This window comes from Paraburkholderia phenazinium (assembly GCF_900100735.1).
Classification (GTDB): Bacteria; Pseudomonadota; Gammaproteobacteria; order Burkholderiales; family Burkholderiaceae; genus Paraburkholderia; species Paraburkholderia phenazinia.
The window spans coordinates 172,153-228,300 of the sequence record NZ_FNCJ01000014.1 but is presented as its reverse complement, the minus strand read 5'-3'; the positions used below and the strand labels follow the sequence as shown (position 1 = coordinate 228,300).

The following is a 56,148-nucleotide window of genomic DNA, read 5'->3' as shown; positions in this document are numbered from 1 at the left end:
TGAGGGCCCGCTGTTCGCCGCCGATCAGTTGCCATATATGGCGCCGGTCGCTGGAATCGAGTTCGTCGATACCGGCTTCCTGTTCGATCACTTCCGGCCCGTTCATACCGAGCCGGCCCTGCTTGGTGACGACCAGATACGAGCACAGCGCGGCGGCGAGCGACATGCCACCAAAGCAACCTACCATGCCCGAGATCACACCCACCACCGGCACATGCCGGCGCAGCGCGACGATCGCCGCCTGGATCTCGGCGATCACCGCGAGGCCCAGATTGGCTTCCTGCAGGCGCACGCCGCCGGTTTCGAACAGCACCACGGGACGCACCGGTTTGCCGCGTTCGCAGTCGCGCAAGGCGAGTTCGAGCGCCGCGGCGATCTTGCTGCCGGACACTTCGCCGATACTGCCGCCCTGAAACGCCGACTCGATCGCTGCGACCACGGCAGGTTCGCCGTCGATCGTGCCGCGCGCGATCACGCAGCCGTCGTCGGCCTGGCAGACAATGCCTTGCAATGGCAGCCACGGCGACTCGATCCGGTCGAACGGTCCGAGCAGTTCGCGAAACGTACCGGGGTCGAGCAGGGCGCGGGCGCGTTCGCGCGCCGACAGCTCGATAAAACTGTCATGCAGCACCGGCGTCGCTTGAGAGGTCGCAACCGTGCTCATGCCTGATCTCCCTGTTCCGCTTCCTCGACCGCTTCCGCAAGCCTTAGTGCCACCACCCCAGGTGTGGCGCCGAAATCGTTGATCTCGATCTGCGCCGCGCCGTCGTAGCGCGTGAAAAAGCGGTCGAGCACGCTTTTCCAGATGTGGCCGTAGCCATCGACACTGGTGCGCACGACCACGTGTGCCGTCATCGCCGAAGCCGGCGACAACAGCACTTCGAGGTCGCCCGAGCCGACCACGCCGACATGCGCACGGGTCGTGACGGCGCGTTGCGCCGGGTAATCGAACGTCAGATGTTCCATGAGGTTTGGCTCCCGCTGGTGTCGCGATGCACCAGCATGTCGATGAAGAGGGTGGCGGCGAGCAGATCGGCTGCGCCGCCGGGGGATGCGTTGAGGGCGAGCAGCGCGCGGTCGAGTTCGGCGAGGGCCGTGCGGCCCGCGGCGGTGGCGCTGCCGCCGAGTTCGAGCACCCGGCGTGCACCCTGCTGGCCGGCGTGCAGGCCGGGCAGGCCGGCGCGATGCAGCAGGCAGGTGTCGTCGAGCGAACTCATGATCGCGAGCAGCGCGTCGAGGCGCGCGGCGTCTTCGCCCATGTCGTTGGCACGTGCGGCCAGCAACGCCGGCAGGCCGACCGCGATGACGTGCGGAAAACCGTCCTGCGCTTCACGGCGTGCGCCGCCGACCTGATAGCGCTGCCGCGCGCGTTCGCCGTTACTGTCGGGAGCGGCCGCGAAGCGGTCTGGAAAGCAGGCGATCTGGGCGGCCAGCGTGCAGACTTTCATGGCAAGCGCGACCCGCGAAGCTGCGTGGGCGCGCGCTTGAGCATGACTCCCGGCGTTCGGGTGGCGGGCGGCGGATTGGGTGCCGTCGCGCTGTGCAAGCGCTGCACCCGCCACCAGCAGCCCGACGATCCAGATCGCGCCGCGATGGGCATTGCTGCCGCCGGTGGCGCGCATCATTTCGTGCTCGCCGGCACGGCCGATCTGCGCCAGCTCCGCGCGCAAGGTGGCGGATGGCAGGCTGCGGCGCGCGGCGCGAGCCAGCTCGGCGAAGGTCGGCTCGAGCGCATGCGCGGAGCGCAGCATGATGGCGAGATCGAGATCGCGGTGGGCGCCGCTGCCGCGCCGATCCACCAACGCCGGCTTCGGCGTGAGCTGCGCTTCTTCGATCAGCGCGGTGACGGCGAGTTGCGCGAGCCATGCGTCGGCGGCGCTTTCCTGGGCGGCTTGCGCAGCATGGATCGCTGGTGCAGCTGCGCGTGTCGCACGAGGCTGCGCCTCCGTCAATGGTGGCGCAGAAAAAGCGCTCGACCCTCGTGTGGGCATGACCGGTAGAAGCGCGGGGGTGGCCATGATTACCAGCTCCGGAATTGCGCCGGCGGCGCATACAGGCCGCCCGACCAGGTCACGAGGTCGTCGATGCTGCGTGCGGCCAGCAGCGAACGCTTCGCTTCGCCGCGCCGGATGCCGAGATCTTCCGGATAGGCGACGATGCCGCGCCGACGCAGCTCCGCGGTCTTTTCCGGCTTCGCGCGCAGACCGATCGGCGTGACGCCGGCCACGGCGGCGAGCGCCGCACGCCGTTCCTCGATGCCTTCGGCCTTATGCAGATGCGCGATGCCTTCTTCGGTGACCACATGGCTGACGTCGTCGCCGTAGATCATCACCGGCGCGACCGGCATGCCGCTCTTCGCGCCGACTGCCACGGCGTCGAGCTCGTCGACGAAGGTGGGCTCGCCGCCTTTCTTGTACGTCTCGGCGAGCTGCACCACCAGCTTCTGGCCGCGCGAAACGGGCCCTTGATCCTTCAGTAGCTTGAGCCACGCTTCGCTCGAATGACGGCGGCCACGTGGATCGTGCCCCATGTTCGGCGCACCGCCAAAACCGGCAAGCCGCCCGCGCGTGACGGTCGAGGAATTGGCGTCCGCATCGATCTGCAGCGTCGAGCCGATAAAGAGATCGACACCGTATTGCCCGGCCAACTGGCACAGCACCCGGTTCGAGCGCAGGCTGCCGTCGCGGCCGGTGAAGAACACGTCGGGACGTGCCTCGATATACCGTTCCATGCCCACTTCGCTGCCGAAGCAATGCACGCTTTCGACCCAGCCCGATTCGATGGCCGGAATCAAGGTGGGATGCGGATTGAGCGTCCAGTTGCGGCAGATCTTGCCCTTCAGCCCGAGTGCCTGACCGTACGTCGGCAGCAGCAGTTCGATTGCGGCCGTGTCGAAGCCAATGCCGTGATTGAGCGAGGTCACGCCATACGCTTCGTAGATGCCGCGAATCACCATCATCGCGGTCAGCACCTGCAGGTCGCCAATATGACGCGGATCGCGCGTGAAAAGCGGTTCGACCGCAAACGGCCGGTCGGCCTGAACGACTACGTCGACCCACGAACCCGGGATATCGACACGCGGCAGTTCGTCGACGATTTCGTTGACCTGAACGATCACGATGCCATGCCTGAACGCAGCCGCTTCGGCGATGGTGGGCGTGTCTTCGGTATTCGGCCCGGTGTACAGATTGCCGTGCCGGTCCGCCTTTTCCGCGCACAGCAACGCGACGTTCGGCGTCAGGTCGACAAACATCCGCGCGTACAACTCGACGTAGGTATAAATCGCGCCGATCTCCAACTGGCCGTCTTCCAGCAGTTGCGCGACGCGCAGGCTCTGCGGTCCGGCGAACGCGAAGTCGACCTTGTGCGTGATGCCGCGCTCGAACAGCGTCAGGTGCTCGGGACGGCTGATGCTCGAGATCAGGAGATGGACATCGTGGATTTTTTGCGGATCGACCTTGGCGAACGCGCGCGACAGAAAGTCGGCCTGCTTTTGATTGTCGCCTTCGAGGGCGACGCGGTCGCCGGGGCGGATCAGCGTTTCCAGCGCTTCGACGATGCGCTCTGTGCTCAACACGCCATCTTTGAGCCACGGCGCGATGGCGGCTAGCCGTCTTGCCTTCTCGTCACGCAGCGTGGTCCAGGAGCGGCTAGCCGGCGCGGTGCCGGCATGGCGGGATGGTTCGGCTTGTGGATTCATCGGCGGATTCAGCTCCCAGTAGATGGAGGCCGCGCGCGCTTCGCACGCGGCTTGCGGCCGTCGGCTTGCGCGGCTTCGGCCTGCGCACGCTCGGTCAGGAAACGGTGCAGCAGATCGCCGGTGCCGAGCAGATGCTCGGTGACCAGCGAACGCGCTGCAGGGATATCGCCGCGCCGCACTGCATCGAGCAACGCCGCGTGTTCGTGATCGGACTCGTCCTTGTACAAGGGCAGGCCGAACTTGAGACGCAGATAACGCTCGCCGCGGCGATGCAGCGTGGCAATCATCTCTTCCAGTTGAGGCCGCGCGGCCGGCGCGTACAGGCTCATATGGAACGCCTCGTTGCGCGCCACGTAGAGCGACGGATCCAGCTCGCGCTCCGCGGCGCGGCAGAGCTTCTCTGCCTCTTCCAGCGTCGCCGCGGTGTGCCGCGGAATGGCGAGGGCGATGGCCAGACTCTCGAGCGCCGAGCGAATCTCGTAGATTTCGCGCGCTTCGTCCGCCGACAGCGGCGCGACCGTCGCCCCTTTGTGCACGGCGACCTTCGCCCAGCCTTCGCCTTCCAGTTGCCGCAACGCTTCGCGTACCGGAATCGCGCTGACCGAGAAGTGCCGGGCGATCGCGTCTTGCCGCAGCGGGGCGCCGGGCGCAAGCGTGCCTTCGATAATCGCGCTCCGCAGGGCGTCCGCGATCACGCGTGAGGCACTGGCCCGCGGCGTGGCCGCCACAGGCAGAAAGGGGACGCGCGCCGCGCTGTCCAGGGGAAAACCATCTGTTGCATCGTTCATGGTTTCAAATATTATATATAAAACTGGTGCGTTGCAAGCAGCCGCAGACCCCGGTTTCGGTCAGTTCGATTACTGGGTGTTCTGTACGTTTTAGCGCCTTTTGGGTGAAACGCCTGTCTTATCTATCAGCTGTACGCAGGCTAAGCCCTTGTCAAGAATACGTATTCCAACTGTAGGCCGGAGGAGCATGATGACTTCGATCACCGACCGCGCGCATGTCGCGCGGCATCGCACGCCGCTTAACCGCTCGCAGATTGCAGGGTTCTGGGGCGCATGGGCGGGCTGGACGCTCGACGGGATGGATTCGTTCATCTACGCGCTCGTTCTCACGCCCGCGTTGACTGAACTCTTGCCGCGCTCGGGCTATGCGGCGACGCCTGCCAATGTCGGACTGGCCGGGTCGATCCTGTTTGCGCTGTTTCTGATCGGCTGGGGGCTGTCGTTTATCTGGGGGCCGTTGGCCGACCGTTTCGGGCGCACCAAGGTGCTGGCCGGCACGATCTTCACCTTCGCGATCTTTACCGGACTCTCGGCAACCGCCCACAACGTGTGGGAGCTGGCTATCTTCCGTTTCATTGCCGGTGTTGGGATTGGCGGCGAATGGGCGCTGGCGGGCACCTACGTGGCCGAGGCCTGGCCGGAGGACCGTCGCAAGATGGGCGCGGGCTATCTGCAGACCGGCTACTACGCGGGCTTTTTTCTCGCGGCTGCGCTCAACTACACGATCGGCGTGCACTACGGCTGGCGCGCCATGTTCCTGACCGGTGCTGTACCCGTGGTTGTCGCGATTCTGATTTTGCTGCGCGTGAAAGAGCCGGAGAAATGGCAGAAGGCCGAGGCAAGCACGGTGCATCGCAAACCGTTGCGCGAGATTCTCGGCCCAGTGTATCGCCGCCGCACCTGGGTGGCGTGCGCGTTGCTGACGATTGCGATTATCGGGCTGTGGGCGGGAGCGGTGTATGAGCCGTCGGCGGTGATCCAGCTTGCGACGCGCGCGGGGATGGCCAGGCCGGATGCAATCCGGACCGCGTCGATTGCTACCGGCTTGCTGTCTATTTCGACGGTGCTCGGTTGCCTCGCGTTGCCGCCGCTTGCTGAACGGATCGGGCGTAAGAAGACGCTGGCGATCTATTTCGCCGGGATGGCGGTGGCGATCGTCGGCAGCTTCGGCTGGTCGTTTTATATGCCTAACGGCCTGGTGCCGTTTATTGCGTGGCTGTGCGTGCTGGGGTTCTTTGGCGGGAATTTCGCGCTGTTCAGTTTGTGGTTGCCGGAGCAGTTCGAAACCCGCGTGCGGGCCACGGCGTTTGCGTTTTGCACCTCGTTTGGGCGCTTTGTTGGGGCGGGTGTGAACTTCCTGTTGGGGGCGGCGGTGCTGAATATGCATACGCTCGGGATTCCGGTCGCGCTTACCGCGCTCGCGTTCGTCGTCGGGCTTTTTATCATCCCGTTTGCGCCGGAGACGAAGGGGGAAGTGTTGCCGCAGTGAGCGCGCGTAGGGACGGCGGGCATCCTCAGGCGCGGGGGCTAGCCGATCGGCCAGGTGGTGTTCGGTCGCTATACGGGGCATGCTTCGTTCTGGTTTGCCGCTGTATCCCGCCGTTTTGGATCACTTGATGCGTTGTACGGCTTTCTGTACAATGATCTCTGTGCCATGGGTTCCTGCCCGTGGTGTGACAGTGGACCCGGCCCGCTTTGTCGGTGGGCTTTGTTCGCCACGGGAAATACCGCAAACTTTTTTATGAGGAGCGGCCGGAGGTTATGCCTTCGGGCCGGGAATCCAGATATGAACGTCCTTACTTATAGCGAGGCCCGTGCCGGCTTTAAGCAAGCGATGGACGACGTATGCCGCGACCACACGCCCACGCTGATTACCCGGCAGGGCGGCGAACACGTGGTGATGGTTTCGCTCGAAGACTTCAGCGCGATGCAGGAAACCTTGTATCTGTTGAGCTCTCCGAAGAATGCCGAGAGGTTGGCTCGCTCTGTCGCCCAGATCAATGCACGCAAGGGCACGCCGCGCAAACTGCTAAAAGATGAACCAACAGAAAGCCCGCAACAAGGAGGCCGTGAGGTCTGATAGCGTTTTTGTCTTCACGGATGAAGCTTGGGAAGACTATTTGCATTGGCAAAAGGTCGACCCCAAGGTTTTGCGGAAGGTCAACGAATTGCTTGAGGAGTGCCGGCGTGACCCCTTCAAGGGTTCGGGCAAACCGGAGCCGCTGGTTGGTAATCTGACGGGCTTTTGGTCACGCCGCGTGACCCATGCGGATCGCCTGGTATATCTACCGCAGGACGGATTGATCTACGTCGCAGCTTGCCGCTTTCACTACGACGACTAGAGCGGAACCGGGACTTACGCCCGGTCCCTCGCACCTGCCCCCTCAGCGCCATCAATCTGTCAGGCTATCTGGGCTAACCTTGCGCATATCACATATGCCAACGCGCCGTCACCGTCAACGTACGCGGCGCCCCGGGCATGTTGTACATATCCGCATTGCCATGCGCTGCGATGAAATACTTGCGGTCGAACAGGTTATCCAGCGTCAGCGTCAAATCCATCTTCTTGCCGTGATAGCCGGTGCCCAGATCGAAGGTGACATATGCAGGCAAGCTCACCTGATCGCTCGCCGACGTATACCGCGCCGACTGGAACTGCGCCCCTGCGGCTGCATAGAACCCATACTTCAGATCGCGTTTGATCCACAGGCTCGCGCTATGCCGCGGCATCAACCCCGGGGTGTTGTCCTGCAGTACGAGACCCGCTGAAGTGGCCTGCGGCGAGCCGTCCACCGAGCCGTTCAGATACGCATACCCCGCATAGACCGACCACTTCGGCGCGATCTCCCCGGTCATCGAAAGCTCCAGCCCACGCGTGCGCTGCGTGCCGATCGGCAGGGCATAGGTCGGGTTGGACGGATCGGCGATCTGCTGGTTGGTCTGCTTCATGTCGAACAACGCGACACTCGCGCTCGCGCTGCCGCCCAGGTCGAACTTCGAGCCGATCTCGTAGCTCGTGGTTTTCTGCGGCGCGAGCGCCGAGCCGTTGGCGAAGGCGCCGCTGCTGATCAGCGTATCCGCCAAAGGCGAAAACGACTGGCTATACGACGCATACAGCGTGACCCAGTCGAGCGACTCGTAGATGAGGCCGACGCGCGGACTCCACGCGCGGTCGGTGCGGTCCAGGTTCACATGGGCTGCCGTGTAGTCGTTGCGGGTCTGCGTCAGATAGTCGAAGCGCAAGCCGGCCAGCACCTTCCAGTGCTCCGTGAGCGAGATCAGATCCTGCGTGTAAGCGCCTGCGAGGCCAAGCACGGTCGCCGCATTGGTCTTGGCCGGCGTGCCTGGCTTGACGCCCGGCAGGTCGATCAGTTGCGGATTGTAGAGGTTGTAGGTGGCGACCTTGTTGGTCGAATAGATGGTGTCGAACTTCTGCTGTTGCGAGAACTCGACGCCATACAGGAGTTCGTGCTTCATGCCGAACAGCGTGGTTTTCTGCGTGAGTTCGAACATGCCGTCGACGCCGTGATCCTGGCGAAAACGGGTCGACTGATCGAGCGTCACCACTGGATTCGGGGCAATCTTGATCGGCTCGTAGGTGACGTAGTTCTTGCGCTCGAGCGAGAAGTCGTAGGCGCGCACCGCGGCATGATAGGACAGCGAATCGTTGAAGCGGTGATCGAGCGAAGCGGTCGCACTTTTTGCATCGACGTCGTTGTAGGAGGTGTTCGCTGCGTTCGCCGAGCCGTAGTACGTGTTGATCGGCACGTTCACCGGGCGGCCGAGGTAAGCGGGCAGCCCCTGATCCGAGGTGCGGCGGTCGTGCAGGTAATCGGCTTCCAGATTGAGCGTCGTGTCGGCATCGAAGCGGAACTGTGCGGATGGCGCGATCGCCTGGCGATTCAACTGGAACTGGTCGCGAAAGCTGTTCGAGTTTTCCGCTGCACCGGTCAGGCGAAAGCGTGCGGCATCGTTGGCGTTCCAGCCGAGATCGAATTCGCCGCGGCGCTCGCCCTCCGTTCCGAGCGAGACGCCGACCGTCTGCACCGGATCGGCCTGCGGCCTCTTCAGAACGCGGTTGATCAGGCCGCCTGCCGAACCGCGTCCGTAGAGCACTGCGGCCGGTCCCTTTAGCACGTCGACGCGCTCGACGTTCGACAGGTCACGATAGTAGAGAGCGTCGTCGCGAATGCCGTCCACGTACTGATCGGTGATGGTGCTGAAGCCGCGCAGCGTGACCTGGTCGCGCTGGCCGTCGCCGACCGAAAAGCCAACGCCCGGCACGTTGCGCAGCGCGTCCTGCAGCGAGGTCGCGTTCTGGTCTTCGATTAGCGAGCGGGGGATCACATTGACCGTCTGCGGCACGTCCATCAGCGACATATTCGTCCTGGTTGCCGTGTTCGAGAGGCTGGTGTCATATGAGGCGTGCTCGCTGGCGGCTTTGACGGAGATCGCCGGGAGCGTGCCGTCCGCGGGGCTGGGCGCGGCCTGAGCCGATTGAGCCAGCACGGGGCGGGCGCCGGCAAGCGAGGTGGCGATGAGGAGCGCGTGGCAGGTCTTCTTATGGATGTTCATGACAGCTTGGGTGATGGAAAAACGGTGTGGGTGTGGCAGGTCCAACGCTCGCGAGCGAGCGGACCGTGACATGCGGCAACGCGTAGTCAAGCGAGCGCCAAGCGGCAGCGGACCACCTGGCGGCCGGGCAGAGAAGCGGTGTGGTGAATCCCCTGTGAGTCGAAGTCAGAGTCGAGCCGGCCGGGGCGCCGTGGGTCGTCGCGCGTGAGGCGCGGGCGTGACATCGGCTGCCTCGGTCGGCATGTCGATGTGGGGATGGGAGCTTATCTGCGACGCACGCTGCGTAAGCAGCGTGCGTCGCTACGGCCGGATCGTGCGTCCAGCCTGTAACAATTCGAAATTATAACGAGAATTATTCGCGATTAGGCGATTCGCATGGATTTTGTGTGGCTTTTGTATTTATTGTGCGAGGCCTAATGTAAGCATGATGCGCGGTACGAGCCAGGCGCCGCTCAATCCGTCGGATGCCTTGCGTGAGCGCCGCGGCGCAGAATGGACACCAGCGGCCAGCCGAGGTTGACGCCGAGACTCGCCAGCACGATCAGCACCATGCCGGCCAGTTGTGGCGCGGACAGGGCACGTCCATACACCACCGCATCGACGACGATGGCCGTGAGCGGGTAGACGAACAGCAGGACGGCGATGATGGGCGTGGTGAGCTTGGGCAGCGCGCCGTAGATCAGAACATAGGAGAGGCCGGTATGCAGTACGCCCATGCCGACCAGCCAGAACCACTGCATCGGCCCAATGTGTCCCACCGAAGCCAGCGGCGCGATAAACCCCAGACACACCACACCGACCAGACACTGCGCGAGCGTCAGCAGATGCGGGCGCAACTGGCCAAGGCTCTTGGCGATCAGCGTCACGCTCGCATAGAGCACCGAGCCGGCCAGCGCCTCGCCGATCCCGATCAGATAGCTGGCGTGCCCCTGAAGATTGGCGTTCGACGCCACGCCCGAGGCCAGCACCAACCCGATAAACGCGGTCGCGATCCAGCCGAGCCGGTCGCTACCCAGGCGCTCATGAAAAATTGCCGCGCCCATCAGCACGACCCAGAACGGCTGCACATGGAACACCACGGTGGCGACCGCGATGCTAGTGCGGTGGATGGCATCGAAGAACCAGACCCACTGAGTCACCATCAACAAACCAGAGAGCACCGCAAGCAGCACCATGCGCAGCGTAAACCGCTGGGCCTTGAAGAATCCTTTCCACGCGCAATACCCCGCCAGCGCGAGAAAACCGAACAGGCAGCGAAAGAACACCATCGTCATCGCGTCGAGCCGTGCTTCCTCGACGAAGATGCCGATCGTCCCCATCAGCAAACCGCCGCTGGCAAGGGTGATGGCGCCCTGTTGACGTGTGGTGAATGACATGCAAAACGCTCCATGACGATGACAAAGTCGAGTATCGGAGACTTGCCGGGCGGCGACAAACGAATAAAATTGAGAAATTCGATAAGCCGGGCTTATAAATCATGCATCCAGAATTCGACGTGGATCTGCTGCGTACCTTCGTCGCCGTGGTCGAGGCGGGCAGTTTCACGAAGGCCGCGGCCACCGTGCATCGTTCGCAGGCGGCGGTCAGCATGCAGATCAAGCGGCTCGAAGGGATGCTCGGCACCACGCTGTTCGCCCGCAACACCCGCAATCTGTCGCTGACGCGGCCGGGCAATACGCTGCTTGAGTATGCGCGGCGCGTGATCGATCTGCATGAGGAAGCGTGGTCGGCGATCGTGCGTCCCGAGGTGACCGGACGTGTGGTGCTGGGAGCGCCGGACGACTATGTGTCGTCGTTGTTGTCCCCGGTGCTCAGGCGTTTTTCGAACCTGTATCCGCACGTGGAGATCGAGATTGTTTGCGCGCAGAGCACCGCGCTCGCGCCGATGCTGGCCGACAACAAGATCGATCTCGCCTTCGTCACGCGCGACCGCAAGCTGCGCGGCGAATACGTGCGCAGCGAGCCGATGGTGTGGGTAGGGGCGTCGGAGGATACGCCGGTGCTGGCGGCCTCGCCGTTGCCGGTGGGCTTATACGAGCCGGGCTGCGTGGCCCGTGCGCATACGCTTGCCGCGCTCGACGCCGCGCGGATTCGCTACCGCGCGGCCTACAGCAGCGCCAGTCTGCTCGGTCTCGTGGCGACCGTGGATGCGGGCCTGGCGGTGATTGCGCTGACACGCTGCAGCGTGCCGTCGCGCCTCGCAATACTGGGGGACGCGCAGGGCCTGCCGAAGATCGAGCCGCTGGAGATCGTGGTGGCGCGCAGCGCCAAATCGGATCGCCCGACTTGCGACTACCTTGCCGCCCAGATGATTCAGGATCTGTCGGTGCGCGCGCAGCCGCGCGCCTCCGCGGCCGGGGCGTCCGCTTCTTCGTCCGCGTTGCCGCGCGACGAACGCGCGTCCGACGTTCAGCCGCGCGCGTAGGCCGTGACGTCGCCGTCGATCGCGAGCCTGACGCGCTCGCCTGGCTGCGGCGTGCGGTAACCGGGCACGCGGGCGCGTACCACCGTCTGCGCCGCCGACTGCAATTGCAGTGCAACGCCTGCGTCCTGCCCCTGGAAGATCACGTCCTGGACGATTGCATCGAACGAGGCGGTGCCGTCCGGGGTGGTTTCGTTAGCGCGCCACAGACGGATCTGTTCGGGACGCACCATCACATCGACCGCGCCGTCCCGCGCGGGTGCCGACAACGTCAGTTCGCCCAGTTCGCAGGTCACCCGATCGCGTGCGGCCACGCCTTGCAGCAACACCGCTTCGCCGATAAACGACGCCAGCTCGCGCGTGACCGGCCGCCTGTAAATCATCTCCGGCGTGGCGGTCTGGATCAGCTTGCCTTGCCACAGCACCGCGACTTCATGGCCGAGCGAGAGCGCTTCGGACTGATCGTGCGTCACCAGCACCGCGGTGGCGCCGGCCGCCGCCAGCGCGCTGGCCACCGCCTGACGCGTTTCGAGGCGCAGCGCCGCGTCGAGCGAGGAGAACGGTTCATCGAGCATCACCAGTGTGGGCGATGGCGCCAGCGCGCGTGCCAACGCGACCCGTTGCTGCTGACCGCCGGAAAGCTGCTGCGGCGCGCGGTCCGCAAACGAAGCCGGCAAGCCGACCAGTTCGAGCAGTTCGGCGACGCGATGCCGTGCGCGCCGTTGCGTGCGCGGCAGACCAAACACAATGTTGTCCGCCACCGACAGATGCGGAAACAGCGCGCCTTCCTGCGGCACATAACCGATGCGGCGCCGTTCCGAGGGGACATGCAGGGCATCGCCGGCGACCCGCTGGCCATCGATTTCGACGGTGCCGCGGTCGGCGCGTTCGAAGCCGCACAGCACGCGCAGCAAGGTGGTTTTGCCGCTGCCGGACGGACCGAGCAGGGCGAGCAGCGTGCCGCGCTCGACGGACAGATCGATGCCGTGCAGCACCGGGTTGCCGTCGAACGATTTATGCAGGCCGCAGATACGAAGTTCGCTCATGAGAATCCGATGGGGAGGGCGGTAAGTTCGACGCAGCCTTAGCTGCGTTCGCCGAGCAGCGCCGAGCGGCCGAGCAGCGTGAACAGCAGGCCCGAGGCGCACAGCGAGATGCCGGTGAGCAGCGCCGCGTAGGGCGCGGCGGCGGCAAACGCCATGGTCGACGTGTCGGCCCAGACCTGGGTAGCGAGCGTCTGGGTGCCGGCTGGAGAGAGTAGCAGTGTGGCGTTGAGTTCGGTGACGACCGAGATGAACACCATCGAAGCCGCCGCGCCCAGACCCGGTCCGGCAAGCGGCAACAGCACACGCACCAGCGTTTGTCCCCAGCTCAGACCGAGCGCCCGCGCGGTCTCTTCGAGACGCGGTTGCGCCTGCATCAGCGCGGCGCGCACGCTGACCAAAGCGAGCGGCAGGAACAGGATCGAGTAGGCGATGATCAGCAGGGTGGTGCTCTGATAGAGCGGCTGCAGCGCATGCACGGAGAGCGAGACGATCGCTAGTGCGATGACGAGACCGGGGATGCCTTGCGCGAGGAACACGGTGCGCTCGAACAGCGTGGCGAGCCGGCCCGGATAGCGCACCAGCAGAAACGCGAGCGGCACGATCAGCAGGGTGGTCAGGACGGCGGCGGCAAGTCCGAAGCCGAACGAGGTGAGCGTCGCGTTGAACAGCAGTTCGGGTGAAACGTCGGCCGGCGTGACGGCTGCGGCGCCCGGCTGCGTGAGCCAGAAGCCGATCATGCCGAGCGGCACACCGAGCGTGGCGATGGTGACGGCGGCAAAACCCGCGACCACCAGCCAGCGCCACACGCCGAGGTCATAACGCAGCACCGCGCGGCGCGCGCCGCGGTCGACGCGTTCATAACGCGCCGCGCCGCGCACGCGGAATTCGAACGCGAGCACGACGAGGCACATCACGATCAACAGGCAGGCCAGCAGCGAGGCGCCGGGGCCGTCGAAGCTGGTGCGGTATTCGGCGTAGATTTCGGTCGTGAAGGTATGAAAACGCAGCAGCGTGAACGCGCCGAATTCGGCCATCACGCCGAGCGCGACCAGCAACATGCCGCCCAGCAATGCCGGACGCAGTTGCGGCAGGATCACACGGAAAAAAGTGGCCCAGCGGCCGCAACCCAGCGAGCGGGCGCTTTCTTCCAGCGCCGGGTCCATGTTGCGCAGCGCTGCGGCAACCGGCAAATAGACCAGCGGAAAATAGGAGGACGTAATGACGAGCAAGGCGCCATTGAAGTCCTGCAGATCCAGGCTGAACGACACCCAGGCATAGCTCGTGATGAATGGCGGCATCGCGAGCGGTGCCGCCATGGCCACGGCCCAGAAACGGCGGCCGGGCAGGCGGCTGCGTTCGATGAACCACGCGGCCGCCGTCCCCAGCACGGCCGAAGCGAGCGTGGCCGACACGGTGATCATCAACGTATTGACGAGCAGTTCGCCAACCAGCGGCCGGAGCACCAGCTCGGCCGCCTCGGCGAAGCCAAAACTTGCCGCCCGCCATACCGTGAAAGCGAGCGGCAGCAATACCAGCAGAGCACTTACCGCGGCAGCAACGAACAGGCCACTCGGCGCGCGCTTGCGGGCACGCGCCGGTTCGGAGGCAACAGCCGGCGCTGCGGCTGACACGGCGTCGCTCATTTAGATCAGTCCGGCCTGGCGCAACAGCTTGCCAGCCTGGCTGTCGTCACCGAGTTGTTGGACCGTCAGGGCCGGCGGGTTCAGTTCGTTGAACGGCTTGAGAATCGGGTCCGGAGCCACGCCGCTATGCAGCGGGTACTCGAAGTCGACATGGCCCTTCGCCATCAGCGTCTGGGCACGTTCGCTGACCAGGTAGGCCAGGAACTTCTGTGCGCCGTCTGCGTTGTGCGCGGACTTCAACACCGCTGCGCCCGACACGTTGACGAGTGCGCCTGCATCGCCGTTGCTGAAGTGATAGAGCGCGCTACGGGTAGCCTTGTCGCCGATTTCGGCATGCAGACGCGCCCAGTAGTAGTTGTTGATGACGCCGACGTCGACCGCGCCGCGATTCACCGCCGCCACTACGCCTTCGTCGTCGTCGAAGATCTGCGAGTTGGCTTTCAGGCCCTTCAGCCACTCGAGCGTCTGCGCTTCACCCTTCAATGCGATGACGGCGCTCACGAGCGGCAGGAAGTCGCCGTCGCTCGGGGCAATGCCGACCTTGCCCTTCCATTGCGGCTTGGCCAGATCGAACAGCGATTGCGGCAACTGGGCCGGCTGGACCTTGGCTGTGTTGTAGGCCAGCACGTTTTCACGCGCGGTCACGCCAACCCATACGCCGGTCGGCGAATCGAAGCGTGCCGGAACGGTCGCCAGCGTCGCTGCGTCGACCTTGCCGAGCAGGCCCTTTTCTTCCAGCAGCATCAGCTCGGGCGAGTTTTCCGTGAAATACACGTCGGCGGGCGATGCTGCGCCTTCTGCGACGAGCTGGGCTGCCAGTGCGGGGCCTTCGCCGGTGCGGATCTTCACGGAGATGCCGGTTTGATTCTGGAAGTCCTTCGCGAGCGCGTTGACGACCTGCTCGTGCTGCGCGCTATAGAGCGTGATCGATTCAGCGTGGGCGGCGAGCGGGGCTGCGCCCAACGTCGCCAACAGAAGAGCCGCCGCGCCGCTGATTGCGCGCACACGGTTGCCAAGCCAGGAATGAGTCATGATGCAGAATTCCTTTTGTGATGGTGTCGATCTTTGTCATGCGCGGCGCGCCACGAGCGACACCTTGCGGGTGCCGGTCGCGGCGCCTGTCGTACGTGTTCCGCGCGTCCAGCCAAAACCTGATTCTTGATTCTTGACGAGCGCCGTACCCGGCGCTCGACCTTACGTCTCGAACAGTCCCGCGCCGATGTACGAACCAGGCTTCGCGCCCGGCGGGCAGGCGAACACTGCGCTGCCGACGTGCGTCGTGAACTGGTTCATCATGTCGAACTTCGAGAGCTTCTCGTTGATGGGGATAAAGCCGGTGCGCGGGTCGCCCTGGTAGGCGATGAAAATCAGCCCCGCGTCGTACTCGGTTTCCTGGCGCCATGGCGGCCAGCGCTCGATGTAGAAATTCGAGCCGTCGTTATACGAGTACGAGCGGCGCAGAATCTGCGCACCGTTGTTGGTGGCCTGGTTCGACAGCCGGACGTGCGAGTTCTCCGGAATCACCGGATTGCCGTCCTTGTCCTGCGCGTCGAGATCGAGCGGGTCGAACTCGTTCTTCTTGCCGATCGGCGCGCCGCTGTACTTGTGCCGGCCGAACACCTGTTCCTGGAAATCGGCCTCGGTCATGTCCCAGTGTTCGAGCGTGATGCGGATGCGGCGCACGACGCTATACGAGCCGCCTTGCATCCACGGAGCATCCGCACCGTTGGCCCAGACGAACTGGTTCATGAGTTCGGGTTTTTTCGTGGACGGGTTGTTGGTGCCGTCCTTGAAGCCCATCAGGTTGCGCGGCGTCTGACCGCGCGGACCCGACACGAAGCCGGCCTGGCCCCAGCGCATCGTCGCCACGCCGTAGCTCTGGCGCACCAGTTGGCGCACGGCATGGAAGGCGACTTGCGCGTCGTTCGCACAGGCCTGGATGAAGAGGTCGCCGCCGGTCTTTTCCGGCAGCAACTGATCGCCGTTAAAGCGCGGCAGATCGACGAGCGCAGCAGGGCGGCGGTTGGCGATGCCGTAGCGATCCTTGCCTTCCGAGGTGAACAGACCCGGGCCGAAGCCGAAGGTCACCGTCAGTCCAGCCGGGCCCAGGCCGAGCACGTCGCCGGAGTCCGGCGCGGCCTTGCCATCGGCGCCGGGCAGTGCGCCGGCGGGCTGACCTTGGGTCATGCGCGCCGCGGCGTCGGTCCAGGTGCGCAACAGGCCGATCACGTCTTCGCGCTTGGTCGTCGTGAGATCGAGCGCGGCCACGTAGATATGCGACTGCGCCGGCGTGACGATGCCGGCCTGATGCTCGGCGAAGAACGGCTCGACGGCCAGGTACGGATCTTGATGCGGTTCGCCGGCATGCGCTTGCGGCTTGCCGAGCGCGGCCTGGGCGACGCCGGTCGCGCCGAGGCTTGCGCCCGCAGCGACCGCCGCACCTCCCGCTTTCAGAAAGCCGCGCCGAGCGGGCCGCGTGGGGGGATTGTTATCGGTTGTCATGATTACTTCGCTAATACCAAAGTGTTCACGTCGTCTTGCACGTAGTAAAAACCATCGCCCGCCGGCGTCATGACGATGCCGAACAGGTCGCCGTTACCCGGGGGCGACTGCGCCTTGTCGGTATCGATCCAGCGTGCGTAGATCTGCTTGCCGCTTGCCGGGTCGATCTCGACTACCTGGCCATTCAGCGCGTTGGTCACCAGCAGGTGGCCGTTGGGCGCCGTGACCATTGCCAGCGGGCGGTGCAGCAGACCGTCGGCGGTGAGCTGGCGGCCAACGCCTGCGCTGGTGTCACGCGTCATCGGGTCTTCGATCACGTTGACGCGGTTGCCGATGGCGTCCGAAACATACAGGAGTTTTTGATCCGGCGACAGTGCCAGGCCCGTCGGTCCAACGAGGAACACACCCTTGTCGGCCTGCGCGCCGTAGCCGCTTGCTACGACGGTTTCCTTCTTCACGACGGGCGCCTTGCCGTCCGGAATGTCGAGGTCCAGACGCAGCACGGTCGCCTGTTTGAACACCGGCGGGTCGCCTGCAGCCGAGCCGACGCCAAAGCCCGCGTTACTCACGAACAGCGTGGCGCTGGTGCCGTTGTCGACAACGGCCATGTTGCCCCACGGGTCGTTGATGTTGTCGCTGCGGATCGTCGACGCCACCTTGCCTTGCGAATCCAGCACGATCAGGCAGCCCGCGCCCTTGGTGCCGGTGGTGCCGTCATTGCTCGGCGTGCTGCCGACGATCACCCAGCCCGACTTCAGCATGGTCATCGCGGTCGACAGGCCGACGCCGCCCGGGCATTCCTTCAGATCGCGCGGAATGGTCGCGAACAGCGTCATCTGCTTCGTGTCGGGGTGGTAATCGACGATCGTGCTGCCGGTGCCTTGCAGGTTGGTCGAGTTGTTGAAGTTGTCGACGAGCACGTCGTCCTTCTTCACCGAGCCCGCCGAAACCGGCGCCACGACGATGGCGTACGGGTTCTGGTCGCCGTTGTCCGGCACCGTGTTGATCAGCGTCGTGTGCTTGTGAACCGTCTCGAGGAAACCTTGCGGATCGGCATAGGCGGTGCCGGCCGCGACGAGGGCGGCGGCGCCTGCCGCTGCCATCAGTGCCCGCGTAGCGCGCGGCAAAGACTTGCGCTTGGGGTAATTCATGATTGAGCCTCCGTGCCTGCGCACAAAGCGGTGGTTGCGGTCATGATCGAAAGCATGGTGTCCAGGTTATGAAAGCGGTCAGAACGTGATGTTGGTTCGCACGCCGACAACAAACGTGTTGCGCAGCGGCTGGGTCGGATCGCTCGGGTTCTGTCCGGCGCCGGCATTGAACGTGTATTGCGCGTCGGCTTGCAACTGCCACCACGGATTGACCTGATACTGATAGGTCGCCTCAAGCGTGGTTTCCTGGGTGCGCACGCCGTAGGGTCCGCCGCTGAAGGCGCGATTGTCCAGATCGAGGTCCTGCACGCTGTTGCTGACCTTGATGTAGGTCAGCGCAAGCCCCACGCTATCGTTGTCGCGGCCCGCGAACGGCGCCTTCATCACCACGCCGAGGTTGGCGGAGAAGTCGACGAGGTTGCGGTCGCCCGGTGCGCCCATCACACGGGCGAATACGTTGACGCTGCGCGGCTCATCCGGGTCGGGGCGCCACACCATCTGGTCGGCCACCGCGTAGAAGCTGTAGTCGCCGCGATGCTGCTGGGCAACGCCTGTCGACGCCGGGTTAGCCAGCGACAAACCGGTGTTGTCGTAGTGCTGGTCGGCGAAGCTGCCGGTGTTGTACCAGAAGCCGAGCTTGTAGACGCCGGGCAAGCCGCTGTTGGCGGCGCCGACCATCTCGCCGTCGCCCGGCTGGTTCAGCGCATACTGCAGCTCGCCGATATACAGCGCGCCGGTATGCAGGTTGAAATTGGTGCCGCTGATGTTCTGCGGATTGTTGCCGAGCGGGTCGCCGTCGAACACACCCGCGAGTGCCGTCAACTGCGGCGTGATCTGGCCGCGCAGGCGCACGCCGAGGTCGGCCAGCGGATAAGCGGGGCCGCCCGAGGGCATGTCGTACGACGGCAGCGCAGGCCAGCCGAACATCGTGTTGACGAACAGGCCGGCGCTCTGGCTGCCGATGAATTCCTGGTCGATACTTTGCTGACCGACCTTGACGTCCATCTTGTTGTTGAGGAAGGACTGCTGGTACCACAGTTCCCACAGACGGGTCGTATCCTGTGCTTCGATGCCGCTCGCGGTGTTCAGCGTGCCGAGATTGTCCGCGCTCAGGTTCTGGCCGTGGATGTTCAGCGCGCTCACGTTGAAGAGGCCGCCCGGCAAGCCGAATGCCTTCTTCGTGTCGACCTGCACCGTGGCCGTGGTCAGGCCGTCATAGGTGCCGCCGGTGTTCAGGCCGCCACGCGTGTTGTAGAGGTACTCGCTGGTCTCGGTTAGGCCGAAGGTGATGCCGTACTTGCCGAGCCACGGACGCAGGCCGCCGATATCGCCGAGCAGGTTCCCGCGGTTCCACACGCCGGTCCATTGGCTGGTGGGCTGTGCCTTAATGCTCAGGTCGGCTTCGGGCGCTTCGTTCGGTACGGCGTCGGGATTGGTCTCGGCCATCGCGGTGGCGGCCGTCATTGAGGCCCATGCGAATGCTGTGTAAAGCGCTACGGTGCGAATCGAGGGCACACGTGGCATGCGAGCGGCGCGACCGCGCGGAGTAGCATTCTTAACCGGACGCACGCTTGACGCGAGTCCTTTGGACTGAGCGAACTTCATCGAAATCCTTATTGTGTTATATCGACTGTTCCGGCTAGCCATGTTCCACGGCGATAGCCGGACTTCCCGCACATAGCTGCTGCGGTTCGCGACGCCTCAGACAGCAATGCCTAGATCGTACGCATGCGGAATAAGTGCGTCAATACAAATGAGAACGATTCGCAACAATATTACTGCTGTGTAATCCACAATGTTACGGATGCCAATCTTTATGCGCACTATTGATGTTTAAATGTAATTTAATAGTAATTAAATCGTATGTTTTGTGGGGTGCGTGTTTTGACTCTTGCCGATCGCAGCGAGTGAGCGGTGAGCTTTTCCAGGGCTGCTGTGTCGTCCGATTGTCTTGCTAGTCAAGGCACATCCGGCAAATGGGTCGAACCTGGGCAGAGATGCGCTGTCGAAGCGCTCGAACATCTCGAAAGCTCATTGTCAGGAGAAGTCCCCATGAATCGACGTATTCTTTTGCTTTCGTTGCTGACCAGTACCGGCGTGCTTGTCAGCAACTTGTCTTACGCACAGCTCAATCTGTCGCAGTTCGGCATTGGCGGCGCCAACTCGTCGGCCAACGGCGCCGCCGCGGCCACCTCCGGTGGGGCGGCGCAGTTGCTGCGGAGTTATGTCGGCGCGAATCAGCAGGTGCTGAGCGGACAGTCGAGCCTCGCCTCGGCAATGGGCCTCGGCAGTGCGGCCGGTCAAGCGCAGCAGGCAGCAGGCTTGTTGAACGGCACGCCGTCCGTCAGCCAGCTCACCCAGGTGGGCAGCACGCAGCAGAGCTTGTCGCAGACGCTGACCCAGGCGTTCGTCCAGCAAGGCGCAGGCGGCTCGGCGGCGCCCGTCAACAAGCAGGCGTTCACCGACGGTCTGACCTCGCTCGGCAAAGGCGTGAGCCAGTACTCGAGCCTCAAATCGAGTCTCGGCGGCGTGGGCCAGATGAATCCCACTGCGCTGCTGCAGTCGGGCCTGAATCCCCAAACCGCGCAGACGGCGTCGTATATTGCGCAGTCAGCGCCGGGGCAATTGCAGTCGCTGATATCCACGCTGAGCCAGGCCGTGCAGTTCGCGTCGAGCCACGGCATCAGCGTGCCATCAATCGCCACATCGGCATTGAAGGGCGGGTTTTAAGCCATGTCACACGCACTCGACCTCGATCTGTATTTCGCCCGCATCGGCTATCAAGGCCCGCGTGCCGCGACGCTCGCGGTACTGGGCGAACTGCAGCACCTCCATCCGCTGGCGATTCCGTTCGAAAATCTCGATCCACTGACCGGGCGCACCGTCTCGCTGGAGCTGCCGGCTATCATCGACAAGCTGCTCGTACGCCGCCGCGGCGGCTATTGCTTCGAGCAGAACGCGCTGTTTGCCCGTGTGCTGATGCAGCTAGGGTTTCGCGTCACGCCGCTGATCGCGCGCGTGTTGTGGGGTGCCGAGGAGGGTGCGGTCACGGCACGCAGCCACATGCTGCTGCGCGTCGAGATCGACGACACGGCGTGGCTTGCCGATGTCGGTTTCGGCAGCGTGACGCTGACGGCGCCCTTGCGCCTCGAGGCCGGTATGCCACAACGCACGCCGCTGGAAACGTTTCGCCTTGCCGACGCCTCGCAGGGGGCGCTTGACCTTGAGGTCCAGTCGGGCGATACATGGGCGAAGGCTTATCGCTTCGATCTGCAGCGCGTTGAATGGATCGACTATGAGGTGGCGAACTGGTACACGTCCACCTGGCCGCAGTCGCGGTTCGTCAACCACCTGGTTGTCTGCCGGGTTTTGCCGCACGGGCGCCTTGCGCTGTTCAACCGGCGCTTGACCGAACGCGCCGCTAACGGCGAGATCGTCAGCGAGCGTGTGCTCGAGGATGCCGGCGAACTGACGGCATGCCTTGGCGAGCGGTTTGGCCTGGCAGTGGGTGAGATCGATGTGCCGCGTCTCTTCGAGCGGCTGCCGCGACAATAACAGGGCGCTGACGCGGCAAGGAAGCACACTGGCGTGCCCTTAGCGGATCACTCTTGCGGAGCCTGATGCGATGATCACGCGACTCCTCGTGCACATCACGGCCTGGCTCGTCTTTATGGCGGTGCTGCTGTTCGGCGCGGCAGGCACGCTGCATTGGGCTGGCGGCTGGTGGTTTCTGCTCGAACTGGGGGTGTTGGGCCTGTGGATCGGCCTGTGGCTCGCGCGCTCCGATCCTGCCTTGCTGGACGAGCGGCTCAAGCCGCTCGTCCAGCGGCAACAAAGCCGCTGGGACCGCATTTTCATGGCCTGCACCGGCGTGGTCTGGGTCGGCTGGACGGTCCTGATGGGGCTCGACGCCGGGCGCTTTCACTGGTCGGCCATGCCGGTCTGGTTGAGCGTGCTCGGCGCCCTCGGTATCTTTCTGTGCCACTACGCGTGTCTTTACGTATTCCGCGCCAACAGCTTCGCGGCGCCGGTCGTCAAGATTCAGTCCGATCGCGGTCATACGGTCAGTGACGCAGGTCCCTACGCCTACGTCCGGCATCCGATGTACGCCGCGGCGATTCTGTTTCTCGCCGGCACGCCGCTACTGCTCGCTTCGTGGTGGGGACTTGTCTGCGTGCCGCTGCTGATTGCCGGTCTCGGCTATCGCGCGGTGCGGGAGGAGCGCATGCTCGCCGCACAACTTAAGGGCTATGCCGAGTACGCGACGCGCGTGCGCTATCGATTCGTGCCTTATATCTGGTAGCGGGGTTTCGCCTCGCAATCACGCCTGCGGGCTTGGTCCGCTCGCATTACCCCATACCCGCGCGCTCTTGCACCAGCAAGATGCATCGTGCCTTGTTTTGCGAACCTGTCTAGACAAAATGCACCAAAGCGGCGTGCCCGCGTGGTGCTTTCGTGCCCTTTAAAGCCTCCGGGCAATCTCATGAAAGCCTTGATGTATAGGGCTTACCCGAATTTTTATGCGAAAGTTCACAATTCCGCTTGCATGGGTATTTTTACTCATGCAGACTTGTCTAGTCAATTTAGGCGGGTGAATAAATCGCTCGACTAGCTGGATGGTGTTCCCTCAATCAAAGGAGTTTCGACGTGAAGGTAAAGCGCACTACGTTGGCTAAAGCATTGATTGGCGCCGTCCTCGGCGCAGCGACTATTCTCGCGGCGCCGGTGCAGGCGAAAGAATGGAAGTCGGTGACCATTGCGCTGGAAGGTGGTTATGCGCCGTGGAATCTGACGCTGCCGGGCGGCAAGCTGGGCGGCTTCGAACCGGAACTGGTGGCGAATCTGTGTGCACGCATTCAGTTGCAGTGCAACCTGGTTGCGCAAGACTGGGACGGCATGATCCCGGGCCTGCAGGCCGGCAAGTTCGATGTCCTGATGGATGCGATCTCCATCACCCCGGAACGCGAAAAGATCATCGCTTTCTCACGTCCTTACGCGGCCACGCCGGCGACCTTTGCTGTGACCGATACCAAGGTGCTGCCGAAGGCCGCTCCGACCAGCGCCGTGCTGAAGCTGACCGGCGACCCGAAAACCGACCAGCCGACCGTCGACGCGTTGCGTAAGGAGCTGAAGGGCAAGACTATCGGCATTCAGTCCGGTACCGTCTATACCAAGTTCATCAACGACGGCTTCAAGGACGTCGCCACCATCCGCGTCTACAAGACCTCGCCCGAGCGCGATCTGGATCTCGCGAACGGCCGTATCGACGCTTCGTTTGACGACGTGACCTACTACGCCGCCAACATCGACAAGAAAGAAACTGCGTCGATCGTGATGGCCGGACCGAAGATCGGCGGCCCGATCTGGGGTCCGGGCGAAGGCCTCGCGTTCCGCAAGCAGGACCCGGAGCTGAAGGCGAAGTTCGACACCGCGATTGCCGCGGCGCTTGCCGATGGCACCGTGAAGAAGCTCTCCGAGAAGTGGTTCAAGACTGACGTCACGCCCTGAGCGATGCCTGCGCGAGGTGGCCGTGCCGCCTCGCGCATGACGCTGTAACCGATACGCAGTAATGGTGTGCCGGCCCATGCGACGAGCGTCGCGCGGGCAGGCCGACTGATCCAACGGAACAGACGAGGGGTAGGGTATGGCTCTGATCGGGATGCTCGGCTTCGGGCCGGATGGCTGGGGCGGCGTGGTGCTGCTGGCGGCCTTGATGACCGTCGCACTGACGCTCGCGGCGCTTGCCGTCGGTGCGGTATTCGGCGCACTGGTGGCGGCGGCCAAGCTGTCGCGCTTTCGCAGCTTGCGCGTCATCGGCGACTTCTACACGACGGTGTTTCGAGGCGTGCCCGAACTGCTCGTGATCTATCTGTTCTATTTCGGTGGCTCGACGCTGGTGACGACGATCGGCCAGTGGTTCGGCGCCGATGGCTTCGTCGGCGTGCCGCCTTTCGTGATCGGCGCGCTCGCGGTAGGGATGATTTCCGGCGCGTATCAGGCCGAGGTCTACCGTTCGGCGGTACTGGCCGTTTCGCGCGGCGAACTGGAAGCGGCGCGTTCGATCGGCATGCCCACGCTGACGATGGCGCGCCGCATTCTGATTCCGCAAGTGCTGCGTTTCGCGTTGCCGGGTATCGGCAACGTCTGGCAACTGAGCCTCAAGGACTCCGCACTGATCTCGGTGACGGGCCTTGCCGAACTGCTGCGCGTAAGCCAGGTGGCAGCCGGTTCTACTCATCAGTATTTCACCTTCTTCGTCGTGGGCGGCGCGCTGTATCTGCTGATGACGAGCATCTCCAACCGGATCTTCAATCACGCGGAAGCGCGTGTGGGCCGGTCCTTCCGTCGCAATTTCGCGCGTAACTGACGAGGCATCTGGTCATCATGCATATCGACTTCGATTTCCTGCTCGACACGCTGCGCCAGTTGCTCGCCGCCGTGCCGACCACCCTGGGGCTGTTCTTTTCTTCGCTAGTGCTGGGCGGCCTGCTGTCGCTCGTGATCGTCACGATGCGCGTCTCGCCGCACTGGCTGCCGAACCGCTTTGCACGCGCCTACATCCTCGTGTTTCGCGGCTCGCCGTTGCTGATCCAGATGTTTCTCGTCTACTACGGGCTCGGCCAGTTCGGCGTGATCCGCGAGAGTTTCCTGTGGCCGGTGCTGCGCGAACCGTATATGTGCGCGGTGCTCTCGCTCGCGCTGTGTACCGCCGGATATACCGCCGAGATCATTCGCGGCGGCTTGATGGCCGTGCCGGTCGGGCAGATCGAAGCGGGTTATTCGATCGGCCTGTCGGGCTTCGCGTTGCTGCGCCGCGTGATCGGGCCGATTGCGCTGCGCCAGTGCCTGCCGGCGTATTCGACCGAAGCTGTGCTGCTGGTCAAATCGACGGCACTCGCAAGCCTCGTCACCGTGTGGGAAGTGACCGGCGTCGCGCAGCAGATCATCCAGCAGACCTATCGGACAACGGAAGTGTTCATCTGCGCCGCGCTGATCTACCTGTTCCTGAATTTCATCATCGTGCGCCTGCTGGGCTTGCTCGAAGTGCGTCTTTCGCGCCATCTGCGCGCGGCGCCCAGCCAGCCCAAGGCGCGCCCGCTTTCCGCCAACACCGAAGCACGCCAAGCAAGCCGGGCCGCCCCCTGAACGGCCGCTCATCCTGGACAGTCTGGAGAATCACATGAACGCTACGGCACCCGTTGCATTGTCGGTCAAGAACATTCACAAGTCGTTCGGCGACCATCACGTTCTGAAGGGCATCTCGCTCGACGCGCATCAGGGCGACGTGATCTCGATCCTTGGCGCGAGCGGCTCCGGCAAGAGCACGTTTCTGCGCTGCCTGAACCTGCTGGAGACGCCGGATGACGGTTCGGTTGCGCTCGCCGGCGAAGAACTGAAAATGAAGCGCCGCGGCGACGGCAAGTTGCAGCCGAGCGACCGCCGCCAGGTGGACCGCATTCGTTCGCAACTCGGCATGGTGTTTCAGAACTTCAACCTGTGGTCGCATATGACGGTCCTCGAGAATCTGCTCGAAGGTCCGATGCGCGTGCAAAAACGCAGCCGTGCCGAAGCGGTCGAAGAGGCCGAAGCGCTGCTTGCCAAAGTGGGGCTGGCGGAAAAGCGCGGCCACTATCCGGCGCACCTATCCGGCGGTCAGCAGCAGCGCGTGGCGATTGCACGGGCGCTGGCGATGCATCCCAAGGTCATGCTGTTCGACGAGCCGACCTCGGCGCTCGATCCGGAACTGGTCGGCGAAGTGCTGCGCGTGATGCGCTCGCTGGCGGAAGAAGGCCGCACGATGCTGGTCGTGACCCACGAAATGGGCTTCGCACGCCATGTGTCGAATCGCGTGATGTTCCTCCATCAAGGCGAAGTCGAAGCGGACGGCACGCCCGACGAGGTGTTCGGCGAACTCAAGTCCGAGCGCTTCAGGCAATTCGTATCGAGCCACCATCACCGTACCGCGAACTGAGCATCGTCATGACTGTCATCCGTTCCGATCGTCCTCTCGACTGGCGTCAGATTGCGGCGGTAGCCGCGGGCGCGCCGCTCGAGCTTTCCGCCGATGCCCGGGCACGCATCGCTGCGGCGCATGTCCTCGTCGAACAGATCGTCGAGCGCGGGATCCGCGCATATGGCGTAAACACCGGCGTGGGTGCGTTGTGCGACGTGATCGTCTCGCCGTCCGAGCAGCGCAGCTTGTCGCGCAACATCCTGATGAGTCACGCTGTCGGCGTCGGCACGCCGCTCGGCGCCGCTGAGACCCGCGCGATCATCGCCGCGGCGGTCAACAATTTCGCCCACGGCCATTCGGGCATCCGGCTCGCGGTGGCCGAGCAACTGGTGGCGCTGCTCGATGCGGATTGCTTGCCCGAAGTGCCGGCGTTCGGCTCGGTCGGCTACCTGAGCCATATGGCCCATATCGCGTTGGTGTGCATCGGTGAGGGCCATGCGCGCTGGCGCGGCGAGCGCCTCAGCGGCCGCGACGCGTTGCAGCGGCTCGGGCTTGAACCGCTCGTGCTCGACGCCAAGGAGGGGCTCAGTCTCGTCAATGGCACGCCATGCGTGACGGGGCTCGCGGCGCTCGCACTGGCACGCGCCGAGCGTCTGCTCGACTGGACCGACGCGGTCGCGGCCATGAGCTTCGAAAATCTGCGCGGCCAGCTGGCGGCGTTCGATGCGGAGTCGCTGGCGTTGCGGATTTCGCCGGGCTTGACTCTGGTCGGCGAAAGAATGCGCGGCGCGCTGGCTGAGAGCGGGATACTCGCGGCGGCGGTTGGCCGGCGCACGCAAGACCCGCTCAGCATGCGGACCATTCCCCACGTGCACGGCGCCGCCCGCGACGTGCTCAGCGGGACGGTCGAAGTCGTCAACCGCGAACTGGCGTCGATCACCGACAATCCGATCGTCGCCGGCACACCCGCAGCGCCGCGCGTCTATTCGCAGGCCCATGCGGTGGGCGCGTCGATTGCGCTGGCAATGGATAGCCTCGCCACCGCGATCGCACAAGTAGCGGCGATGGCCGAGCGGCGCCTCGACCGGCTCGTCAATCCGCTGGTGAGCGGCTTGCCGGCCTTTCTCGCGGAGCCTGGCGGCACCTGTTCCGGTTTCATGATTGCGCAGTACACGGCGGCTTCGCTGGTAGCGCAGAACCGGCGCCTCGCAATGCCAGCGAGCCTGGACGGGGGCATCACCTCCGGTTTGCAGGAAGACCATCTGTGCCATGCGACTCCTGCAGCACTCAAGGCACTGGAGATCGTCGACAATGCCGGCCGGATTGTCGCCATCGAGCTGCTGGCGGCCGCCCAGGCTTACGATCTGCAAACGCTCGATGCGCCGCGCGCGCCGTACACCGATTCGCTGTGGCGAGGCGTGCGCAGAGCGGTGCCGACCTATCGCGACGACCGGCCGCTCGCCGAGGACATGGCGCTGGCGTTCCGTATGATTGCCGACACAGCGCCGCCGCCGTTGCCGAACCCTGGTAAGATGCGGCCTGCGGCCGGCAGTGGCGGAGGAGACACTGGCTCTGCCCCGGCCGCTGACGCGAACCCCGCAGCACCCACTACGCTTGGCGTCGCCGCTTGCGATCTGCAATCGGCGGCATGACCGGGTCGATCGACCCACTAGCTGGTGCGGCCGGCCCACCCGTCGGGCGCATTGGCGTATTGCGTACCACCCACGAGGTCGACGTGAATATGAATATAAATAACGCGCCATTCGAAACTACCGAGGGCCGTGCTGGCCACGCCAGCGAAGCGCCGGCGAAGGAGCCAGCCAAGGCGACGCCCGCCTACGAGCAGATCAAGCGCTACGTGGTCAAGCGAATCACCGAAGGGGACTGGAAGCCGGGCGGACTGATTCCATCGGAGACCGAACTGGTCAAGGAATTCGGCGTGGCGCGCATGACGGTGTCGCGCGCGCTGCGCGAGCTGACCGCCGAGCGCGTGCTGACCCGCGTGCAGGGCTCCGGTACCTTCGTCGCGCCGCAGCGCTATGAATCGACGGTACTCGAGATTCGCAATATCGCCGACGAGATCGCCGCGCGCGGTCACCGCCATCTGGCCCACGTGCTGGCGCTCGAACCGAGCGAGGATCCGCAGGCGCTCGACGCACTCGGTCTTGCCGCCGGGCCGGCGTTTCATTCGCGCATTGTGCACAGCGAAGAGGGCGAGCCGATCCAGTACGAGGACCGCTACGTCAATCCCAAGGTATTCCCCGAGTATCTGCAACAGGACTTCACAGTCGAAACGCCGAATCACTACATGGTGCGGCTAGCGCCGATTCAGCGCGCGGAGTTTCGCATCTATGCGCAAAAGCCGGATGCGCATGTGCGCCGGCATTTGCTGATGGAGATCGGTGAGCCATGTTTGCTGCTGTGGCGCCGCACGTGGGTCGGCGAAGCGGTGGCGACCTCGGTGCAGTTGTGGCACCCCGCCTCGCGCTTCCATCTGGCAGGCAACGTCTGATTGCGGCGCAGGCGGCCTGCTCGAGCCGCCATGTTCAGCCCTGGCGTTGCGACATGTCCGGCGAGAAGCGGCAGCCCAGCCGGTAGCGTGAGCCCGGATGCACGAAGCGGGCGAACGTCACCGCCACGCCGCTGGTCCACGTCCGGCGCACCAGCGTCAGGCACGGATCCTCCGCGCGGATTTCCAGTAGTTCGGCTTCAGCGAGCGTCGGCAGCCCGGCATCGACGACGTGTTCGACATCGTGTGCCGGCACGACGTTGTAGAGATACTCGGACGGCCGGATCGCCGCGAAGTCCTGCTGCAGAAACTCCGGTGCCGTAGCCGGGTTGACGTAGCGGTCCTCGAGCTGCACCGGCAAGCCGTTTTCGCGGTGCACGCAGATCACGTGAAACACCGAGGCGCCCGGCGCCAGACCCAAGGCATTCGACACCACCACCGGCGCGGTCTCGCGTTGCTTGAGCAGTGTTTCGTAGCTGTATTCGTGGCCGCGCGAGCGGATCTCGTCACCGATATGGGCGATCATCAGCAAGGTGGACTGCGGCTTGGCCTCGGCGACGAAGGTGCCGACGCCGGAGACCCGCGTCACCAGCCCTTCGTCGGCGAGCTCGCGCAGTGCCCGGTTGACCGTCATGCGTGACACGCCGAGTTCCGCCACCAGGTCCAGCTCCGATGGAATGCGGTCGCCGGGTTGCCGTGCCCCCGATTCGATGGTTCTGCGGATGTAGCTCTTGACCTGTTCGTAGCGCGCGGTGGGATGGTCGGGAATGTCGAGCGCACTGAGCGCCGTGCTGGCCGTCTCGCGGGTAGTCCCGCTGGCAACCGCACGGCTTGCATCATGAGCCTCCGCGCCGCGCGTTGCCGGCCGGCGGGCCATGCCGCGGGCGGCGCGCGTGCTCATGCCGGGCCCGCCTCGTCGGCGCCTTGGGTCCAGAAGGCGTTGCGGTCGAAGTAATTCTGCAGGAACTGGCGCAGGCGCGGCTGGCCGGCATCGTGAAAGACTTCGCGCGGTTTGCCTGCCACCGCGATGCGGCCTTGATCGATAAAGGCCACCTTGTCCGCTACTTGCGCGGCAAAACCCATTTCATGCGTGACGACCGCCATTGTCATACCGTCACGCGCCAGTTGCTTCATCACCTGCAGCACCTCGCCGACCAGTTCGGGGTCGAGCGCCGAGGTGGGTTCGTCGAACAGCATGATGTGCGGCTCCATGGCAAGCGCCCGCGCAATCGCCACCCGTTGCTGCTGGCCGCCCGAGAGCTTCGCCGGATACGCGTCCGCCTTGTGCGCGAGGCCGACCGTTTCCAGCATCGCATGAGCGCGACGGCGCGCTTCGTCGCGCGACAGATGGCGCACCCGCAACAGTGCCTCCATCACGTTGCCGAGCGCGCTCATATGCGGCCACAGATTGAACTGCTGGAACACCATGCCGACATTGCGCCGCACGCGGTTGATCTCGCCCTGCGAGGCGCGCACGCGGTGGCCGTTGCGCTCCGTGTAGCCGAGCAGTTCACCTTCGATGCGCACGTCGCCTTGATCGTAGGTCTCCAGTGCGGCGAGACAACGCAGCAGCGTGCTCTTGCCGGACCCCGACGGTCCGATGATGCAGACCACTTCGGAGCGGGCAATCTGCAGATCGATGCCGCGCAGCACCTCGACCTCGCCGAAGCGCTTGCGCAGGTCGCGCACCTCGATCAGCGGCGCGCTGTCATCCGAGGCTGTTGCGGTGGTGGCGGAAGTCGGCATGTCGGCAAGGGCGTTCATCGATAGATCCGGAGGGTGTTCATGCCATGAAGCGCGCGATACGGGCTTCGGCCCACATGCCGGCACGCGAGGTGAGTTCGACGAGCGCGAGATAGCATACGCACAGCGCCAGCAGCGTCTCGACGAAGGCGAAGGTGGCCGAGCCGATGCCCGTCAGCACGAAGGTGAGTTCGGGCACGGTGACGATCGATAGCACAGCCGTTTCCTTGCTAAGCACGATGATCAGGTTGGTCAGCGCGGGGACGATCAGCACCAGCATCTGCGGCACCTGGATGCGCAGCACCGCTTGCCAGCGCGACAGGCCGAGGCAGGACGCCGCTTCGAGGTGGCCGGGCGGCACCGACTGGAAGCCGGAGCGGAACGCCTCGGCGAAATAGGCGCTGCCGTAGAGGCCCAGTCCCAGCACGCCGGCGGTCATCGGCTCGAGCGTGAGGCCGAACGATGGGCCGCCGTAATAGAGCAGGAATAGCTGCACGAGAAACGGCGTGCCGCGAAAGAGTTCGATATAGAAGCGCAGCAGCCCCCGCACCCAGCGTCCGCAAAAGAGTTGCAGCACCGCAATCAGAAAACCGATCAGCATGCCGATGGCGACGCCCGCCGACCACGTGCCGATGGTCGTCGCGAGACCCGCCGCAATCGGCTGCAGGTTGTGGGTGATGACGGTGGGGTCGAATTGCTGCATGACGGGGATCTCGGCTCGGGCGTTCAGGCTTGCTGCAAACGGTGCTCGGCGCCGTGCGCGACGAGTGCGAGCGCACCGCAGATGACGAAATAGATCAGCCCTGCGGCGAGATACGCTTCGAGCGGACGATAGGTGCTGGCGGCGATGTTCTGCGCGGTGCGGGTCAGTTCCGCCACGCCGACCACCGAAATCAGCGACGACGCTTTGATCAGCAGCACCATTTCGTTGACGAGCGAGGGTAGCGTGAGCCTGAAGGCCTGCGGCACCTGAATCCGCCGCAGCATGTCGAACGGCGACATGCCGAGCATGCGCGCAGCCTCGAGGTGCCCCGGCGGAATGCTCAGAAAGCCGCCGCGCAGAATCTCGGCAATATACGAAGCGGAGCACAGCGACACGGCGCTGATCGCCGCGACGAGCGGCGAGACGTTGATGCCGACAAACGGCAGCAGGTAATACACGAGCAGCAGTTGCACGAGCATCGGCACGCCGCGAAAGAAGAACACATAGGCGCCGCCCAACATGCGCACCGCGCGATGGGCCGAGAGCCGCGCCGAACACACGCCGATTGCCACATAGAAGCCGATCACGAGCCCGGTAAGCGAAATGCCGACCGTCGCGATGGCCGCGTGCAGCAGCAGCGGCAGACCCTGCAGAAAGACCGTCAGGCTGAACATGTGTCGGGCACCCGCTGGAAGACTGCGCGACGCGCAGCAACGGACCGGCAGGCCCGCCGCGCGCCACTTAACTCATCAGTAGTTCGGTGTGGGCATGGTGGTCGGCGCATCCATTGCAACACCGAACCACTTCTTCTGCAACGCGGCGAGACGCCCGTCGTTGTGCATCTTGATCAGCGCGGCGTTGAATGCGTCGTCGAGCGACTGGCTGTCCGGATCCTTGCGCATGCAATAAGCGAAGTACACCTTGGCGCCGAACGGCGGCTGCACCACCGCGAAGGTGTCGGGCCGCTGCTTTGCCACATAGGCGATGTTCGTCATCGAGTTGGCCACCGCCGCGATGCGGCCGGCGGCGAGGTCGGCATACGCCTGGTTGTTGTCGACGTATTCGCGCACCTCAGGCGGCTTCGGCAGAGTGGCGATATACGACTTCAACTGGTCGAGCTGGGCCGAGCCCTTGCCTGCGCCGACCGTCTTGCCGGAGATATCCGAGGATTGCTTGAGCGAGGTGTCGCTGGCGCGTTTGAGCAGGGCGTCGGTGGCGTCGGCGATCGGCAGCGTGTAGGCGTAGCGTTCCATGCGCGCCTTGGTCACGGTCAGCGGGCCGCCAACCATGTCGAACTTGCCGGCTTCGAGACCCGGCAGCACGCTCGGCCAGGGCAGGTCGATGAAGCGCACCTTCACGCCCAGTTCTTTGCCGATCTCGGCGAACAGGTCTTTGTTGAAGCCGGCCTGCTGGCCATTCTCGAGGAAGTCGAACGGCGCAAACTGCATCTCGGTGCCGACCACCAGTTCGCCCGCCTGCTTGACCTTGGCAAGTTGATCTGCGTGAGCGGCGAGGCTCGCCGTGCACAACGCCAACATCACTAAACGACACTTCCAGCCTGCAAGGATGCTCATACGATTCTCCAGTTGGCAAAGCGGTGTCGCGCGAAATCAAGCCAGGGCGCGCGGTATGCGAGGCAGTATATACCGCAGTTTTTGTGCGAAATAAATAATCCTGTTGTGCATTGCAAGGCGCTCGCCCCATGCTTGATCAAGCGCGGAAACGTCGCTTGCGAAGGGGCTTTTGGCGGTATATACAACTGGGAACACGCATGCGCCGCCACGCATTTCGCAAGGTGTTCGAAGTATCGGCGGCGGGCGTATTCCTCAGCTCATTTATCAGTCTGGTCCGCTACGCCTTTCAGGAGTATTGCGATGCTGCCGGTTACCCGCATTCCGCTCATTGACATTGCCGGCGTGCGTGCCGGCGATCCAGGCTCCATGGCGCGGGTCGGCCGCGAGATTTACGAGGCCTGCACCACGATCGGCTTTTTCTACATCGTCAATCATGGTGTGCCGCAGGCGGTCATTGACGCCGCCGAGCACTCGGCCCGCAGCTTCTTCGCGTTTCCGGTGGAGACCAAACGGCGCGCGGCCGTGAATCTGCGGCATCGCGGCTTCAATGCGTTGGGCGACGCCACCATGTATCAGGCGAAACGGCCTGACTACAAGGAGTTTTTCAGCATCGGCCTGGAGTTGCCCGAGGACGACCCGGATGTCCTCGCCGGCCAGGCGTTGCGCGGGCCGAACAACTGGCCGGACTTCATGCCTGAGTTGCGCCCGGCGCTATACGGTTACTACGAGGCGGTGGCCCTGTGCGGCGCCGATCTGTTGCGCGCGGTGGCGGTCAGTCTCGGCGTCGACGAGCAGTTCTTCGCGCCGCGTTATACGAAGCGGATGCAGCGCACCCAGATGGTCTACTACCCGCCGCAGCCGCAGCCGCAGCCGCCGCAGCCGGATGCCGACCAGTTCGGCGTTGCACCTCATACGGACTACGGTTGCATTACGCTTCTGTGGCAGGATCAGGTGGGTGGCCTGCAGGTGCGCGAGATTGCCAACGATACGTGGATCGAAGCGCCGCCCATCCCCGGTAGTTTTGTCGTCAACGTCGGCGACCTGCTCGCGCGCTGGACCAATGACCGCTTTCGCTCGACGCTGCATCGCGTCATCAACGCGTCGGGCCGCGAGCGCTATTCGATCGCGACGTTCTATGATCCGACTTACGGCGCGTTGGTCGATCCGCGTGAGCTTGGCGCGAGCGCGGCTGACGTCAAATATCAACCGGTCGCGGCAGGCGACTACATTCTTGGGCGTATCAACGATTCCATGGGTTATCGAAAGAAGCGGGCGGCGCAGGGGACGGCAGCATGACGAGCGTGACTCCCGCTGCCCTTGACGCGACGCTCGCGGCCCTGCGCGAGGCCTTAGGCGATGACGCGGTGCGCGTCGGCGCACAGATCGGCGAGCGCTCGATGACCGACTGGACGCGTCACGAACCGACGCGCGCTGCGGCCTTGCTGCTGCCGCGCACGACCGGGCAGGTAGCGCAGGCGTTGGCGATCTGTCACGCCGCCCATCAACCGGTGGTGCCGCAGGGCGGCATGACCGGCCTCGCGGGCGGCGCAATTCCACGCGCCGCCGATATCGCCTTGTCGCTCGAACGGTTGAGCGGCATCGAGGAAATCGACCCGGCATCTGCAACGATGACCATACGCGCCGGCACCATCTTGCTGAACGCCCAGGAGGCGGCCGCGCAAGCGGGTTTCGAACTCGCACTGGATCTCGGCGCACGCGGCTCGTGTCAGATTGGCGGCAATCTCGCCACCAACGCCGGCGGCAATCGCGTCATCCAGTCCGGTACCGCGCGCGACCAGGTGCTCGGGCTGGAGGTGGTGCTGGCGAACGGTGCGGTCTTGAGTTCGCTTGGCAAGATGGTCAAGAACAATACCGGCTACGACCTGAAGCACTGGTTTATCGGCTCGGAAGGCACGCTCGGGGTGATCACGCGGGCGGTGTTGCGGCTGCATCCGCCGCGTGCCGCCCGGCACACGGCGCTGGTCGCCCTGGACGACTACGATGCTGCGGTTAGCCTGCTACGACGGCTGGCAACGCGCTTCGGCAACGACATCGGTGCATTCGAAATCATGTGGCCGGACTTCTACGACTTCGGCGTCTCCTTGACCGGCACGCGTTCGCCGTTTGCCGAGGCGCATCCGCTTTACGCGTTGATCGAACACGCCAGCTTCGATGCCGCCGACGACGGGGAACGTTTCGCGGCTGCGCTGACCGAGGCGCTCGGCGCGCACGCCATCTGCGATGCGGTGATCGCACAGTCGCTGGCCGATGCGCGGGCTTTATGGGCAGTGCGCGAATGTACCGCCGAGTTTCCGGTGCGGCTCGATCCGATCAACTTCGACGTGAGTTTGCCGATCGGCGAGATCGGCACGTTTGTCGAGCGCTGCCGCGCAGCGCTCGATCGTCGATGGCCGGGCAACCGCTCGTATTTCTTCGGCCATATCGGCGACTCGAATCTGCATCTCACCGTGGATGGGCATTCGGTCCCCGGCGTCGAGCACCACGCGGTGTATGCGTTCGTCTACGAGATGCTTGGACCGCTGCACGGTTCGGTTTCGGCGGAACACGGCATCGGTTTGCTCAAGCGCGAGTTCCTGCCGATCTCGCGCTCGCGCGAGGAACTAGCCGCGATGGCCGCGATCAAGCAGGCGCTCGATCCGCATGGAATCCTGAACCCGGGCAAGCTGTTCTGAAGCAGATCAGCTCGGGACGTGCTCCAGCAATTGGTTCGCGTAACGGCGGTAAAGCCAGGACAGGACCGAGGCGGCGAGCACCATGAACAGCGCGTTGACGAATGCCAGCCCGATTGCAAACGCGGTAGAGCCTTGCGTGCCGGCTATCAGCATGCGCCGGCCGAATACCTCGAGCACAACGATCCAGACGATCAGCAGCGGCACATAAGCAGCCATCCAGATGCCGACCATACTCCAGAAATGCCCGCGGCTGTCCGTCCACGCTGCGCGCAGTGTCAGGCGGCTGCCCAACGAGAGGGCCGGGTAGAGCAGACTAAGACGGATCATCACGAACATATAGGCAAGAAGCACCAGCATCGAGATCAGGATGACGCCCCCCGTCGTGATCTGGTGTATGCCCACCACCAGCGCGAGTACGATCGCAAGCATGCTCAGCGCGAGGCACACCGAGATCAGCGCGTAGCGCCCGAGCGGTTTGCCGCCGAGTGGTAGCAGGGGATGGATGCCTTCACCGAGCAGCACGAACCGGTTGACCTTGATGGTCACGCAGCCGTAGACAACAAGTTGCAGCACCGAGAAAGCCCCGCTGAGAAACGTGTGGCCGACCTTTGCCGCGGCGTCGAGCGCGGGGTCCTGGGATGGCAGATGCTGAAAGGGACCGGTCAGCAGGGTCGTGCAGGCCAGGATGGCGAATGCGCCTAGGAAAAGTCCAGGCATCTGAACGATTGCCTGCCAGGTGCTGATCCAGCTGTTCTTGACGCAGGTACCGAAGCTCAGTTGTTCCATAGGGTGGCTTAAAGGGTTTATTGTGGTTCTATACCGGCGGGGTCAAACGCTGGATGGTCAGGATATTAAATCAAGTTTCCAGGTGAGTTGTTGGAATTCGCGTTTCACCTCGTCGCAAGCGAGCGTAGCGAATCCCCCTCAATGCCCATCCAGATACCGCACTATCACCGGAAACACATCCAGCGCCGCGTTCTTGCCGAAAATGCAGTCGAGATGCCCGTAGCCGGGAATCACATGCCGCTCGTAGTTCGCAGCGCCGAAGCGCTCCACCAGCAGGTTGAAGGTGGTCTCCGTGCTTACCGGCAGATAGCACTGGTTTTCGGCGCCATGAATAAAACCGATCGGCAGGTTCATGGCGTCGAGCTTGGGCAGATAGACGTTTTCGCCCTGGGCGTTCACTACGTGGCCGGCGCGCACCATCGCTGCCAGTTGACTGAAAAGCTCGACATCATGCACGCCGAATAATTCCTGCAGGTTGGCGTGTAGATGTTCGCCGAGTTGCGCGTGTTCATAGAGCAGGCCGTAAAGAAAGGTGGCCCGATGGCAAAGCGCATTGCCACAGCCTTGCTCGTGTCCGACCGGATAGACGCGTAGCGCCTCGTCGAGCAGATTGTGCGGCCAGTTGCCGGCCCGCGTGAGCACGGTCAGATCCTTCACGCCGAGATGCTCGAGCATCTCCGGCATGTGCAGCCCGGCCTTGATCCGCTGCAGCGTGCCCGGAACCGGATGTGCAGAGACCTGCGACAGCAGCGCCGAGCGTACACCCTTGAGTCCCGACAACAAGGACATGGTGAAGGCTATCGCGCCGAAGCAGTGCGCGACCACCTGGATCTGCTCGACGCCCGTGAGCAGCCGGACCTGCGCGACGGCGGCGGGGATGTCCTCACGGGCGATCGCATCCGCGGTGGTCGGCTCGAGTGCGCTCGGCAACTCGATGCTCACGCGCAGATCGGCGAGCCATACGTCGTAACCGGCGGCGCACAGAAACTCGACGAGATTGGTGTCGATCAGGTCGGTCGCGAAGATGCGGCTCGACACGCCCGAACCGTGCACCAGCAAGACGGGTCCTTTGTCGCCTGCGTGATAGCGCGTGAGCTTCAGGGTCTTGCCAGCGGGTCCGGGCGTCTTGAACCACGTCAGCTCAGGAGCCGGCGCGCGCAGCGAGCGCTTGATGCGAGGCGCGGCGATATCCGAATTGAGAAACTGCAACGGCGCCGCCACGCCGCCGTATTCCGTGAACAGCACGCCGCCGAAGAACTTGCCGAATTTCAGCGTCCATTCGAGCCGTGTCTCGAGATCGGGCGCGTTGGTCACCTCGATCGTGCGCATCTGCTTGAGGAAGTTCTCGGGCGTGATGATGAGCGTGGCCTTGCCGACGACAGGTGCATCCGCTGCTTCGGAAGCGCGGATCTGCGCGTATAGCGTATTGGTTTGCGGCCACAGTTCGAGCAGCGAAGAGCGGGTGATGACCTTCTGTCCGAACAGGAAGTAGCGGGTGCCTTCCACCGATTCGAGCGTCATCCGGTAGTTCATGTCGCGGCGGTCGACCTGATTCTCGTCGACCACGAACAGATTGAAGCGTCCGTCGGCGATGGTCATGGGTTGCGCGGATAGCGCAGGGCAAGTCAGCGTGCCGAGCGTACGCGCGGCATGTTGGGGATTGCTGAGCATCTCGGCTAGGTCGTCGGACTCCACCGTGAGGGTAAAGCTGATCGGGCTGGCGTCCGGATTGGCGTCCGGGCTGGCGTTTTGAGAGGCGTCATCCGGCGGCGTGCTCCACTGGTACATGCCCACCATGGTTTCGGTAAAGCGCAGGCCGATCTTTTGCGGCGCGGGCGGCGCGGCGTCGCCCGGCGAGGTGTAGTCGATCTGCCAGCCGTGCGCTGCCGCGAGTTGCGCACAGTTGCGCTCGGCCAGTGCCGAGATGGTCAGGAGTGGATTCACGCCGAGCGAGATCGGCATGACCGCGCCGTCCATCACATACAAACCGTCATGCACGGCGCTGCCCGCGGTGGCCGAATACACGCGCCCGGCCTGATCGACGACGCCGTTTTCAGCCGCGTCCGCCATCCCGCAGCCGCCTAGTGGGTGGACTGTCACCAGCCGGTCGCCGAGCAGTTTGGCGGAGATCGGGTCGCGCAGGTACTCGCCGCCCAGCGCAACGGTGGCCGCTTCGAGCGTTTTTTCGATGGTGCTGTAGATCGGCTGCTGGCCGGCATCGGGCCAGCGAATCCGTGGGCGGCCTTGCTCGACGAGAATCTGTCCACCTTCGTCGTCGTGCGCCATCACGAGGTAGGTCTGCGTGTGATTCATCGCGCCGTGATACGGACCGCGCAGCAGGCTTTCGAGAATGCGCGCGGCGGCATCCAGCGAGCGCGCGGGCGAGGGCGGTTCGGGCATCTTTACGCCCTCGGCTGGCGTAGCGATGCCCAGCACGCCCATCATGGCGATGCCCACGGGCCCGGCGAGCGAGCCTTCCTCGATCACGAAACCATCCCGGACGCCGGGCGTATCGCGGTGATCGATCAGGCCGCAGATGGTCGGCCCGACGGGCGGAATCTCACCGCTCTGATGCGGACCCCAGCCGATGCCGTTGATCGGTTCATCGGTGTTGAAAGCAAACGCAAGCACATCGCCGTTGCCGGTAAAGCGCTGGCCTAGCAGCGCCGACACCGGGAGTCCAGCATCGCGTGAGCGCAACAGAATGGCGGTCGAACCGAGCGTGCCGGCGGCGAGAATCACGATATCCGCAGTGACGGCCAGATCCGGCGCGTCGTAACTCTCCCGCCCGAGATCCACCGGCTGATAGCGCACACACCATTGCTGGGTCGCCTCGTCGCGCACCACCGAATGCACCGCCACGCCCGTAAAAATCTGCGCGCCATGGGCCACGGCGTCGGGCAGATAGTTCATGTGGGTGGAGTTTTTCGCCTCATGGTTGCACCCCGAGTTGCAATCCCCACAGCCGACGCAGCGCTTCTGCTCGACCCCGGCTGCATTCGGACCATCCTTGAAAGTGACGGTGATAGGCGGCCGCGAAAAGCGCTGTGCCATGCCGAGGGCCTGCGCCGAGCGGGCCAGCGCAGTGAGCTTGGGCAGCGGCGGGAAGTCGGCCGGCACCGGCGTGGGCTGCAGCATCGCCTCGGCGCGTGCATAACCGGCGGCAAGGCCAGCCTCGTCGCCGCGCACCGCAGCGGGCCAGCGCGGATCCTGCCACAGCCTCGGATCGGGCCTGAGCGCCACGTTAGCGTTGATGAGCGAGGTGCCGCCGAGGCCGCAACCCACCACCGCGTTGACCTCCGCATTGACGTGCACCTCGAGCAGCGCGAGCGGCGAGCCGAGCTGGCCGAGTGCGGTGTTGTACTGCACCTGGCTCGCACCTTCGAATTGCGTGGCGGGAAACTCCCCGGCCATGAATTCGCGGCCGCGTTCGAGCAAACATATCTCGCGGCCTGCGCGCGCCATGCGGCTCGCCGCAATGGCGCCGCCGTAGCCCGAACCGACCACCACGATTTCGTAATGCGGCTGGATTGCCTCAATGGCGCTGGATAAACGGTTCATCGTGACCACCTGTTTATTCGGGTGCGACCAGGGTGGGGGAATCCTGGCTCGTGAGGATGACTGAGCGCTGCTCGGCCTCCCTATCGTAGGCGGTGCAAGCCGGCAAACAAAGCAAGATCGGTGGCGGGTAGAGACACTCGTCGTCAAGACTGACGGCGCCTCAAGGCGGCACGGCGCAATTACGCAGCCGCTTCATTCATCTCGCTGTCGCTCGATTCGGCAGCGAGCAGGTTGAGTGCAATCAGGATCGCCGCGCGGTTTTCAACCTCGATCTCGATACCGAGCACGTCGATTAGCCAGCGGCCGATCTTCGTATTGGAAAAATCGCTGGCGTCGCCCGTCTTTTTCATCGTGACGCCGAGTTTGACCGCGCGATAGTGATACGAGGGGACGCGATGCTGTGCCGCCACGGCCGAGAGGCCGCCTTTGCATTCGGAGCACCAGCCGAGACTGCCGGCCAGCACGATGCGCTCGGGTTCGTCGAGGCCGTCGATAAAGGTCCGCGCCGCGGCGCGCACGCGCGCTTCATCGAGACCGTATTGCAGCAGCACGCTTTCGACCGGGTCTTCGAGAGCGTGGGCATGCAGGTCGATTTCCTGCTCCATGCCTTCGTTTTCCATCGACACGTTGCGCTGATGACCCGCACTGCGCAGGCAGTCGATCAGATAACGGCGGAAATAGGCACACAATGCGTAGCCGTTGGACGGTGCGCTTTCCGCGCAGGCATGCGTGTCGGAATGGCCGGGGGCGAGGCGCAGCACGCGCGCGAAGATGAACTGCGCGACCAGTTCTTCCTTGTCCTCGCCGAGCGCCTGCAGTTCGAGCGGATGGTAGGTTCGCAGTGCCCGCTTCACAAGATCCACCATCGACACCATTTCGTCACCTGACAACTGCGTGCGGCGGCGCCACAGATCGGGGAGGATCGCGTTATCGAGGTTGCGGATGAAGTCGCGGCTGGGTAAGGCGCCCATGGAAGCCTCCGTCGAAGGATGGGGCAGGGGAGCGCGGTCAGCCCCGAAGCGGGGCGGCGGTGGCCGTCTGAGAAGGCCTGGGCCGCGCTGGAAAGTGAACCCAGTATGGTTTTTGCGCGCGGCTTCGCCTATATGGATTAAGTGATAGCTGACAGGTAAACTGCCGGGTAAACCGTCGCGCGCGATGCCACGCACCATTTCGGGCATCGCGCGGCACGAACCCCGTCTCGCCTCTCGCCCTACCGCACTACGCTATCGAAACTGCCGGACCCAACCGCAGTAATACTGCACGGGAGACCGCACGATGCGGGACGATCCTATCCAGCGAGCGATCGACGAAGACCTGGTGCGCGTGCTGTACGCGCAAGACCCCATAGCGTTTTTTACGCACTGGTTCGCGATCGTGGTGCTGGTGTCGATCTATTGGGTCGACATGCCGTATCCGCAACGGTTCATGGCGTGCTTCGGCTTTTACGCGGTGGCGAATTGCGCCGCGCTGACACTGTGGTTCTGCCGGCGCCGCTGGCCCAATGCCCTGACGGCGCGCAACTGGATCAGGCTGCACGCGCTGCGCGGAGCGCTGCTGTATAGCGCGCCGGGGCTCGCCGTCTGGTTCGCGTTTCATAGCCGCCAGGTGGATCTGCCGGTGCTGCATACCGTGATGCTGGTGACGCTGGCGGCGGGCGTGTTCATGTCGAACGGCTTCGACGTCCTGAACTTTTCGACCGGCATCACCTTCGTGCTGCTGCCGGCCATCGTGCTGCTGTTCGGCAGCCACACGTTCGACCGCACCATTCTCGCCATCGTCCTTGCCTTCTTCTTTTGCGCAATCAATGTCTACGCGGTGAGCTATCGCAAGCTGTTCCAGCGCGTCGTGCATGCGCGGGTCGACCAGCAGCATCTGGCGGAATCGCTTGCCGAGCAGAAACAGGTGGCCGAAGAGGCGAGTCTCGCCAAGACGCGCTTTTTCGCCGCCGCGAGCCACGACCTGCGCCAGCCGTTGCATGCCATCGGTCTGCTGGCCGCCTCGCTCAACGACGCGTCGGTGACGCCCCAGCAGCACGCCAAAACCGCCGATCACATCGTCCACAACGTCGAGGCGCTCAATCAGTTGTTCAACCAGGTACTCGATCTGGCGCGGCTGGAGAGCGGCGTCACCCAGGTGATCCGGCTGCATTTCCGGCTCGGCGAGCTGTTCGAGCGGGTCGGGAGCCAGTACCGGCCGCAGGCGGCGGCCAAAGGGCTGGCGTTGCGCATCGCGCCGACCACCCAGGTGGTCTACGACGATCCGGTGCTGCTCGAACGGGTGCTGAGCAATCTGCTCTCGAATGCGGTGCGCTATACGGAGGAAGGCGCGATCTGGATGGGCTTGCGGCGCGCGGGGCGGCGCGGCGGCGGCTATATCGAGGTGCGCGATTCGGGCATCGGCATTCCCGCGCAGGAGCAGGCACGCATCTTTGAGGAGTTCTATCAGGTGGCCAATCCGCAGCGCGACGCGCGCCAGGGACACGGGCTGGGTTTGCCGACTGTCAAACGCCTCGTCGATCTGCTAGGTGGCGAATTGCATCTGCGCTCGGCACCCGGGCGCGGTTCGGTGTTCCGTTTTACGGTGCAGGCAGGCGACCCCAACGGAATTGTGGCAAGCCTGAGCGATACGGTCGTGAGCGGCCCTTCGGCGCAGGGCAGGCGGGTGCTTTGTATCGACGACGATCCGTCGATTCTCGAAGGCCTGACAAGCCTGCTGGGACGTTGGGGCTGCGTCGCGCGCGGCGTGCGCGACGAGGCGCTCGCGCTGCAGATGCTCAACGAAGGTTTTGTTCCCGACGCGGTGCTGTGCGATTACCAGTTGGCGAACCAACACACCGGGGCGCAGGCGCTTGCCGCGGTGCGCGACACCCTGCTGCGCTCGGGGCACGACGGAGCGGTGATGTTGCTGATTACCGGCGACATGGCCTCGGGCGAACTGGCGACGCTCGCTACCCAAGGCATTCCGGTACTGCATAAGCCGGTCACCCCGGCACGCTTGCGGCGCACGCTGGAGATGTTGTGGCAGCAGGCGGAACTGGATGGCGCGCGGCCGGCGTCAGCGGGCGAAGAGCCCGGGCTGGCGATCGGCCAGCAGCGCAAGGTGTCGTGAGGGGCTAAAGCGTCTTCCCGGCTTCCAGCCAGCCGTTGATCACGGCAATCGCGGTAGAGCGGTTATGGACCCCGAGCGCCCGGAAGATCACCGACAGATGCACCTTCACGGTTCCCTCGGCCACGCCTAGTTCGCGGGCAATCATCTTGTTGGTCCAGCCGCGGTGCACCAGCCGCATGATGTCCTGTTGCCGCGGCGAGAGGTTTTCCAGCAGATGCTGTTGATGCGGCTGCAGCGCGGCGACCTGGGCAAGCGGTTCGGTCAGGGCGGCAGATTGTGCGCTGCCTGCGCCAGATGGGCTGGCTGCGCCCGCAGTGCCGCTGGCGTCGGTGCTCGCGCCAGGCGCGGCTTCGCGCGCGCCGAGCAGGCTGAGCGCTTCCATCGGCACATACGCGCCGCCCGACAACACCAGTTCGATCGCCTTCAGCATGACGCTGGCCGGCTGGCGCTTCGGCACGAAGCCGAGCGCGCCGGCCGCAAGGACGGCGCGCATTTCGTCGGGCGATTCTTCGGCGGACAGCACGACCACCGGCAACGCCGGATTCGCTTTCAGCAGCACGTCGAGGGATGCCGCACCGCTCATGCCTGGCATGTGCAGGTCGACAATCGCCAGATCGTGATCGGCGTCGGGCCGCGCGGCGGCGGCAAGCGTTTCCCAGCTATCGGCTTCGTCGAACTGGGCATCCGGATCGAGTCCGCGCAGCAATCCCTTGACGCCCTGGCGGATCAGTTCATGGTCGTCGGCCACAAGAAACTTCATGGTGTCTCCGCGTGTCGGCACTGCGCGTTGGTAGTTTCCACCGTTGTTTCGCTGATGCCGGACGCGGATGGCGCCCCCCGAGATGCGCCATCCGTCCCGTCAGGCCGGCTCAGCGAGCGCGGCCACGTCTACCGCTTGCCTCTTCGATAGCGAGGCTTATGCTGGATTGCCGGTGCTGCTGCACCTCATGCTGCGATCATATGCTTGATCGGCACCACCAGGTGTTTCTCTCAGGTGCGCTGCAATACGTTGGACGATTGCCTGCGCTGCGGCCTGCTACATAGACGTGCAGGACCGCCGGATTTTGAAGCGCCGCATGCAAGGCTTAACCCGCAGCGCCTTTACTTCACGGCGAACAGCGTCAGATTCATCAAAATCTTGAACGCGAAGCCAAGCGACATCGCACCGCCCACGCCGACGCACCACAGCGCGATAAACCAGACCCAGCCCGGCAGCGCGCGCCTCATGGGAGCAGCGGCTGGCGCCGCGCGTTCAGTGATAGTGATGTTGGTCGTCATGGCGCACCTTGCCGCGAAATACCCAGTAACCCATCGTCGTATAGCTGAGGATGATCGGAATGATCACCGCCGCTCCCACCAGCGTGAACATCTGGCTCGAACGCGGCGCCGCGGCTTCCCAGAGCGTCATGCTCGACGGGATCGCATACGGCCACAGTGTCACCAGCAAGCCGAGATAGCCGATCAGCACGAGCGCCAGCGCCAGTACGAAGGGCGTCTTGTGATGCCGGTCGCGCACGGCCCGGTGCATCAGGAACGCACAGACCGCAACCAGGAACGGCACCGGCAGCAAGCGGTAGAACAGGCCCGAGGCGAACCAGCGCTGGGCAACATTGGGGTCCTGCAGCGGTGTCCAGAGACTGACCACCGCGATGAAGCCAAGCAGGATGATCGTCAGCGGCCAGACGACCCGATGCAGGCGCCGTTGCAGGTCGCCTTCAGTCTTGACGACCAGCCAGCAGCAGCCGAGCAGCGCATAGGTGACCACAAGGCCGAGACCCGTCAGCAAGCTGAACGGCGTGAGCCAGCCGAACGCGGCATAGCTGCCGTCGAGCGGGATGCCTTGCAGGAAGGCGCCCAGCACGATGCCCTGAAAGAACGCCGCACCGGTCGAGCCGCCGATAAACGCCAGATCCCACAGATGCCTGGTGCGGTTCGCCTTGGCGCGCAGCTCGAACGACACGCCGCGGAAAATCAGGCAGGCGAGCATAAAAATCAGCGGTAGGTAGAGCGCCGACAGCACGGTCGAATAGACCACAGGGAACACCGCGAACAGCCCCGCGCCGCCGAGCACGAGCCATGTCTCGTTGCCATCCCAGACGGGCGCGACGGTATTCATCATCAGATTGCGCTCTTTCTCATCGGGAAAGAACGGAAACACAATGCCGATGCCCAGATCGAAGCCGTCGAGCACCACATACATGAAGAGGCCCAGCGCGATGATCGCGGCCCACACTACGGTGACATCCATTTTCTAACCTCGGTACGGTGTGATTCAGGCTGCGTCGATCAACTGGCCGGCGGCCGAGATGGGGCGGCCTGCGGTGCGGCCGGGTACTCCATCGGGCACGCCGTGCGGCGTATGGCCGGGCAAGGCTGGACCCGAGCGCATCAGCTTGAGCATGTAGTAGACCCCGGTGCCGAACACGAGGAAGTACACAATCACGAACGCCATCAGCGAGATGCCCACTTGCTGCGTGGTGAGCGGCGACACCGCCTGCGAGGTGCGCATGACGCCGTATACGACCCATGGCTGGCGCCCGGCCTCGGTGGTTACCCAGCCGGCCAGCAAGGTGATGAAGCCGGTCGGACCCATCGCCACGACGAGCTTCTGGAACCACTTCGCGTCATACAGCTTGCCGCGGCGGCGCAGCACCCAGGCCGCGACCGACATGACGATCATCAGCACGCCAAGCCCCGCCATGATGCGGAAACTCCAGAACACGACGGTCGAGTTCGGCCGGTCTTCGGGCGGGAATTCCTTCAGGCCGCGAATTTCGCCGTCCCAGCTATGCGTGAGAATCAGGCTGCCCAGGTGCGGAATCGACACCGCGTAACGCGTGGTTTCCGCCTTCATGTCGGGGATGCCGAACAGGTTGAGCGCCGTGCCGCCTTTTTCGGTGTTCCACAGACCTTCGATGGCGGCGATCTTGGCCGGCTGGTACTTGCGGGTGTTCAGACCGTGCTGGTCGCCGACGAAGGCCTGGATCGGCGTGAGGATCAGCAGCAGCCATAGCGCCATCGAGAACATCTTCTTCACGGCAGGGTCGCGCCGGCCCTTGAGCAGATGCCATGCGCCGACCGCAGCCACCACCAGGGCGGCGACGATGAAAGCGGCGAGCGCCATATGCGCAAGCCGGTACGGGAACGACGGGTTGAAGACGATCTTGAACCAGTCGAGCGGTACCACATGGCCGTTCTCGATCGCGAAGCCTTGCGGTGTCTGCATCCAGCTATTGGAGGCGAGAATCCAGAAAGTCGAGATCAGCGTGCCGATGGCGACCATCAGCGTCGCGCCGAAGTGTGCGCGCGGACTCACGCGCTGCCAGCCGAACAGCATGATGCCGAGGAAGCCCGCTTCGAGGAAGAACGCGGTCATGACCTCGTACATCAGCAGCGGACCAGTGACTGGGCCGGCGAAGCTGGAGAAGCCCGACCAGTTGGTGCCGAACTGGTAGCTCATGACGACGCCGGAGACCACGCCCATACCGAAAGCCACTGCAAAGATCTTCGACCAGAACAGACACAGATCTTTGTAGTACGCCTTACCGGTCTTGAGCCAGCGCCATTCGAGCACGGCGATGAAACTGGCGAGCCCGATGCTCAGTGCGGGAAAGACGATATGAAACGAAACCGTGAACGCGAACTGAATGCGCGCCAGGTCGAAAGCGGAAATTGCGGATGCGGGGTCCATAGCTTTTGCTGCCGGAAACAAGCTACGCGCGTCGACCGCTGTCGGCGCGCACTGCGGTGTGCAGATGGCGCAAGAGTAGGGGAATACCGCGCGCTTTGCTGCGCCGCGACGTGCGTCGAAAAGACGCGCCGAGAATGGGGTTGGATCGATTTTGAGATGCTAGATCATTGATCTGCATCATGTTTTTTTAAATCGTCTGTTTCGCTCGGTGTGACCCCGGAAGTAAAAACTGCGTCAATACACCGCGCTGCAGCAGCGCTGTGGTGACGTGCGAGCGAGACAGCCTGTTTGGCGAAGCGCGGCTGTTGAACAACAGTCGCGCGCCCTTGAATCACGCGATAGAAATAACCAGCTTCTTGCCGCAAGCCGCGGCATATTTGCGCAAGGTGTCGATGGATGGCGAATGCCGCCCCGAGGCGAGGGCCCGCTCGAGCCGCGTGACCGCCGGCGGCTGGGTGCCCATGCGTTCGGCCACTTGAGCCTGGCTCAAGCCGGCTGCGTGACGCGCCGCAAGCATCTGATCGAGCAGGGCGAATTCTTCGCGATTCAGCCGTTCATACTCCGCGCGGACTTCGGGGTCCGCGAGCGCTACCTTCCGCAGTTCCTCATACTTTGTTGCCACGTTTGACCTCCAGCAATCTTTTACGAGCCACGTCCAGCTCGTTTCGAGGCGTGTCGTGCGACTTCTTCACAAAGGAGTGAAGCATGACGATCCGACATTCGACGACCGAGCAAAAGAATACTCTGGCAATGCCTTCCGCTCCCTTCAGACGCATTTCGAAGAGACCGCCGCCCATGGATTGGGTATGCGGTTCACCGAGATTCGGCCCATATTGCTCCATACGATCTGCCATTGGTTCCCATCATAACAAATATGTTACTTAAATGCAAGCGACGCTACGCTCGATCGGCAGGATCGTGGTGGCATAGGCGCTACACGAGAACATCAGGATAACGGAGGGATTTCGGCCCGGACATCGCCGGATGGCCAGGTCTCGCCAAGGCGGATTCGTAAAAAGTGTTCGAATCTGTAAATTGACAATCCGTGCTGACACTACGGACCAAAAGTGAAATGTCCGTGCCATGCGGAAGGCGTTGGGGCGGGGTTTTCTGCAGACGTAAGAGCTACCTGGCGGGGCGTTACAAACGAAAATATTTCATCTTGTAGTGCCTGGGCGCGGTGGCTATCTTGAGGACTCTCGTGTGATCGACCCCGACATGCGAGTGTGGTCTTGGCGGCGTCCCGCGTCCAAAGCGGTGACGCCGTTTTTTTGTCCGCCGGGTTTTGCCAACCGATGTCGCGGACACTCTTGCGCTGTGCAGTAAACGGAGACGCTAAGCCTCGCTCCAGAGCTTGCCGCCCGTGGCCCAGTTCTCGCGCTTCACGTCGGTCAGAATAATATCCACCGAATTGGGCTCGACACCGAGCGACTCGCAGGTCGCTTTCGTGATGGCTTCGACGAACTGGCGCTTCTGATCGAGCGTGCGGCCTTCGAACAGTTCGATATGAAACGTGGGCATGTCACTTCTCCGTGGGTTAAAACCTGTTGATCTGAAAACGACGCAGCACCACAGTGAGTACCGCAGGGACCAGCGCGGTGATCACTTCACTCAGCGCCTCAGTCGCGAAACGAGCGGTCGATACGATCCAGCTTGCGCAGCAGCGCCGGCCATTCCAGCACGCCTTCTACCGCGCCGCCGTCGAGCAGTTGTTCGGCCGTGCGCGCTGCTACCGCGGCGGATGGCAGCACCAGTTCCATACCGCCGGACTGCGCCTGAAGCTGGATTTCGCAAGCCTTGATGAGCGTCGCCATCAGTACGTAGGCCTCGGCGACCGTTCGGCCGGCCGTCAATGTGCCGTGATTGCGCAGCAGCATGGCGGGTTTGTCGCCGAGATGGGCGACGAGCCGCTCGGCTTCCTTGGGGGTGAACGCCAGCCCCTCATACTCGTGATACGCAAGTTGGCGATGAAAGCGCAGCGCATGCTGCGATGCCGGCAGCAATCCTGCCGCCTGCAGCGAGACCGCAATTCCCGCGGTGTTGTGCAGATGCATGACGCAGACCGCGTCGGCGCGTGCCGCGTGGACGGCCGCATGAATGGCGAAACCAGTGGCGTTGACCGAATGCTCGCTGGCTCCGACGATGTTGCCTTCAAGATCGATCTTCACGAGGTTGGAGGCGCAGACTTCGTCGAATCCGAGTCCAAATGGATTGATCAAGAAATGTCCGGGCTCGTCGGGGACGGTCGCTGAAATGTGCGTATAGACGAGGTCGTCCCAGCCGTTTAGCGCGGCGAGCCGGTACGCGGCGGCCAGATCGAGGCGGGTCTGCTGTTCCGCTGCGGAGCAAGGCCCGCTTGCGGCGATGCGTCCGGCGGGCGTGTGGGTGAACGACATGGTTGTCTCCAGTCCCATGCAAGGTTGTTGCGGTCCCATGCTAGATGGGTGCGGTGGTGGCGGCCGTGGCTTCGTGCCTAACTGGTGCGTGCCAGAGATTGCGCTGAACGGCGCAGGGCGGGCTTGCCGGTCGCGCTCGGCGGGTTGATTCGACGGCGCCGTCGCAGGCTCTGCACGCTCCACGTTGCAGCGACGAACGGCGCGGTCATGACAGGCAACCCGTAGCGGCCGGCAATCTGTTGCAGAACCACAGACAACAGGATACCGCCGAGCGTCGCTATCCAACCGCATTCGGCGAGCGCAAGCGCCGTTAGCGCACCATTGAATCCTAACAGGCCCGCGCCGAACGAGGGCAGGCCCGCACCGAGCAGCAGATGCAACGCACTGGCGATACCCGCACCCGCCAGCGCCCAGGCAGCGTGCCGCAACGAAGATGCCGAGATACCGGCCAGCACCAGCAGGCCGGGCACTGCGCCCGACGCAAAGTCCGTCTGCGCGAGCCCTGAGAGCACACCATCCGTGAGGTGGGAGAAGCTTGCGAGTTGAAGTGGCGTCGTTGTCGCGGCGCGCGGCGTGAACAGCGGCAGCCAGAGCCATGTGACAATCAGGCAAGGGCTCGAATAAACCGCCAGGCCACGCGTGCGCAGCCAGCGCGACCATGGCCCGAGCCCCCAGGCGGTGGCCATGCCCGCGAGAATCGCGACCGCGGCGGCGGTGGCGCCGTCACCAATGAATGTGAAGGCCGCCAGGCCAGCCAGGGCTCCGTTGAACCCATGCAACCCGTCGCGCGTGTCGGCCTCGTCGTAGCCGGCCAGCACGGCCGCGACGTTTGCCGAGACCGCGCCAGTTAGCGCCGCGCAGGCGAGACGCGGGTCGCACGCAAGCCAGGCCGCGAGCAGGCAGGCGCCTGTTACGGCGTTGGGCTGCAGGACGATCTGGCCAAGGCTGCGCAACAGCGTGCGCAGCGCGGTGGATTCTAGTTCGTTAGATGCTGCGTGCATGGTGGCAAGGCGGGATGGGGAGGTGCGTGAGGTGCGGGCGCCGCGCCCGGTTCGTTGCGAACCCGCGAGCATAGGGCACCCGTGCCGCGCCGGGCATCCCCGCGCGGTGATATTGGCTATTTGCGAGGCGATTGGCGTGGGCGCCGTACCGGCAAGCGCCGCGCACTGTTGCTACGATAGTGCGTCAGATTGCGAGGCGACACGGGCCCTGCTGGCACTGGCGCATCCGTGCAACACGCGGTCCTTACAAGGAGGGCAGGTCATGCGTGAAGTACGTTGGGAATCTGAGGAAGGCGACGGTATCGAACATCTCGCCTTCGATGCGCGCGGCGACGGTTTCTTCGTCGAAAGCGTCGTCGTCGGACAACGCTATGGAAGGAGCTACGGGCTTTACTACAAGCTGCACTGCGATCCGCGCTGGCGGGTGACCTACGCGTACCTGAGAATCATGGGCGGCGGCGACCTGGAGTTGCGCGGCGACGGCGAGGGGCATTGGCACGATGGCAACGGCCAGGTGATCGTCGCTATCGACGGCTGCATCGACATCGATATCGCCGCCACACCTTTCACCAACACCTTGCCCATCCGCCGTCTGCAACTGGCCGAGGGCGAGCGCCGGCCGATTGCGGTGGCGTATATCTCGACCCCTGACCTGCAGGTCACGCGCGTCGAGCAGGCCTATTCCTGCATCGAGTTGAAACGTGAATACCGCTATGAAGGGATCTTTCGCAACTTTAGCGCCAACATGAAAGTGGACGAAGACGGCCTCGTGATCGACTATCCGACGCTCTTCACGCGCTTGCCACGAACGCGCTGACGCCGTTCACCCGGTTCAACGCAGGATGCTGCGCGGCAAAGCGGTCGATTCTCGCGGCAATACCTGCTGGGTCGCGCAGCACGACCCAGTGCCCGGCGTCGATGGTTTCGCGCGTGTAATCGCCTAGCCATGCTTCGAGCCCCAGCGACAGCGCCGGCCCCACGTAGCGGTCGCGCAGCGGCACGATGAACTGCACCGGCGCATGAGCCGCGCAGCCGCGCGGACGAAACAGCCGGTCGATGAAATTGGCGCGGTACAGGTTCAGGCCGTTGACAGCATTGCGTAGCTGCGCCGGATCGCGCTCAGGACGGATGCGTTCGGTGAGCCGCAGCCACAGCGGCCATGCCCGTGCGCCGCCGCAGCGCCAGACCAGCTCCGGCACGAGCGGCAGATGAAAGAAGAAAATGTACCAGGACTTGAGGGTTTGCCGCAGACCGCTCGCGAACTGCCGCGCGGAAGTCTGCCCCGCGGTTTTGCCCGGCGCGTGTCCGCTATGGCCGCTGCTGCCGCGCAGCCCCAGCGCCGCATGGTCGAGGCAGGGCCCGGAGATCGACGTGAACGAGACGATGCGGCCTTCGAACGCGGCGCTTGTGACCGCTTCCCAGCTCTGGATCGATCCCCAGTCGTGTCCGACCAGATGAAATGCTTGTCCGCCGCAGGTCGCCTCCACGACCGCGGCTAGATCGGCCGCAAGCCGCTCGAGACGATAGCCGGCCCGGACTGTCGGCGCTTCTGAGGCGCCGGCGCCACGCACATCGTAGGTAATCACGCGGTAGCGCCCGTCCAGTCGCGCCCGCACCGGTTCCCACACGGCAGCCGAATCCGGATAGCCATGCACCAGCACCAGCGGCGGCGCTCCGCGCGGCCCGCTGACGTACACCGCAAGGCGTACATCGCCGGCATCGACGACGAGCGTGTCGCGCATCATGCGGCTGCCCGCACGCCGCGCCGGCTGGCTTTCAGCGCGGCCGGATTGGCGGCATTGGCCGACTCGACCGCGGCGACCAGCCCGTCGATCCGCGCCAGTTGCGCGCGGTTGTCGTGATCCCACGGGTGGTAGCTCGGCTTGAAAAAGCGCAGCCATTCCAGCGCAATGCCTGGAAACACGCCGTGCTTCGGCCCGTACAGGAACTTGACGACCCGCCACATGCCGCGCAGATGACCGCCGCGTTTGCGATCGGCGATCAGAAGGCGCACGTGGTAGTCGAAGACGATCAGCCAGAACACCGCCGTCACGGTCAGCATGGTGCCGGTGCGCAGCAGATAGCGCCAGAGACCGGGCTTCAGCACGGTGTTCCAGACGTCGAACGAGACGGCCTTGTGTTCGGTCTCCTCGAGCGCATGCCAGGTCCACATCTGCACATAGCCTTCGACTGATCCGGCCACCCGCGTGTCGTCTTCCAGCAGCAGTCCCGCGAGCATCGCCGTGTAGTGTTCGAGCGCGACGGTCATCGCCAGCTGGAACGACTTCGGCATCTTGCGATTGAGGTTGAGAAACGCCGCGAGGCGCCGGTCGAGCTTGTGCGCGGGCAGTCCTGCGGCCTGCAGCAGATCGTTGTATTCGATGTGCTCGCGGGTGTGCATCGCTTCCTGGCCGATAAAGCCTAGCACCTGCTTTTTCAGCACCGGGTCTTCGATGCGGTCGCGGTAGTTGCGCACGCTGTCCATGAAGAAGCGCTCGCCCGCCGGAAACAGCAGTGACAGCGCGTTGAAGAAGTGCGTTACATGCGAGCCTTCCCGGTGCCAGTCGCAGGCACGCTCAGGGGGTAAGGCAAAACGAAGGTCGCGGCGAATCGGCATCATAGCCTTTCTCCTTATGATCTTGAAGGTTCAGGCGCGTTTTCCGGTGGACTGGCTGGCCTGGGTCACCTGGCCAGGCTTGGCGGCCCGGGCGCGCTTGTGCGCAAGCCGGTGCATGCGGCGCGTTTGCATCACCACGAGCGCCTGGTAGGCCGCCGGCAGGGTGCGGGCCAGCCAGTCGGCGGCACGCGCATCGCGGCCAATCAGCACGCGCCGCTTGTTGTGGCGCACGCCGTCGAGAATCACGCGGGCCGCTTCATCGGCTGTTGTGATGAAGAACTTTTCGAAGTCGTCCTTGCCTTGCTGTTCGCTCTCGAGCATGAAGCCCACCATGTTCGATGCGATCCGGCTAGATTGCGCAATGCTGGTGCGGATGCCGCCCGGATGTACGCAGGTGGCCGAGACGCCGCACTTCATCAGGTCGAGCTCCTGGCGCAGCGCCTCGGTGAAGCCGCGCACGGCGAATTTGGTGGCGTTGTAGCCGCTCATGCCTGGTTGTGCGAAGAGACCAAACACGCTCGACGTGTTGACAATATGTCCTTCGCCCGTCGCTTTCAGGTGCGGCAGGAAGGCCTTGGTGCCATGCACCACGCCCCAGAAGTTGATGCCGACGATCCACTCCAGATCGGCGTAGTCCATGCCGTCGATGCGGCTGGAGAGCGCGACCCCGGCGTTGTTGAAGACGAGGTTGACGCGCTCGTGCTGGGCTGCGGTTTCAGCCGCCCAGTCGAACATGGCCGCGCGATCCGCCACGTCGAGCACCCGCGTCGTCACGCGCAGTGGTGCGCCGACCACCGGCGGCGCCTCGGCCTGGGCGAGTCTGGCGGTTTCGGCGAGGCTCGTTGCGTTGCGATCGGCGAGGGCCAGATGACAGCCCTCGCGCGCCAGCTGGATAGCCAGCGAACGACCCATACCTGAGCCCGCTCCGGTGATGGCGGCAACCCGGCCGGTGAAATTCTTCATCGCGTGTCTCCTTTAAGTCGCTTCGGCCGAAGCATTGGAAGAAGCGGTGGCCGAAGCGGCCCCCTGCATCGAGGCGAGGGCGTGCACCTTCGGTACGGAATTCGGCTGAGCGGCGGGCGTCGGCGCATAGGCAAAGTAATCGTCCATGCTGAACGTGCGGGTCGCCTGGCGAAAGCGGAACGCGAATCCCGGCCACAGCGTGGTGTTCTTGCCGGTCTTCGGATCGAGGTACCAGCTCTTGCAGCCGCCGGTGGACCAGATTGCGCGGCCGAGCTTCTGCTGGATCTGCTCGTTGTAGGCGCGCTCGACCTGCGGCCGCACTTCAATCGCGGCGGCGCGTTCACCTTGCATGCCCTGCAGCGCGCGCAGGATGTATTCGACCTGTGACTCGATCATGTACACCATCGAGTTGTGGCCGAGCCCCGTGTTTGGGCCGACGATCATGAAGAAGTTCGGATAGCCAGGCAGTGTGGTGCCGAGGTAAGCATGCGCACCGTCGCGCCAGGTATCGACGATATCGACGCCACCTTTGCCGCGCACCACCCCGCGCGGGAACGGGTCCGCGACCTGGAAGCCGGTGCCGAAGATCACGCAGTCGGCTGGATGGCGCACGCCGTCGGCCGTGACCACGGCGTCCTCTTCGATGCGCGCAATGCCGCTCGTGAGCACCGAGACGTTCTGGCGCGACAGGGAGGGGAAGTAGTCGTTCGAAATCAGAATGCGCTTGCAGCCCATCGTGTAATCGGGCGTGAGCGTGGCGCGCAGTTGCGGATCGGCCACCTGGCGGTGCAGATGGCGCAGCGCGATCTTCTGCGCGGTTTTCATCAGCGAAGGATGAATCGCGAAGCCGAAGGCGCGCGATTCCAGCATGCAATAGAGCCCCGCGCGCAGTATCTTCTGGGTGAACGGCAGGTGGCGGAACAGCCACTGCTCGAACGGTTTCACCGCGCGGTCGGCCTTCGGCATGATCCACGGCGGAGTGCGCTGGAACAGGTTCAGTTGCGCAACGCGTGGTGCGATCTGCGGCACGAACTGGATCGCGCTCGCACCCGTGCCGATCACCGCAACGCGCTTGCCTTCGAGCGCATAGCTGTGGTCCCAGTTCTGCGAGTGAAAGGTCTTGCCCTTGAACCTGTCGAGCCCTGGAATGTCCGGCAGCGCCGCGCGCGACAGGCCGCCCATGCCCGACACCAGCACGCGCGCCGACCAGCGCTGGCCGTTGGCGAACACCATTTGCCAGCGATGGCGTGCTTCGTCGTAGCTGGCGCTCAGCAGTTCGTGACCGAAGCGAAGATGTTTCTGCACGCCGAAACGCTGGGTGCACTGTTCCAGGTACGCGCGGATTTCCGGCTGGCGCGCGAACATGCGGGACCAGCGCGGATTCGGCGCGAACGAGAACGAGTAGACATGCGATTGCACGTCGCAGGCGCAGCCGGGGTAATGGTTGTCGCGCCAGGTGCCGCCGACCGAGTCGGCCTTTTCGGCGACCATGAAGTCGGTCATGCCGGCTTGCCGGAGCCGGATCGCCATGCCGAGACCGGCAAAGCCCGAACCGATGATGGCGATATCGGTTTCGACGGGCGCCAACGTGTCGGGGGGCGTCGTACGTGCGTTCATCCGATCCGTCTCCTTTTTATTCACTGATAACTGTGACATTGAGTAATGTAACAATAAGGGCTGAGATCGGATCGCGCAAGGAGCGGTTTAGATTGGGGACTCTATGAGGTGGGGAACGGCGTGGAGGCTGGCGAGGAGCCGGGAGGTGGACGCCGTCCCGTTATGCGGGGGGCGTCCGGATGAAGCGGGAGCGGAGAAAAGAGGGACGAAAGCGGCGGCCGGGTGATGCTGGCCGCTTGTTCAGCGCGTCCAGTTACTGAGTGATAGCCCGCGATACTACCGGGCCACGGCCCGTCGCCGGTTCGCTAGCGTCACTGCTCTGCACGATATGCAATTCCCGCGTGCGCACCGGCAAGCCGCATTGCGCCGCGTTGAGCGTATGCCGCACCTGGCGGGCGAGATCCCAGCGCATGTCCCAGAACACGTCGATATTCGCCCAGACGCGGACATTGAGCACCACGGTGCTGTCGTCGAAGCGGCTCACCATGACTTGCGGCGCGGGCGTTTGCAGTGCGCGCGGGTCGGCGGCGGCGAGGGCGCGCAGCGCGGCGAGCGCGTGATCCACATCGTCGCGCACGGAGATTTCCACTTCCAGATCGAGACGGCGGGTCGGATTGCGGTTGTAGTTGCGGATCGAGTTGCTCCACAGCGCGCTGTTCGGCACATATTCGCAGATGCCGTCGGCCTTGGTGAGGCGCGTGGTGAACAGGCTGATTTCCTCGACGGTACCCGCGACGGTGCCGGTGCCGGCTTCGATCGAATCGCCGACCTTGAAGGGGCGCAGCAGCAACAGCATGATGCCGGCCGCGATGTTCTGCATCGTGCCCTGCAGGGCGAGGCCGATGGCGAGGCCCGCGGCGCCCAGTACGGCGACGATGCTCGCGGTCTGGATACCGAGTTGCGACAGGGCGCCGATGATGGCGACAACGCGAATGCCCCACAGGCTGGTGTCGCAGAGGATCGGACGCAGGGTGGCGTCCATGCGCGCCTGACGGGAAAGCAGGCGGTTGAGCGAGCGTGAGACGCGGCGGGCGACCCACCAGCCGACCATGAGGATCAGCGCGGCGGCGCACAGGTGCATCGAGATGGTGGAGAGCGCATCCCAGAGAAAGCTCCACCGGTTCGGGTGGATCTGGGCAAGAAGGTTCTGCATGGCCTTGACGGTCCTTGTTTTCAGGCGGCGGCGAGCGAGCGCCGGCGCGATGGTTCAAAAGAGGCAATGGGTGCCGGCGGGCTCGCGCTAGGCGAGTGCCAATCAGCCGGAGCGTGCACGAGAGCACGCAAAAGCGGGGCAACCCGAGGAACGACGCTCGAAAGCGTGCGGAGAAGGGACCGCTGAAAAGAGGGAAAGTTCTACAGGTACAACGTTTTTGACAGTTTGTGATTTTGGGGCGAGAGCAAAGCC

Annotated in this window: 52 protein-coding genes (1 of these 52 only partly in view); 17 read left to right on the top strand and 35 right to left on the bottom strand. The window is 64.1% G+C overall.

From position 1 onward, the window contains the following. The 5 genes in view from BLQ92_RS27335 to BLQ92_RS27315 are tightly spaced (at most 8 nt apart) and all read right to left on the bottom strand, a layout consistent with a single transcriptional unit that may run on beyond the window. On the bottom strand, positions 1-664 hold the 5' portion of the coding sequence (locus BLQ92_RS27335) for a biotin-independent malonate decarboxylase subunit beta (protein WP_090689000.1). The gene continues 221 nt to the left of window position 1, outside the view; 664 of the gene's 885 nt are visible here — the first part of the coding sequence; it begins with the start codon at positions 662-664; its stop codon lies off the left edge, out of view. Then, positions 661-966: a malonate decarboxylase subunit delta gene (locus BLQ92_RS27330; RefSeq protein WP_090688997.1), complete on the bottom strand. Its 306-nt coding sequence runs from the start codon at positions 964-966 to the stop codon at positions 661-663. The genes BLQ92_RS27335 and BLQ92_RS27330 overlap by 4 nt, the downstream gene beginning before the upstream one ends. Further along, positions 954-2,018 carry a triphosphoribosyl-dephospho-CoA synthase gene (locus BLQ92_RS27325; protein WP_244106257.1) on the bottom strand — a complete coding sequence of 355 codons (1,065 nt, stop codon included), beginning with the start codon at positions 2,016-2,018 and terminating at the stop codon, positions 954-956. Before BLQ92_RS27325 ends, BLQ92_RS27330 begins: the two co-directional genes overlap by 13 nt. Positions 2,019-2,020: 2 nt before the next feature. Then, positions 2,021-3,700 carry a malonate decarboxylase subunit alpha gene (mdcA, locus tag BLQ92_RS27320; protein WP_090688994.1) on the bottom strand — a complete coding sequence of 560 codons (1,680 nt, stop codon included), beginning with the start codon at positions 3,698-3,700 and terminating at the stop codon, positions 2,021-2,023. Between the two features lie 8 nt (positions 3,701-3,708). Continuing rightward, positions 3,709-4,488 carry a GntR family transcriptional regulator gene (locus BLQ92_RS27315; protein WP_090688992.1) on the bottom strand — a complete coding sequence of 260 codons (780 nt, stop codon included), beginning with the start codon at positions 4,486-4,488 and terminating at the stop codon, positions 3,709-3,711. Between the two features lie 190 nt (positions 4,489-4,678). Here BLQ92_RS27315 and BLQ92_RS27310 point away from each other — a divergent pair, with 190 nt between their 5' ends. The 3 genes from BLQ92_RS27310 to BLQ92_RS27300 all read left to right on the top strand — a co-directional run bounded on the left by BLQ92_RS27310 (position 4,679) and on the right by BLQ92_RS27300 (position 6,830). Further along, positions 4,679-5,977, top strand: coding sequence for an MFS transporter (locus BLQ92_RS27310; protein ID WP_090688989.1), 1,299 nt, complete (start codon positions 4,679-4,681; stop codon positions 5,975-5,977). 297 nt (positions 5,978-6,274) lie between these two features. Then, positions 6,275-6,568 carry a type II toxin-antitoxin system Phd/YefM family antitoxin gene (locus BLQ92_RS27305; RefSeq protein ID WP_090688986.1) on the top strand — a complete coding sequence of 98 codons (294 nt, stop codon included), beginning with the start codon at positions 6,275-6,277 and terminating at the stop codon, positions 6,566-6,568. After that, positions 6,525-6,830, top strand: coding sequence for a Txe/YoeB family addiction module toxin (locus tag BLQ92_RS27300; protein ID WP_090688984.1), 306 nt, complete (start codon positions 6,525-6,527; stop codon positions 6,828-6,830). The genes BLQ92_RS27305 and BLQ92_RS27300 overlap by 44 nt, the downstream gene beginning before the upstream one ends. 88 nt (positions 6,831-6,918) lie before the next feature. Here the strand turns inward: BLQ92_RS27300 and BLQ92_RS27295 are convergent, their stop codons facing one another. Then, positions 6,919-9,063, bottom strand: a complete 2,145-nt coding sequence (locus BLQ92_RS27295; RefSeq protein WP_090688983.1) for a TonB-dependent receptor — start codon at positions 9,061-9,063, stop codon at positions 6,919-6,921. A 452-nt stretch (positions 9,064-9,515) separates the two neighbouring features. Continuing rightward, positions 9,516-10,439 carry a DMT family transporter gene (locus BLQ92_RS27290; protein ID WP_090688981.1) on the bottom strand — a complete coding sequence of 308 codons (924 nt, stop codon included), beginning with the start codon at positions 10,437-10,439 and terminating at the stop codon, positions 9,516-9,518. 101 nt (positions 10,440-10,540) lie between these two features. Between BLQ92_RS27290 and BLQ92_RS27285 the strand changes: the two genes are divergently transcribed. Next, complete coding sequence (locus tag BLQ92_RS27285; RefSeq protein WP_090688979.1) at positions 10,541-11,488, top strand: LysR substrate-binding domain-containing protein; 948 nt, start codon at positions 10,541-10,543, stop codon at positions 11,486-11,488. Here the strand turns inward: BLQ92_RS27285 and BLQ92_RS27280 are convergent. The 6 genes from BLQ92_RS27280 to BLQ92_RS27255 all read right to left on the bottom strand — a co-directional run bounded on the left by BLQ92_RS27280 (position 11,473) and on the right by BLQ92_RS27255 (position 19,432). Then, the gene (locus BLQ92_RS27280) at positions 11,473-12,531 is read right to left on the bottom strand and encodes an ABC transporter ATP-binding protein (protein WP_090688977.1); all 1,059 of its coding nucleotides are present in this window, start codon (positions 12,529-12,531) and stop codon (positions 11,473-11,475) included. The genes BLQ92_RS27285 and BLQ92_RS27280 overlap by 16 nt on opposite strands. A 38-nt stretch (positions 12,532-12,569) precedes the next feature. After that, positions 12,570-14,174 (bottom strand): ABC transporter permease, encoded by a 1,605-nt coding sequence (locus BLQ92_RS27275; RefSeq protein WP_090688975.1) that lies wholly within the window; start codon positions 14,172-14,174, stop codon positions 12,570-12,572. Then, a complete protein-coding gene (locus tag BLQ92_RS27270; RefSeq protein WP_090688973.1) occupies positions 14,175-15,206 on the bottom strand; it encodes an iron ABC transporter substrate-binding protein in 1,032 nt (343 codons plus the stop codon). It abuts the gene before it with no gap. A 162-nt stretch (positions 15,207-15,368) separates the two neighbouring features. Next, a complete protein-coding gene (efeB, locus tag BLQ92_RS27265) occupies positions 15,369-16,676 on the bottom strand; it encodes an iron uptake transporter deferrochelatase/peroxidase subunit (RefSeq protein WP_090688971.1) in 1,308 nt (435 codons plus the stop codon). A gap of 2 nt (positions 16,677-16,678) precedes the next feature. Beyond that, positions 16,679-17,827, bottom strand: a complete 1,149-nt coding sequence (locus BLQ92_RS27260) for an NHL repeat-containing protein (RefSeq protein ID WP_090688969.1) — start codon at positions 17,825-17,827, stop codon at positions 16,679-16,681. A gap of 78 nt (positions 17,828-17,905) precedes the next feature. Beyond that, a complete protein-coding gene (locus tag BLQ92_RS27255) occupies positions 17,906-19,432 on the bottom strand; it encodes a carbohydrate porin (RefSeq protein ID WP_090688967.1) in 1,527 nt (508 codons plus the stop codon). A gap of 447 nt (positions 19,433-19,879) precedes the next feature. Between BLQ92_RS27255 and BLQ92_RS27250 the strand changes: the two genes are divergently transcribed. From BLQ92_RS27250 to hutC (BLQ92_RS27210), 9 genes are all read left to right on the top strand, one after another. Next, positions 19,880-20,557 (top strand): hypothetical protein, encoded by a 678-nt coding sequence (locus BLQ92_RS27250; RefSeq protein ID WP_090688966.1) that lies wholly within the window; start codon positions 19,880-19,882, stop codon positions 20,555-20,557. A gap of 3 nt (positions 20,558-20,560) precedes the next feature. Further along, the gene (locus tag BLQ92_RS27245; protein ID WP_090688964.1) at positions 20,561-21,382 is read left to right on the top strand and encodes an arylamine N-acetyltransferase family protein; all 822 of its coding nucleotides are present in this window, start codon (positions 20,561-20,563) and stop codon (positions 21,380-21,382) included. A 70-nt stretch (positions 21,383-21,452) separates the two neighbouring features. Further along, the gene (locus tag BLQ92_RS27240) at positions 21,453-22,130 is read left to right on the top strand and encodes a methyltransferase family protein (RefSeq protein ID WP_090688962.1); all 678 of its coding nucleotides are present in this window, start codon (positions 21,453-21,455) and stop codon (positions 22,128-22,130) included. 344 nt (positions 22,131-22,474) lie between these two features. After that, entirely contained in the window at positions 22,475-23,335 is an 861-nt protein-coding gene (locus BLQ92_RS27235; RefSeq protein ID WP_090688959.1) for a transporter substrate-binding domain-containing protein, read from the top strand. A 136-nt stretch (positions 23,336-23,471) separates the two neighbouring features. Further along, entirely contained in the window at positions 23,472-24,194 is a 723-nt protein-coding gene (locus BLQ92_RS27230) for an ABC transporter permease (RefSeq protein WP_090688957.1), read from the top strand. 17 nt (positions 24,195-24,211) lie between these two features. Further along, positions 24,212-24,973 carry an ABC transporter permease gene (locus BLQ92_RS27225; RefSeq protein ID WP_090688956.1) on the top strand — a complete coding sequence of 254 codons (762 nt, stop codon included), beginning with the start codon at positions 24,212-24,214 and terminating at the stop codon, positions 24,971-24,973. A gap of 34 nt (positions 24,974-25,007) precedes the next feature. Next, positions 25,008-25,799 (top strand): ABC transporter ATP-binding protein, encoded by a 792-nt coding sequence (locus BLQ92_RS27220; RefSeq protein ID WP_090688953.1) that lies wholly within the window; start codon positions 25,008-25,010, stop codon positions 25,797-25,799. Positions 25,800-25,807: 8 nt separating this feature from the next. Beyond that, positions 25,808-27,433, top strand: a complete 1,626-nt coding sequence (locus BLQ92_RS27215) for an aromatic amino acid ammonia-lyase (protein ID WP_090688952.1) — start codon at positions 25,808-25,810, stop codon at positions 27,431-27,433. An 89-nt stretch (positions 27,434-27,522) separates the two neighbouring features. Next, positions 27,523-28,293, top strand: coding sequence for a histidine utilization transcriptional repressor HutC (hutC, locus tag BLQ92_RS27210; RefSeq protein ID WP_090689077.1), 771 nt, complete (start codon positions 27,523-27,525; stop codon positions 28,291-28,293). A 34-nt stretch (positions 28,294-28,327) separates the two neighbouring features. Here hutC (BLQ92_RS27210) and hutC (BLQ92_RS27205) read toward each other — a convergent pair whose 3' ends face one another. The 5 genes from hutC (BLQ92_RS27205) to BLQ92_RS27185 all read right to left on the bottom strand — a co-directional run bounded on the left by hutC (BLQ92_RS27205) (position 28,328) and on the right by BLQ92_RS27185 (position 32,310). Beyond that, positions 28,328-29,191 (bottom strand): histidine utilization transcriptional repressor HutC, encoded by an 864-nt coding sequence (gene hutC / locus BLQ92_RS27205; protein WP_244106256.1) that lies wholly within the window; start codon positions 29,189-29,191, stop codon positions 28,328-28,330. Continuing rightward, positions 29,188-30,054: an amino acid ABC transporter ATP-binding protein gene (locus tag BLQ92_RS27200; protein WP_090688949.1), complete on the bottom strand. Its 867-nt coding sequence runs from the start codon at positions 30,052-30,054 to the stop codon at positions 29,188-29,190. The genes hutC (BLQ92_RS27205) and BLQ92_RS27200 overlap by 4 nt, the downstream gene beginning before the upstream one ends. 19 nt (positions 30,055-30,073) lie before the next feature. Beyond that, entirely contained in the window at positions 30,074-30,736 is a 663-nt protein-coding gene (locus BLQ92_RS27195) for an amino acid ABC transporter permease (RefSeq protein WP_090688948.1), read from the bottom strand. A 23-nt stretch (positions 30,737-30,759) separates the two neighbouring features. Further along, positions 30,760-31,410 carry an amino acid ABC transporter permease gene (locus BLQ92_RS27190; RefSeq protein ID WP_090688945.1) on the bottom strand — a complete coding sequence of 217 codons (651 nt, stop codon included), beginning with the start codon at positions 31,408-31,410 and terminating at the stop codon, positions 30,760-30,762. A 75-nt stretch (positions 31,411-31,485) separates the two neighbouring features. Next, positions 31,486-32,310, bottom strand: coding sequence for a transporter substrate-binding domain-containing protein (locus tag BLQ92_RS27185; RefSeq protein WP_090688943.1), 825 nt, complete (start codon positions 32,308-32,310; stop codon positions 31,486-31,488). Between the two features lie 303 nt (positions 32,311-32,613). On the opposite strand from BLQ92_RS27185, the gene BLQ92_RS27180 reads away from it, so the two are divergent. Beyond that, positions 32,614-33,606: an isopenicillin N synthase family dioxygenase gene (locus tag BLQ92_RS27180; protein ID WP_090689072.1), complete on the top strand. Its 993-nt coding sequence runs from the start codon at positions 32,614-32,616 to the stop codon at positions 33,604-33,606. Next, positions 33,603-35,003: an FAD-binding oxidoreductase gene (locus tag BLQ92_RS27175; RefSeq protein ID WP_090688941.1), complete on the top strand. Its 1,401-nt coding sequence runs from the start codon at positions 33,603-33,605 to the stop codon at positions 35,001-35,003. The genes BLQ92_RS27180 and BLQ92_RS27175 overlap by 4 nt, the downstream gene beginning before the upstream one ends. A gap of 6 nt (positions 35,004-35,009) precedes the next feature. On the opposite strand, the gene BLQ92_RS27170 is transcribed toward BLQ92_RS27175, so the two are convergent. The 3 genes from BLQ92_RS27170 to BLQ92_RS27160 form a co-directional block, all read right to left on the bottom strand. Continuing rightward, positions 35,010-35,789: a hypothetical protein gene (locus tag BLQ92_RS27170; RefSeq protein ID WP_090688939.1), complete on the bottom strand. Its 780-nt coding sequence runs from the start codon at positions 35,787-35,789 to the stop codon at positions 35,010-35,012. 138 nt (positions 35,790-35,927) lie between these two features. Further along, positions 35,928-39,350 carry a GMC family oxidoreductase N-terminal domain-containing protein gene (locus tag BLQ92_RS27165; protein WP_090689070.1) on the bottom strand — a complete coding sequence of 1,141 codons (3,423 nt, stop codon included), beginning with the start codon at positions 39,348-39,350 and terminating at the stop codon, positions 35,928-35,930. Between the two features lie 179 nt (positions 39,351-39,529). After that, complete coding sequence (locus BLQ92_RS27160) at positions 39,530-40,321, bottom strand: hypothetical protein (protein ID WP_090688938.1); 792 nt, start codon at positions 40,319-40,321, stop codon at positions 39,530-39,532. 304 nt (positions 40,322-40,625) lie between these two features. Here BLQ92_RS27160 and BLQ92_RS27155 point away from each other — a divergent pair, with 304 nt between their 5' ends. After that, positions 40,626-42,458, top strand: coding sequence for a hybrid sensor histidine kinase/response regulator (locus BLQ92_RS27155; RefSeq protein WP_090688936.1), 1,833 nt, complete (start codon positions 40,626-40,628; stop codon positions 42,456-42,458). A gap of 4 nt (positions 42,459-42,462) precedes the next feature. Here the strand turns inward: BLQ92_RS27155 and BLQ92_RS27150 are convergent, their stop codons facing one another. The 9 genes from BLQ92_RS27150 to BLQ92_RS27115 form a co-directional block, all read right to left on the bottom strand. After that, the gene (locus tag BLQ92_RS27150; RefSeq protein ID WP_090688934.1) at positions 42,463-43,218 is read right to left on the bottom strand and encodes a response regulator; all 756 of its coding nucleotides are present in this window, start codon (positions 43,216-43,218) and stop codon (positions 42,463-42,465) included. A gap of 341 nt (positions 43,219-43,559) precedes the next feature. Beyond that, positions 43,560-43,736, bottom strand: a complete 177-nt coding sequence (locus BLQ92_RS40180) for a hypothetical protein (protein ID WP_175772496.1) — start codon at positions 43,734-43,736, stop codon at positions 43,560-43,562. Further along, on the bottom strand, positions 43,711-44,706 hold the full coding sequence (gene cydB / locus BLQ92_RS27145) for a cytochrome d ubiquinol oxidase subunit II (RefSeq protein WP_090688930.1): 996 nt from the start codon (positions 44,704-44,706) through the stop codon (positions 43,711-43,713). Before cydB ends, BLQ92_RS40180 begins: the two co-directional genes overlap by 26 nt. A gap of 24 nt (positions 44,707-44,730) precedes the next feature. Continuing rightward, positions 44,731-46,149: a cytochrome ubiquinol oxidase subunit I gene (locus tag BLQ92_RS27140; RefSeq protein ID WP_090688929.1), complete on the bottom strand. Its 1,419-nt coding sequence runs from the start codon at positions 46,147-46,149 to the stop codon at positions 44,731-44,733. Positions 46,150-46,480: 331 nt separating this feature from the next. Further along, positions 46,481-46,771 (bottom strand): helix-turn-helix domain-containing protein, encoded by a 291-nt coding sequence (locus BLQ92_RS27135; protein WP_090688926.1) that lies wholly within the window; start codon positions 46,769-46,771, stop codon positions 46,481-46,483. After that, complete coding sequence (locus tag BLQ92_RS27130; protein ID WP_090688925.1) at positions 46,755-47,003, bottom strand: type II toxin-antitoxin system RelE/ParE family toxin; 249 nt, start codon at positions 47,001-47,003, stop codon at positions 46,755-46,757. Before BLQ92_RS27130 ends, BLQ92_RS27135 begins: the two co-directional genes overlap by 17 nt. Positions 47,004-47,484: 481 nt before the next feature. After that, the gene (locus tag BLQ92_RS27125; RefSeq protein ID WP_279607929.1) at positions 47,485-47,724 is read right to left on the bottom strand and encodes a 4-oxalocrotonate tautomerase; all 240 of its coding nucleotides are present in this window, start codon (positions 47,722-47,724) and stop codon (positions 47,485-47,487) included. 44 nt (positions 47,725-47,768) lie between these two features. After that, positions 47,769-48,545 (bottom strand): class II aldolase/adducin family protein, encoded by a 777-nt coding sequence (locus tag BLQ92_RS27120; protein ID WP_090688920.1) that lies wholly within the window; start codon positions 48,543-48,545, stop codon positions 47,769-47,771. Positions 48,546-48,622: 77 nt separating this feature from the next. Further along, positions 48,623-49,546, bottom strand: coding sequence for an urea transporter (locus BLQ92_RS27115; protein ID WP_090688917.1), 924 nt, complete (start codon positions 49,544-49,546; stop codon positions 48,623-48,625). Between the two features lie 262 nt (positions 49,547-49,808). On the opposite strand from BLQ92_RS27115, the gene BLQ92_RS27110 reads away from it, so the two are divergent. Continuing rightward, entirely contained in the window at positions 49,809-50,363 is a 555-nt protein-coding gene (locus BLQ92_RS27110) for a putative glycolipid-binding domain-containing protein (protein ID WP_090688915.1), read from the top strand. Here BLQ92_RS27110 and BLQ92_RS27105 read toward each other — a convergent pair. The 5 genes from BLQ92_RS27105 to BLQ92_RS27085 form a co-directional block, all read right to left on the bottom strand. Then, positions 50,338-51,291, bottom strand: a complete 954-nt coding sequence (locus BLQ92_RS27105; protein ID WP_090688912.1) for an alpha/beta fold hydrolase — start codon at positions 51,289-51,291, stop codon at positions 50,338-50,340. The genes BLQ92_RS27110 and BLQ92_RS27105 overlap by 26 nt on opposite strands. Beyond that, the gene (locus tag BLQ92_RS27100) at positions 51,288-52,166 is read right to left on the bottom strand and encodes a metal-dependent hydrolase (protein WP_090688910.1); all 879 of its coding nucleotides are present in this window, start codon (positions 52,164-52,166) and stop codon (positions 51,288-51,290) included. The genes BLQ92_RS27105 and BLQ92_RS27100 overlap by 4 nt, the downstream gene beginning before the upstream one ends. Before the next feature lie 27 nt (positions 52,167-52,193). Beyond that, on the bottom strand, positions 52,194-53,126 hold the full coding sequence (locus tag BLQ92_RS27095; RefSeq protein ID WP_090688908.1) for an SDR family NAD(P)-dependent oxidoreductase: 933 nt from the start codon (positions 53,124-53,126) through the stop codon (positions 52,194-52,196). 12 nt (positions 53,127-53,138) lie between these two features. Beyond that, positions 53,139-54,743: a flavin-containing monooxygenase gene (locus BLQ92_RS27090; protein ID WP_090688905.1), complete on the bottom strand. Its 1,605-nt coding sequence runs from the start codon at positions 54,741-54,743 to the stop codon at positions 53,139-53,141. A 253-nt stretch (positions 54,744-54,996) separates the two neighbouring features. Continuing rightward, positions 54,997-55,896: a mechanosensitive ion channel family protein gene (locus BLQ92_RS27085; protein WP_090688902.1), complete on the bottom strand. Its 900-nt coding sequence runs from the start codon at positions 55,894-55,896 to the stop codon at positions 54,997-54,999. Between the last annotated feature and the right edge of the window lie 252 nt (positions 55,897-56,148).

Bases quoted from the DNA above. Each gene is read 5' to 3' on its own strand.
- cydB (WP_090688930.1), bottom strand. From the start codon at position 44,706: ATGGATGTCACCGTAGTGTGGGCCGCGATCATCGCGCTGGGCCTCTTC.
- BLQ92_RS27185 (WP_090688943.1), bottom strand. From the start codon at position 32,310: ATGAGCATCCTTGCAGGCTGGAAGTGTCGTTTAGTGATGTTGGCGTTG.
- BLQ92_RS27315 (WP_090688992.1), bottom strand. From the start codon at position 4,488: ATGAACGATGCAACAGATGGTTTTCCCCTGGACAGCGCGGCGCGCGTC.
- BLQ92_RS27300 (WP_090688984.1), top strand. From the start codon at position 6,525: ATGAACCAACAGAAAGCCCGCAACAAGGAGGCCGTGAGGTCTGATAGC.
- BLQ92_RS27310 (WP_090688989.1), top strand. From the start codon at position 4,679: ATGACTTCGATCACCGACCGCGCGCATGTCGCGCGGCATCGCACGCCG.
- BLQ92_RS27095 (WP_090688908.1), bottom strand. From the start codon at position 53,126: ATGAAGAATTTCACCGGCCGGGTTGCCGCCATCACCGGAGCGGGCTCA.
- BLQ92_RS27215 (WP_090688952.1), top strand. From the start codon at position 25,808: ATGACTGTCATCCGTTCCGATCGTCCTCTCGACTGGCGTCAGATTGCG.
- BLQ92_RS27250 (WP_090688966.1), top strand. From the start codon at position 19,880: ATGAATCGACGTATTCTTTTGCTTTCGTTGCTGACCAGTACCGGCGTG.
- BLQ92_RS27225 (WP_090688956.1), top strand. From the start codon at position 24,212: ATGCATATCGACTTCGATTTCCTGCTCGACACGCTGCGCCAGTTGCTC.
- BLQ92_RS27295 (WP_090688983.1), bottom strand. From the start codon at position 9,063: ATGAACATCCATAAGAAGACCTGCCACGCGCTCCTCATCGCCACCTCG.
- mdcA (WP_090688994.1), bottom strand. From the start codon at position 3,700: ATGAATCCACAAGCCGAACCATCCCGCCATGCCGGCACCGCGCCGGCT.
- BLQ92_RS27115 (WP_090688917.1), bottom strand. From the start codon at position 49,546: ATGCACGCAGCATCTAACGAACTAGAATCCACCGCGCTGCGCACGCTG.
- efeB (WP_090688971.1), bottom strand. From the start codon at position 16,676: ATGACAACCGATAACAATCCCCCCACGCGGCCCGCTCGGCGCGGCTTT.
- BLQ92_RS27280 (WP_090688977.1), bottom strand. From the start codon at position 12,531: ATGAGCGAACTTCGTATCTGCGGCCTGCATAAATCGTTCGACGGCAAC.
- BLQ92_RS27270 (WP_090688973.1), bottom strand. From the start codon at position 15,206: ATGACTCATTCCTGGCTTGGCAACCGTGTGCGCGCAATCAGCGGCGCG.
- BLQ92_RS27200 (WP_090688949.1), bottom strand. From the start codon at position 30,054: ATGAACGCCCTTGCCGACATGCCGACTTCCGCCACCACCGCAACAGCC.
- BLQ92_RS27155 (WP_090688936.1), top strand. From the start codon at position 40,626: ATGCGGGACGATCCTATCCAGCGAGCGATCGACGAAGACCTGGTGCGC.
- BLQ92_RS27245 (WP_090688964.1), top strand. From the start codon at position 20,561: ATGTCACACGCACTCGACCTCGATCTGTATTTCGCCCGCATCGGCTAT.
- hutC (WP_244106256.1), bottom strand. From the start codon at position 29,191: ATGAGCACGCGCGCCGCCCGCGGCATGGCCCGCCGGCCGGCAACGCGC.
- BLQ92_RS27240 (WP_090688962.1), top strand. From the start codon at position 21,453: ATGATCACGCGACTCCTCGTGCACATCACGGCCTGGCTCGTCTTTATG.
- hutC (WP_090689077.1), top strand. From the start codon at position 27,523: ATGAATATAAATAACGCGCCATTCGAAACTACCGAGGGCCGTGCTGGC.
- BLQ92_RS27330 (WP_090688997.1), bottom strand. From the start codon at position 966: ATGGAACATCTGACGTTCGATTACCCGGCGCAACGCGCCGTCACGACC.
- BLQ92_RS27170 (WP_090688939.1), bottom strand. From the start codon at position 35,789: ATGGAACAACTGAGCTTCGGTACCTGCGTCAAGAACAGCTGGATCAGC.
- BLQ92_RS27140 (WP_090688929.1), bottom strand. From the start codon at position 46,149: ATGGACCCCGCATCCGCAATTTCCGCTTTCGACCTGGCGCGCATTCAG.
- BLQ92_RS27305 (WP_090688986.1), top strand. From the start codon at position 6,275: ATGAACGTCCTTACTTATAGCGAGGCCCGTGCCGGCTTTAAGCAAGCG.
- BLQ92_RS27130 (WP_090688925.1), bottom strand. From the start codon at position 47,003: ATGGCAGATCGTATGGAGCAATATGGGCCGAATCTCGGTGAACCGCAT.
- BLQ92_RS27105 (WP_090688912.1), bottom strand. From the start codon at position 51,291: ATGATGCGCGACACGCTCGTCGTCGATGCCGGCGATGTACGCCTTGCG.
- BLQ92_RS27290 (WP_090688981.1), bottom strand. From the start codon at position 10,439: ATGTCATTCACCACACGTCAACAGGGCGCCATCACCCTTGCCAGCGGC.
- BLQ92_RS27085 (WP_090688902.1), bottom strand. From the start codon at position 55,896: ATGCAGAACCTTCTTGCCCAGATCCACCCGAACCGGTGGAGCTTTCTC.
- BLQ92_RS27165 (WP_090689070.1), bottom strand. From the start codon at position 39,350: ATGAACCGTTTATCCAGCGCCATTGAGGCAATCCAGCCGCATTACGAA.
- BLQ92_RS27150 (WP_090688934.1), bottom strand. From the start codon at position 43,218: ATGAAGTTTCTTGTGGCCGACGACCATGAACTGATCCGCCAGGGCGTC.
- BLQ92_RS27220 (WP_090688953.1), top strand. From the start codon at position 25,008: ATGAACGCTACGGCACCCGTTGCATTGTCGGTCAAGAACATTCACAAG.
- BLQ92_RS27275 (WP_090688975.1), bottom strand. From the start codon at position 14,174: ATGAGCGACGCCGTGTCAGCCGCAGCGCCGGCTGTTGCCTCCGAACCG.
- BLQ92_RS27110 (WP_090688915.1), top strand. From the start codon at position 49,809: ATGCGTGAAGTACGTTGGGAATCTGAGGAAGGCGACGGTATCGAACAT.
- BLQ92_RS27255 (WP_090688967.1), bottom strand. From the start codon at position 19,432: ATGAAGTTCGCTCAGTCCAAAGGACTCGCGTCAAGCGTGCGTCCGGTT.
- BLQ92_RS27090 (WP_090688905.1), bottom strand. From the start codon at position 54,743: ATGAACGCACGTACGACGCCCCCCGACACGTTGGCGCCCGTCGAAACC.
- BLQ92_RS27120 (WP_090688920.1), bottom strand. From the start codon at position 48,545: ATGTCGTTCACCCACACGCCCGCCGGACGCATCGCCGCAAGCGGGCCT.
- BLQ92_RS27190 (WP_090688945.1), bottom strand. From the start codon at position 31,410: ATGTTCAGCCTGACGGTCTTTCTGCAGGGTCTGCCGCTGCTGCTGCAC.
- BLQ92_RS27195 (WP_090688948.1), bottom strand. From the start codon at position 30,736: ATGCAGCAATTCGACCCCACCGTCATCACCCACAACCTGCAGCCGATT.
- BLQ92_RS27160 (WP_090688938.1), bottom strand. From the start codon at position 40,321: ATGGGCGCCTTACCCAGCCGCGACTTCATCCGCAACCTCGATAACGCG.
- BLQ92_RS40180 (WP_175772496.1), bottom strand. From the start codon at position 43,736: ATGACGACCAACATCACTATCACTGAACGCGCGGCGCCAGCCGCTGCT.
- BLQ92_RS27325 (WP_244106257.1), bottom strand. From the start codon at position 2,018: ATGGCCACCCCCGCGCTTCTACCGGTCATGCCCACACGAGGGTCGAGC.
- BLQ92_RS27175 (WP_090688941.1), top strand. From the start codon at position 33,603: ATGACGAGCGTGACTCCCGCTGCCCTTGACGCGACGCTCGCGGCCCTG.
- BLQ92_RS27100 (WP_090688910.1), bottom strand. From the start codon at position 52,166: ATGATGCCGATTCGCCGCGACCTTCGTTTTGCCTTACCCCCTGAGCGT.
- BLQ92_RS27260 (WP_090688969.1), bottom strand. From the start codon at position 17,827: ATGAATTACCCCAAGCGCAAGTCTTTGCCGCGCGCTACGCGGGCACTG.
- BLQ92_RS27285 (WP_090688979.1), top strand. From the start codon at position 10,541: ATGCATCCAGAATTCGACGTGGATCTGCTGCGTACCTTCGTCGCCGTG.
- BLQ92_RS27230 (WP_090688957.1), top strand. From the start codon at position 23,472: ATGGCTCTGATCGGGATGCTCGGCTTCGGGCCGGATGGCTGGGGCGGC.